38 protein-coding genes and 1 riboswitch are annotated in these 43,875 nt (G+C 60.2%); of the genes, 16 read left to right on the forward strand and 22 right to left on the reverse strand.

Features of this window, described 5'->3' with window-relative positions; translation table 11 throughout:
• Nucleotides 1-2: 2 nt before the first annotated feature.
• From arcA (ABHU32_RS05815) to arcA (ABHU32_RS05825), 3 genes are all read right to left on the reverse strand, one after another.
• Nucleotides 3-1,244 carry an arginine deiminase gene (gene arcA, locus ABHU32_RS05815; RefSeq protein WP_117848985.1) on the reverse strand — a complete coding sequence of 414 codons (1,242 nt, stop codon included), beginning with the start codon at nt 1,242-1,244 and terminating at the stop codon, nt 3-5.
• 573 nt (nt 1,245-1,817) lie between these two features.
• A complete protein-coding gene (locus tag ABHU32_RS05820) occupies nt 1,818-2,942 on the reverse strand; it encodes an aminotransferase (RefSeq protein WP_346979360.1) in 1,125 nt (374 codons plus the stop codon).
• A 149-nt stretch (nt 2,943-3,091) separates the two neighbouring features.
• The gene (gene arcA / locus ABHU32_RS05825) at nt 3,092-4,333 is read right to left on the reverse strand and encodes an arginine deiminase (RefSeq protein ID WP_117848985.1); all 1,242 of its coding nucleotides are present in this window, start codon (nt 4,331-4,333) and stop codon (nt 3,092-3,094) included.
• A gap of 557 nt (nt 4,334-4,890) precedes the next feature.
• Between arcA (ABHU32_RS05825) and ppk1 the strand changes: the two genes are divergently transcribed.
• Both ppk1 and rlmD read left to right on the forward strand, forming a co-directional pair.
• On the forward strand, nt 4,891-7,464 hold the full coding sequence (gene ppk1, locus ABHU32_RS05830) for a polyphosphate kinase 1 (protein WP_346979361.1): 2,574 nt from the start codon (nt 4,891-4,893) through the stop codon (nt 7,462-7,464).
• 98 nt (nt 7,465-7,562) lie between these two features.
• On the forward strand, nt 7,563-8,891 hold the full coding sequence (rlmD, locus tag ABHU32_RS05835; RefSeq protein ID WP_195620553.1) for a 23S rRNA (uracil(1939)-C(5))-methyltransferase RlmD: 1,329 nt from the start codon (nt 7,563-7,565) through the stop codon (nt 8,889-8,891).
• Nucleotides 8,892-9,107: 216 nt separating this feature from the next.
• Here the strand turns inward: rlmD and ABHU32_RS05840 are convergent, their stop codons facing one another.
• Both ABHU32_RS05840 and ABHU32_RS05845 read right to left on the reverse strand, forming a co-directional pair.
• The gene (locus tag ABHU32_RS05840; protein ID WP_270225782.1) at nt 9,108-9,305 is read right to left on the reverse strand and encodes a type II toxin-antitoxin system RelB/DinJ family antitoxin; all 198 of its coding nucleotides are present in this window, start codon (nt 9,303-9,305) and stop codon (nt 9,108-9,110) included.
• A 37-nt stretch (nt 9,306-9,342) separates the two neighbouring features.
• Nucleotides 9,343-10,407 carry an IS1595 family transposase gene (locus ABHU32_RS05845; protein ID WP_346979362.1) on the reverse strand — a complete coding sequence of 355 codons (1,065 nt, stop codon included), beginning with the start codon at nt 10,405-10,407 and terminating at the stop codon, nt 9,343-9,345.
• A 191-nt stretch (nt 10,408-10,598) separates the two neighbouring features.
• Between ABHU32_RS05845 and ABHU32_RS05850 the strand changes: the two genes are divergently transcribed.
• The 3 genes from ABHU32_RS05850 (at nt 10,599) to ABHU32_RS05860 (ending at nt 12,822) form a co-directional block, all read left to right on the forward strand.
• Nucleotides 10,599-11,141 (forward strand): DJ-1 family glyoxalase III, encoded by a 543-nt coding sequence (locus tag ABHU32_RS05850; RefSeq protein ID WP_022094094.1) that lies wholly within the window; start codon nt 10,599-10,601, stop codon nt 11,139-11,141.
• Nucleotides 11,138-11,719 carry a Maf family protein gene (locus ABHU32_RS05855; protein WP_346979363.1) on the forward strand — a complete coding sequence of 194 codons (582 nt, stop codon included), beginning with the start codon at nt 11,138-11,140 and terminating at the stop codon, nt 11,717-11,719. The genes ABHU32_RS05850 and ABHU32_RS05855 overlap by 4 nt, the downstream gene beginning before the upstream one ends.
• Before the next feature lie 101 nt (nt 11,720-11,820).
• Nucleotides 11,821-12,822: a P1 family peptidase gene (locus ABHU32_RS05860; RefSeq protein WP_346979364.1), complete on the forward strand. Its 1,002-nt coding sequence runs from the start codon at nt 11,821-11,823 to the stop codon at nt 12,820-12,822.
• A gap of 375 nt (nt 12,823-13,197) precedes the next feature.
• Here the strand turns inward: ABHU32_RS05860 and ABHU32_RS05865 are convergent, their stop codons facing one another.
• Both ABHU32_RS05865 and glf read right to left on the reverse strand, forming a co-directional pair.
• Nucleotides 13,198-14,229 carry a glycosyltransferase family 2 protein gene (locus tag ABHU32_RS05865; protein ID WP_346979365.1) on the reverse strand — a complete coding sequence of 344 codons (1,032 nt, stop codon included), beginning with the start codon at nt 14,227-14,229 and terminating at the stop codon, nt 13,198-13,200.
• The gene (gene glf, locus ABHU32_RS05870; RefSeq protein ID WP_195361192.1) at nt 14,222-15,424 is read right to left on the reverse strand and encodes a UDP-galactopyranose mutase; all 1,203 of its coding nucleotides are present in this window, start codon (nt 15,422-15,424) and stop codon (nt 14,222-14,224) included. The genes ABHU32_RS05865 and glf overlap by 8 nt, the downstream gene beginning before the upstream one ends.
• A gap of 231 nt (nt 15,425-15,655) precedes the next feature.
• On the opposite strand from glf, the gene pta reads away from it, so the two are divergent.
• Nucleotides 15,656-16,636 (forward strand): phosphate acetyltransferase, encoded by a 981-nt coding sequence (gene pta / locus ABHU32_RS05875; RefSeq protein WP_346979366.1) that lies wholly within the window; start codon nt 15,656-15,658, stop codon nt 16,634-16,636.
• Nucleotides 16,637-17,189: 553 nt separating this feature from the next.
• On the opposite strand, the gene ABHU32_RS05880 is transcribed toward pta, so the two are convergent.
• The 7 genes from ABHU32_RS05880 to rnd all read right to left on the reverse strand — a co-directional run bounded on the left by ABHU32_RS05880 (nt 17,190) and on the right by rnd (nt 24,022).
• The gene (locus ABHU32_RS05880; protein ID WP_055309797.1) at nt 17,190-18,368 is read right to left on the reverse strand and encodes an acetate/propionate family kinase; all 1,179 of its coding nucleotides are present in this window, start codon (nt 18,366-18,368) and stop codon (nt 17,190-17,192) included.
• A gap of 164 nt (nt 18,369-18,532) precedes the next feature.
• Nucleotides 18,533-19,711: an acetate/propionate family kinase gene (locus ABHU32_RS05885; protein WP_055309796.1), complete on the reverse strand. Its 1,179-nt coding sequence runs from the start codon at nt 19,709-19,711 to the stop codon at nt 18,533-18,535.
• A gap of 147 nt (nt 19,712-19,858) precedes the next feature.
• Nucleotides 19,859-20,194 (reverse strand): histidine triad nucleotide-binding protein, encoded by a 336-nt coding sequence (locus tag ABHU32_RS05890; protein WP_035137921.1) that lies wholly within the window; start codon nt 20,192-20,194, stop codon nt 19,859-19,861.
• A gap of 49 nt (nt 20,195-20,243) precedes the next feature.
• Nucleotides 20,244-20,510, reverse strand: coding sequence for an exodeoxyribonuclease VII small subunit (gene xseB, locus ABHU32_RS05895; RefSeq protein ID WP_161144749.1), 267 nt, complete (start codon nt 20,508-20,510; stop codon nt 20,244-20,246).
• Nucleotides 20,511-20,552: 42 nt separating this feature from the next.
• Nucleotides 20,553-22,004: an exodeoxyribonuclease VII large subunit gene (xseA, locus tag ABHU32_RS05900; protein WP_346979367.1), complete on the reverse strand. Its 1,452-nt coding sequence runs from the start codon at nt 22,002-22,004 to the stop codon at nt 20,553-20,555.
• A gap of 115 nt (nt 22,005-22,119) precedes the next feature.
• On the reverse strand, nt 22,120-22,824 hold the full coding sequence (locus tag ABHU32_RS05905) for a zinc metallopeptidase (RefSeq protein WP_006234314.1): 705 nt from the start codon (nt 22,822-22,824) through the stop codon (nt 22,120-22,122).
• A gap of 64 nt (nt 22,825-22,888) precedes the next feature.
• Nucleotides 22,889-24,022 (reverse strand): ribonuclease D, encoded by a 1,134-nt coding sequence (rnd, locus tag ABHU32_RS05910; RefSeq protein ID WP_148345575.1) that lies wholly within the window; start codon nt 24,020-24,022, stop codon nt 22,889-22,891.
• Between the two features lie 98 nt (nt 24,023-24,120).
• Here rnd and ABHU32_RS05915 point away from each other — a divergent pair, with 98 nt between their 5' ends.
• Nucleotides 24,121-25,038 (forward strand): diacylglycerol/lipid kinase family protein, encoded by a 918-nt coding sequence (locus ABHU32_RS05915; RefSeq protein ID WP_055309791.1) that lies wholly within the window; start codon nt 24,121-24,123, stop codon nt 25,036-25,038.
• Nucleotides 25,039-25,448: 410 nt separating this feature from the next.
• Nucleotides 25,449-27,251: a C69 family dipeptidase gene (locus ABHU32_RS05920; RefSeq protein ID WP_346979368.1), complete on the forward strand. Its 1,803-nt coding sequence runs from the start codon at nt 25,449-25,451 to the stop codon at nt 27,249-27,251.
• A 51-nt stretch (nt 27,252-27,302) separates the two neighbouring features.
• On the opposite strand, the gene ABHU32_RS05925 is transcribed toward ABHU32_RS05920, so the two are convergent.
• Nucleotides 27,303-27,455: a hypothetical protein gene (locus tag ABHU32_RS05925; RefSeq protein ID WP_346979369.1), complete on the reverse strand. Its 153-nt coding sequence runs from the start codon at nt 27,453-27,455 to the stop codon at nt 27,303-27,305.
• A 202-nt stretch (nt 27,456-27,657) separates the two neighbouring features.
• Between ABHU32_RS05925 and ABHU32_RS05930 the strand changes: the two genes are divergently transcribed.
• From ABHU32_RS05930 to ABHU32_RS05940, 3 genes are all read left to right on the forward strand, one after another.
• Nucleotides 27,658-28,230: a hypothetical protein gene (locus tag ABHU32_RS05930; protein WP_117745904.1), complete on the forward strand. Its 573-nt coding sequence runs from the start codon at nt 27,658-27,660 to the stop codon at nt 28,228-28,230.
• A gap of 212 nt (nt 28,231-28,442) precedes the next feature.
• Nucleotides 28,443-30,194, forward strand: coding sequence for an ABC transporter ATP-binding protein (locus tag ABHU32_RS05935; RefSeq protein WP_346979370.1), 1,752 nt, complete (start codon nt 28,443-28,445; stop codon nt 30,192-30,194).
• On the forward strand, nt 30,187-30,933 hold the full coding sequence (locus tag ABHU32_RS05940; RefSeq protein ID WP_117745902.1) for an energy-coupling factor transporter transmembrane component T family protein: 747 nt from the start codon (nt 30,187-30,189) through the stop codon (nt 30,931-30,933). The genes ABHU32_RS05935 and ABHU32_RS05940 overlap by 8 nt, the downstream gene beginning before the upstream one ends.
• Nucleotides 30,934-31,058: 125 nt before the next feature.
• Here the strand turns inward: ABHU32_RS05940 and ABHU32_RS05945 are convergent, their stop codons facing one another.
• On the reverse strand, nt 31,059-31,805 hold the full coding sequence (locus ABHU32_RS05945) for an aspartate/glutamate racemase family protein (protein WP_270226906.1): 747 nt from the start codon (nt 31,803-31,805) through the stop codon (nt 31,059-31,061).
• Nucleotides 31,806-31,889: 84 nt separating this feature from the next.
• The gene (locus tag ABHU32_RS05950; RefSeq protein ID WP_117745900.1) at nt 31,890-33,146 is read right to left on the reverse strand and encodes a carboxylate--amine ligase; all 1,257 of its coding nucleotides are present in this window, start codon (nt 33,144-33,146) and stop codon (nt 31,890-31,892) included.
• A 234-nt stretch (nt 33,147-33,380) separates the two neighbouring features.
• On the opposite strand from ABHU32_RS05950, the gene ABHU32_RS05955 reads away from it, so the two are divergent.
• Together ABHU32_RS05955 and ABHU32_RS05960 are read left to right on the forward strand one after the other, a co-directional pair.
• A complete protein-coding gene (locus tag ABHU32_RS05955; RefSeq protein ID WP_271745357.1) occupies nt 33,381-34,013 on the forward strand; it encodes an MOSC domain-containing protein in 633 nt (210 codons plus the stop codon).
• 234 nt (nt 34,014-34,247) lie between these two features.
• Nucleotides 34,248-35,381, forward strand: coding sequence for a coiled-coil domain-containing protein (locus ABHU32_RS05960; protein ID WP_118377185.1), 1,134 nt, complete (start codon nt 34,248-34,250; stop codon nt 35,379-35,381).
• Nucleotides 35,382-35,419: 38 nt separating this feature from the next.
• On the opposite strand, the gene ABHU32_RS05965 is transcribed toward ABHU32_RS05960, so the two are convergent.
• The 5 genes from ABHU32_RS05965 to ABHU32_RS05985 all read right to left on the reverse strand — a co-directional run bounded on the left by ABHU32_RS05965 (nt 35,420) and on the right by ABHU32_RS05985 (nt 39,474).
• Complete coding sequence (locus ABHU32_RS05965) at nt 35,420-36,799, reverse strand: serine/threonine protein kinase (protein WP_346979371.1); 1,380 nt, start codon at nt 36,797-36,799, stop codon at nt 35,420-35,422.
• A gap of 98 nt (nt 36,800-36,897) precedes the next feature.
• Nucleotides 36,898-37,320, reverse strand: coding sequence for an XRE family transcriptional regulator (locus tag ABHU32_RS05970; RefSeq protein WP_346979372.1), 423 nt, complete (start codon nt 37,318-37,320; stop codon nt 36,898-36,900).
• Between the two features lie 32 nt (nt 37,321-37,352).
• Nucleotides 37,353-37,796, reverse strand: a complete 444-nt coding sequence (locus ABHU32_RS05975) for an FxLYD domain-containing protein (RefSeq protein ID WP_195520506.1) — start codon at nt 37,794-37,796, stop codon at nt 37,353-37,355.
• 164 nt (nt 37,797-37,960) lie between these two features.
• Nucleotides 37,961-38,284, reverse strand: a complete 324-nt coding sequence (locus tag ABHU32_RS05980; RefSeq protein ID WP_346979373.1) for a hypothetical protein — start codon at nt 38,282-38,284, stop codon at nt 37,961-37,963.
• A gap of 2 nt (nt 38,285-38,286) precedes the next feature.
• A complete protein-coding gene (locus ABHU32_RS05985) occupies nt 38,287-39,474 on the reverse strand; it encodes an N-acetyldiaminopimelate deacetylase (protein WP_346979374.1) in 1,188 nt (395 codons plus the stop codon).
• Between the two features lie 144 nt (nt 39,475-39,618).
• Nucleotides 39,619-39,787, forward strand: a riboswitch (Lysine riboswitch).
• A 65-nt stretch (nt 39,788-39,852) separates the two neighbouring features.
• Here ABHU32_RS05985 and dapA point away from each other — a divergent pair.
• The 3 genes from dapA to dapD are packed head-to-tail and all read left to right on the forward strand — an operon-like array spanning nt 39,853 to nt 43,654.
• A complete protein-coding gene (gene dapA / locus ABHU32_RS05990) occupies nt 39,853-42,162 on the forward strand; it encodes a 4-hydroxy-tetrahydrodipicolinate synthase (protein WP_346979375.1) in 2,310 nt (769 codons plus the stop codon).
• On the forward strand, nt 42,155-42,895 hold the full coding sequence (gene dapB / locus ABHU32_RS05995; protein ID WP_346979376.1) for a 4-hydroxy-tetrahydrodipicolinate reductase: 741 nt from the start codon (nt 42,155-42,157) through the stop codon (nt 42,893-42,895). The genes dapA and dapB overlap by 8 nt, the downstream gene beginning before the upstream one ends.
• A gap of 39 nt (nt 42,896-42,934) precedes the next feature.
• The gene (gene dapD, locus ABHU32_RS06000) at nt 42,935-43,654 is read left to right on the forward strand and encodes a 2,3,4,5-tetrahydropyridine-2,6-dicarboxylate N-acetyltransferase (protein WP_346979377.1); all 720 of its coding nucleotides are present in this window, start codon (nt 42,935-42,937) and stop codon (nt 43,652-43,654) included.
• The last annotated feature ends 221 nt before the right edge of the window (nt 43,655-43,875 follow it).

Below are 43,875 nucleotides of genomic sequence, written 5' to 3' on the forward strand. Positions count from 1 at the left end.
ACTTAGAGGTCCTCGCGCCAGAAGGGCATGCTCATGCAGCGCGGGCCGCCGCGGCCGCGGGAGAGCTCGGCGGAGGGCACGACGAGAAGGTCCAGGCCCTCCTTGTACAGCACGTCGTTGGTGACGGTGTTGCGGGCGTAGACGCAGATCTTGCCGGGCTCGACGCACAGGGTGTTGGAGCCGTCGTTCCACTGCTCGCGGGAGGCCGCGATCGGGTCGCCGCCGCCGCAGGGGATCAGCTTGACCTGGTCGACGCCGGTGGCGTCCTCCAGGACGTGCTCGAGGGTGTCCTCGATCAGGCGGATGTTCACGTCGCCCGGGTTCTTGCCGGCGGTCAGCTCGTAGACGCGCAGGGTGCCCATGATGGCGGGGTGGATCGTGAACTTATCGACGTCGATCTGGGTGAAGACCGTGTCGAGGTGCATGAAGGCGCGCGAGACCGGGATGTCGAAGGCCAGGATGCGCTCGACCTTGGAGTCGGAGTTCCAGAAGATGTTCTGGGCCATGACGTCGATCGCGGCGGCCTGGGTGCGCTGGGAGATGCCGACGGCGAGGGTCTTCTCGTTGATGTTCAGCACGTCGCCGCCCTCGGTGTGGAACTGGCAGTCGCGGCGGAAGTACAGCGAGACGTCCTTGTAGTCGGGGTGGTACTTGAAGATGTACTTGCCGTACAGGGTCTCGCGGTTGCGGGTGACCGAGTACATGCGGTTGAGGTTGACGCCCTCGCCGACGACCGCGAACGGGTCGCGGGTGAAGTAGAGGTTGGGCATCGGGTCGATGATCAGGTCGGACTCGGACTCGGAGTTGACCAGGGAGTCGAGGGTCGTGGACGCCGTGAGGGGCATGTCGATCTCGGACTTGGTCATGCCGGCCATGGTCTTCTTGACGAACTCGAGGTTGTCCTCGATGGAGTCCAGCTTCTCGCGGACGATCTGCGGCATGTGCTGGCCGCGGATGCCGGCCTCGGCGATGTACTGGTCGGTGAACTCGGCGCGGGCGCCGGGGACCTGGTCGAACACCTCGGCGACGAGGTTCTCGAGATAGAGGACCTCCACGCCCTGGTCCCTCAGGATCTGGGCGAAGGTGTCGTGCTCCTGCTGCGCGACCTCCAGGAACGGGACGTCGTCGAACAGGAGTCGCTCGAGCTCGTCGGGCGGCAGGTTGAGGAGCTCGTCGCCGGGACGGTGCAGGCAGACCTTCCTGAGCTTGCCGATCTCGGAAGGCACGTGCAGACCTTTCGTCATGGCCTCCTACCTTTCTTTCGGGCCCTTGTCAGGGCCGATTCGTTAGCGCCCCTCCGTGTGAGGCGTTATTGCTGACGACATATTTATATCCAAAATCAGCCCATACTTCCACCTTGCCCCCGAACGGTTTTTTATAGGGGGTGAACGGCATACACATATACTTCACGCATGGCACACTTCATCTTAATAAAGCGTATTTACGTGCTTAAACGCGTTTTCAATCCTAAAATCAAATGGAACTTAACTTTGTTAAACCATCCTCAAATTGCATATTTCCACTAAAGCTATGAATAGAATTAGCGGTTCATACCGCGTCTCAACCATTTTCATTTTTATTCAGAAAAAAGTTTGTCCTATTCATTTCTGGTAAATAAATTACCGTTTACCAGACGCTTGATACCGTTCACCGGAAACTCAGTATAAGGCCCAGCGGATACCGGCTCGCTTTACGGCCCCATTTGTAACAACTTGACTTCTCGGTATAGAAAAACGGACCCGCTTCACTAGGGAAACGGGTCCGTTTTCGATTATCTTCGGCCAATTTAGATAACGCCCTCGAAGATCATCGGAATCCTAGCGATCAAACTCCGCCAGCGCCTCGCCCAAAAGCCTCAGGCCCTCGCGCAGAACGTCCTCGCTCGCGCAGTAGCCCAGGCGTGCGCCACAGGGAAGCTCAAAGCGGCTGCCGGGTACCAGCAGCACTCCCCTCTCGGACAGCAGGCGCTTGCAGAACTCCTCGTCGTCCTCGGGAATATCCAGCTGGATAAACGAGGTAGACACGCCCTGTGGGGCCGTCCAGGAAACGCGATGCTGCGTATCGATCCAAGCCTGCGCGATATCGCGGTTGCCAAACACGATCTTGCGATTGCGCTCGAGGATCTTGTCCTTGTGCTCAAGCACATAGGTCGCCAGGGCGTCGTTGAACACACCGCCGCAGATCATGGTGTAATCGCGATAGGTACGGATGCGGTTGGACACCTCTTCGTCGGCCACGACCCAGCCCACGCGGGCCGCAGGCGTCGAATAGGTCTTCGACAACGAGTTGGTGACAATGGCCTTCTCGTACACGTCGACCATCGACATAAAGGACCCAGTGTTTTCGAGCGGCAGATACACCTCGTCGCACAGCACATAGGCGCCCACCGAACGGGCGATCTCGGCAATCTGGCCGAGCGTATCGGCATCGAGCACCGTACCGATGGGGTTCGATGCGTTATTGATGCAGATGAGCTTCGTGTTGGGGCGCACCAAGCGCTTGAGTTCCTCGATATCGGGCTTCCAGCCGAGTTCCTCGCGAAGCTCCCAATACTCGACCTCGGCGCCCAGCGTGCGCGGAATCTCGTAGAGCGGCGCGTAGGTGGGCCACTCGGCGATAACGTGGTCGCCGGGCTCGACCACGGCCATGATGGCGTTGAGGTTCGCACCCGTGCAGCCATTGGTCTGCAGAATGTGGTCGGGATTGACCTCCCGACGATACAGCTTGGCAACCACGGCCTTAAACTCCGGCGAGCCCTCGATCCAGCCGTAGTTCATCTTCTCGCGGTCCAAGCGCTCGTAGAACGTGGCGCCGTCCTGCTCATCGAGCGCGCGCAGCTCGCCCATGGTGAGCGACGAGATCGTCGACTGGGCGATGTCCCACGTGGCACTTTTCTCCCAAACGTTGAGCCATTCCTCAACGCCAATCGTCTTGATGTCCATGGCCAAGCTCCTTACAAAAGCAGTCATCCAATCGTGTTGACGTCCCTCATACAAGATTGGGGCGGTGCGAAAACCCGCACCGCCCCAATGGGAGACATCTAATGGCAGCTAGATGTATGTATTATGACCTGTACGGGTCCTGAAAGACCTTAGAGGTCCTCGCGCCAGAAGGGCATGCTCATGCAGCGCGGGCCGCCGCGGCCGCGGGAGAGCTCGGCGGAGGGCACGACGAGAAGGTCCAGGCCCTCCTTGTACAGCACGTCGTTGGTGACGGTGTTGCGGGCGTAGACGCAGATCTTGCCGGGCTCGACGCACAGGGTGTTGGAGCCGTCGTTCCACTGCTCGCGGGAGGCCGCGATCGGGTCGCCGCCGCCGCAGGGGATCAGCTTGACCTGGTCGACGCCGGTGGCGTCCTCCAGGACGTGCTCGAGGGTGTCCTCGATCAGGCGGATGTTCACGTCGCCCGGGTTCTTGCCGGCGGTCAGCTCGTAGACGCGCAGGGTGCCCATGATGGCGGGGTGGATCGTGAACTTATCGACGTCGATCTGGGTGAAGACCGTGTCGAGGTGCATGAAGGCGCGCGAGACCGGGATGTCGAAGGCCAGGATGCGCTCGACCTTGGAGTCGGAGTTCCAGAAGATGTTCTGGGCCATGACGTCGATCGCGGCGGCCTGGGTGCGCTGGGAGATGCCGACGGCGAGGGTCTTCTCGTTGATGTTCAGCACGTCGCCGCCCTCGGTGTGGAACTGGCAGTCGCGGCGGAAGTACAGCGAGACGTCCTTGTAGTCGGGGTGGTACTTGAAGATGTACTTGCCGTACAGGGTCTCGCGGTTGCGGGTGACCGAGTACATGCGGTTGAGGTTGACGCCCTCGCCGACGACCGCGAACGGGTCGCGGGTGAAGTAGAGGTTGGGCATCGGGTCGATGATCAGGTCGGACTCGGACTCGGAGTTGACCAGGGAGTCGAGGGTCGTGGACGCCGTGAGGGGCATGTCGATCTCGGACTTGGTCATGCCGGCCATGGTCTTCTTGACGAACTCGAGGTTGTCCTCGATGGAGTCCAGCTTCTCGCGGACGATCTGCGGCATGTGCTGGCCGCGGATGCCGGCCTCGGCGATGTACTGGTCGGTGAACTCGGCGCGGGCGCCGGGGACCTGGTCGAACACCTCGGCGACGAGGTTCTCGAGATAGAGGACCTCCACGCCCTGGTCCCTCAGGATCTGGGCGAAGGTGTCGTGCTCCTGCTGCGCGACCTCCAGGAACGGGACGTCGTCGAACAGGAGTCGCTCGAGCTCGTCGGGCGGCAGGTTGAGGAGCTCGTCGCCGGGACGGTGCAGGCAGACCTTCCTGAGCTTGCCGATCTCGGAAGGCACGTGCAGACCTTTCGTCATGGCCTCCTACCTTTCTTTCGGGCCTTACTGGCCGAATGTATCAGCGCCCCTCCGTATGGGACGCTGCTTGCTGACAGCTCTAGTTATATCCAAAAACCACCTGCAATTCCACCTCGCCCCCGAACGGTCAGCAAAGTGCGATGAACGGTATATCTCATATGATTCCCCCATGATGCACTTCGGTTCTCTAAAGCAGGTTTTCAAAGGTAAATGTTCTTTTTTCTAAGGAATTAAGCTAGATTGCACAAATATTTTCATGTTTAAGAATTGCATAGCTAAAACGGTTTTCTGCATATATATGTCGTTTGTTCATGATTCAATTTGGATTCGATTATATTCAGCTCGCAATCATTCTTATTCATACATCCTCACCAATTGAGTATGGATATAGATTGTTTCTAAACGAGTTGGGCAGTTAGTTGCATGCCTTGGCAGCGTAAGAAGTAGGTAAAGATACCGTTCACGCGATACGTCCGTGCCACAGGTCGACTAAATTGAGACAATAGTGAATAGTGTTAGGCTACCGTCCCCTGTGGGGACTGAACGGACAGATGCATATGCCGAGCAAAATCGAAAAGAAGCAAGCCGCCGCAAAGCTGCGCAAACCGCCGCGCGACTTCTCATACACGCAAAACCGAGAGCTCAGCTGGCTACGCTTTGACAACCGCGTGCTCGACGAAGCCTTCGACGAAACCGTTCCGTTATTCGAGCGACTAAAGTTCGTCTCGATCTTCGAGTCCAACCTCGACGAGTTCCTTATGGTGCGCGTGGGCGGCCTGTCCGATCTGGCGGAGCTCAAAAACCAACCTGTCGACAACAAGAGCAATATGACCGCCTCCGAACAGGTCGATGCTGTCATGGCCGAAATGCCTGGGCTCCTTACCCGTTGGGAGTCCATCTTTAAGAGCATCGAGGACAAGCTCGACACCTTGGGCGTTCACCGCGCCCACATCGATTCGCTTACGCCCGAGGAGCGCACCTTTGTAACCCGCTACTTCCAGGCCTACGTGTCGCCGGTCATCTCGCCGCTGGTCATCGATCCTCGCCACCCCTTCCCCAACCTGCGCAATGGCGCACTCTATCTGGCCTGTGGTCTGGACGGCGCCACCGACGAGGAGAGCCTGCTGGGCCTTATCGAGATTCCCGCCTCGATGAACCGCGTGGTCGAGATCCCCTCGCCCACCGGCACCTACTCCTACATCTTGCTCGAGGACGTCATCCTCGCCTGCCTGGACAGCTGCTTTGGCTCCTACAAGCCACTCGACCGCGCGCTCATCCGAGTCACCCGCAACGCCGACATCGATCCGGACGGCGAGGGCGTCGAAGAGGAAGAGGACTACCGCCAGCACATGAAGCGCATTCTCAAGAAGCGCCTGCGTCTGCAGCCGGTAGTGCTCGCGGTCTCGGGATCGCTCGAGAAGGCGACGCTCAAGACCATCCGCAAGGCGCTCGAGCTTTCGCGCCGCTCTGTCTTTACCTGCGATATCCCGCTCGACCTGGGCTACGTCTTTGGCATTGAGGGTAAGATTCCCGAGCACCTGCGCAACGAGCTGCTCTTTACGCCGTTTAAGCCGCAGCCCAACCCCACCATCGATATGACCCGCTCCATCCGCGAGCAGGTGCTGCAGCACGACAAGCTGCTCTTTTACCCTTACGAGGCCATGAATCCGTTCCTGGATCTGGTGCACGAGGCCGCCTATGACCCCGAGTGCATCTCGCTGCGCATCACGCTCTACCGCGTGGCCAAGCAGAGCCGCCTGTGCGAGTCGCTGATCGATGCTGCCGAGAACGGCAAAGAGGTCACGGTGCTCATGGAACTTCGTGCCCGCTTTGACGAGCAGAACAACATCGAGTGGGCCGAGCGTCTGGAAGAGGCGGGCTGCACCGTCATCTATGGTTCCGAGGGCTTTAAATGCCACTCAAAGATCTGCCAGCTCACCTATCGCGAGGGCATGGCGCTCACCCGCCTCACGCTTTTGGGCACCGGCAACTTTAACGAGAAGACGGCCAAACTCTACAGCGACTTTATGCTCATGACAGCCCATCCCGGCATCGGTGAAGACGCCAACCTGTTCTTCCGCAATCTGTCGCTGGGCAACCTGCGCGGCGACTACCGCTTCCTGGGTGTGGCGCCCGTCGGACTGAAACCGCTCATCATGCGCGGGCTTGACCGCGAGATTCAGCGCGCCCTTGCCGGCGAGCCCGCCCGCGTGTTCTTTAAGCTCAACTCGCTGACCGACCGCGAGGTCATCGACAAGATCGCCGAGGCATCGTGTGCCGGCGTGCGCGTAGACATGATCATCCGCGGCATCTCGTGCCTCAAGCCCGGTATTCCGGGCAAGACCGAGAACGTGCATGTCCGCTCCATCGTCGGACGCTTTTTGGAGCACGCGCGCGTCTATGCTTTCGGCGTGGACTCGGACATGATTTACCTGAGCTCGGCAGACATGATGACGCGCAACACCGAGCACCGCGTGGAGATCGCCTTCCCCGTGCTCGACCCCACCTGCCGCGCCCTAGTGCACGAGTATATGGGCATGCAGCTGCGGGACAACGTGAAGGCCCGCAGCCTCACGAGCGACGGCACCTGGGTCCCCGTGGAGCGTGCAGAGGGTGAGAAACCCTTCAACTCGCAGGAAGCTCTACTGGAGCGTGCCTATCGCAACGCCGAGGCCGCCGCGCAGCAGCGCGCACAGGAGAAGGAACGTGTGGCCGAGGAGGCCATTCAGGCCGAGGTTGAACACGGGGCAGCTGCCAAACCGGAAGCGGTTGCAGCTCCCCCGGTGAATGAGCCCGAGGCTGCCGCAGAGACCGCCGTGGAGAAAGCGCCCGAGCCCGCTACCGCGACTCCGGAGCCCGCCGCCGAGGCAAAGCCCACCCCTGCTCCTAAGCCGCAGCCGACCACACCCGAGGTTCAGAAGGTCCAGGCGACTGTCATTGAGCCCGAGCCTGCACCTGCACCTCAGCCCGAGCCGCAGGTCACCAAGCCCGTATCCGAGACGAGCACCCGTCGCGATAAGCCCGCCGGCAAGACCAAGGCCATCGAGCGCCATCGCCCCGGTCGCGTGCGCATAGGCCTGGGCCTGATCGGCCTGGGTCTTAAGACGCTCATTACCGGCAAGACGAAATAGTCGTTTGTAGAAGCAGTTTGTAGAAGCGCCCCGCATTTGAGGAAAGCCTCGGATGCGGGGCGCTTTTCCCTGCTACCATGGTGCGAACAACAACGCGAATGACAGGCAGGAATATGAAGCTCACTATAGAATCGATGACCTACGGCGCCGACGGGCTGGCGCACGCCGACAACGGAAAGGCCGTCTTTGTGCAGGGCGCCGTGGCAGGCGACATCGTCGAGGCCGAGGTCGTACAGGACGGCAAGTCGTTCATGCGCGCCCGCACCACCGAGATTCTGGAGCCAAGCCCCGATCGCATTCAGCCTCCCTGCCCCTTCGTGGGCATCTGCGGCGGCTGCTCGTGGGGCAATCTCTCACGCACGGCACAGCTCGCCGCCAAGGAGCAAAACCTGCGCTCCACGCTCGAGCGCATCGGCAAGTTCGCTCCTGAGCAGGTCGATGAGTTGGTACAGCCCATCTGCCACACCAAGGACGACTGGGGCTACCGCAATAAAATCGAGCTCGAACCGACCGTCGTCAACGGTCGCGTGCGCCTTGGCATGCACGGTGTCGACCCCAGCAAAATCGTGACCGTCGATATGTGTCCGCTGTTCGATAAGCGCTTCCCGAAGGCACTCAAATCGGTCGTCGGCGCACTTAACTATCTAAGCGGCAGCCATGACTTGGGGCTCGAACGCGTGGGCATTCGCGCATCGCGCCGCACCAAGGCACTCGAGGTCGCACTCTGGACGCCGACAGGCTCTTTTCCGCGCTCGCAGGTCTCCCGCGTGCTGGCGGACGCCGCTCATCCCACGAGCATCGTGCGCGTGATGAGCAAGGGCGAAAAGAAGGCCCGCCGTGTCTCTAAGGTGGAGATGCTCGCCGGTGAGGGCTCGTGGACCGAGAACATCGCTGACGGCCAGATGCGCCTGTCCGCCCCATCGTTTTTCCAAGTCAACACCAAGGGCGCCGAGATTTTGATCGAGCTCGTTATGGAGGCGCTCGATCCGCAGGAAGACGAGCTTGCCGTGGACCTGTACTGCGGTGCCGGCACCTTTACCCTGCCGCTCGCCCGCCGCTGCGACTTTGTCGCTGCCGTCGAGGCCTACGGCCCCGCCGTGCGCGATCTACGCCGTAACCTGGAAATCAACAAGCTTGATAACGTCGACGTCATTGGCGGAGACGCTGTGCGCGAGTTCCCCGACCAGGACGCCGATGTCCTAGTAGTCGACCCGCCGCGTGCAGGCCTAGCGCCTGAGGCCATCGACCTCATCGCCAGCACAAGCGCTCGCGATGTCGCCTATGTGAGCTGCGACCCGGCCACCCTGGCGCGCGATCTTAAACGCTTTGTCGAGGAAGGCACTTTCTCCCCCGTAAAGATCACGCCAGTCGATCTGTTCCCACAAACCTTCCACTGCGAGACCGTCGTCCACCTTAGGCGCAACTAGCTGATGATTTTTCTGGGACGGGGATTAAATGATCAATTTGTACCGAATGATTATTTAAGGCTCTGTTAGACCAGAATTGACATTCTGCCTCAATCATCTTTTTGAAATTGCAAAGCTATCGACCCCTTGCCGGGTTTGAATCCGGCAAGGGGTCGATGCGCTCAAGATCGGTCGGGTTAATCGTGAGGGCCCTATCGCCCCAAGTCGATCTGCCGGCTATCTCGCCGCCTTCCCGTCGGGTGCCGGCGCCTTGACCTTCATCTCGAACGGCATCCCGCCCTCCCGGACGAGCGCCCTGAGGAACGCGTTGACGGCGGTGGACATGGACAGGCCGAGCTCGTCCAGGATGACGGTCGCCTCCCTCTTGACCTCCGGGTCGATGCGGATCGTCGTGGCCGGTATGTTCGACGGCATGGCTGCACCCCTCCTCGTATATCGCGGTGCGACCATTCTACCGCCCCTGCGCGGCGGGCGCGTCCCAGTAGTCCATGTAGGGCGGCCGGACGTTGAACATGTCGCGGATGCGGCTCCCGCAGGTCCCGTTCGCGAGCTGTCGCGCGACCGTGCGCTCGGCGGTGCCGGGGTCGGTCGCCATGAAGGTCCGGCACCACCTGAACCAGGCGAGGTAGGCGCCGAGGTGCTTCGTTGACACGCCCCTGAACGGCTCCATGAAGGCGCCGAGGAGCGAGTGGACGGTGTTGACCCGGTTGATGGTGCCCTCGGAGCGGTCCTTGGGGTCGTAGGCCGCGTGCGCGGCGACCCCGAGTTCCGCGAGGACGCCGACGTAGGCTGCCGCCCTGTCGGTCGCGACGACGGAGCCGGACGCGATGCGGCCCCTCAGCACGTCCATGGCGCGTTTCCTCGACAGGGCGCCCCGCCCCGTGACCTCGAGAAACGTCTCGTTCGAGTCGTTCACGCCGGTCATGACGCAGATCCGCTCGAGCGAGAGGCCGCGCCTGTGCACCTGCCTGCCGCGGCGCCGAGAGGGGCGCGGCATCTTGAACGACCCCTTCACGTGGTTGCCCTTGAACGACTCGGGGAAGTAGGTCTCGTCGAGCTCGCAGCCGCAGCCCCGCCCGACCCTGAACGAGGGGGTGTAGGCCGAGAGGCACTCGATGAGCCTGTGGCGCATGGTGTAGGCGGTCTTGAGGCAGACGCGGCAGCGCCTCGCGCATTCCCGCAGGGGCAGCTTGAGCACGAAGCACTCGGCGTAGGCCATCCAGGTCTCCCTCGGCAGCCTGCTCGTCCCAAGGATGCGCCCGCTGCCCATGCCGAAGGTCCTGCCGCAGCCCCGGCAGAGGTAGCGCTGCTCGCCGTTCCTCGATTTGCCCTTCTTCACGACCGCGGCGGACCCGCAGCGCGGGCAGCGCTCGACCTCATAGGTTGAGCCGGCAGCGTCGTCGAACGCCGCCGCGCGGATAACGTCCCTGACGGACTCGATTGCGCGGCGGCGCTCGGTCCTGCTGAGGCTCGAGATGTCCTTCTTGAAGTTGAGGACCAGGTCTTCGGCGTTCATGCTGCCCCCATCCGTCGCGGTCTACGGGGCTAACGATATGGCACCGTGGGGACACATGTATGTCAATCCTGGTCTAACAGAGCCTTATTTAATCCCCGTCCCTTTTAAACATTGGGAAATCGAGCGTGGCAAGCGGGGGTCTTCGGGGTATAAGACGGCTAATTGTATGCCGCCCTATGAAAGGAACCCTTATGCCCAGCGTTGCCGTTCTTGCCGCCGATGGCTTTGAAACGATTGAATGCCTGACCATGGTCGATGTCATGCGTCGCGGCGGCGTGCGCGCCACGCTCGTCTCGATTATGCCCACGCGCGAGGTCGTAAGCTCGCTGCAGATCCCCGTGACCTGCGATGCGCTCTTTGATGAGATCAACTTTGACGAGTACGACTGCGTCGTGCTGCCCGGCGGCCTGCCCGGTGCCACCAACCTGCGCGCCGATCAGCGCGTCTGCGACGTGGTCTGCGAGTTCGCCGCGACCAAGCACGTCGCCGCCATCTGCGCCGCCCCGTTTATCCTGGGCGAGCTCGACCTGCTCGAGGGGCGCCACGCCACGTGCTTCCCTGGCTTTGAGAAAAGCTTCCCCGAGGGCGCCTATACCGGCGAGAAGGTTACGCAAGACGGCAACATCATCACCGCCAGCGGCATGGCCCAGTCGCTCCCCTTTGCGCTTGAGCTGCTGCGCACGATCGCCGGCGACAAGGCTGTCGAGAAGGTCGCCGAGGGCATCCAACTATGATTTTGGCTTCGCAATCACCGCGCCGCATAGAGCTGATGCGCGAGGCAGGCTACAACATTCGCGTGATTCCCGCGGATATCGACGAAACGCCCTTTGATGGCGAGGCCCCGCTCACGCTTGTCGAGCGCTTGGCACGCGCCAAGGCGGCTGCCGTTGCTGCCGAGTATGCCGAGCCCAATGAGCTGACGGTCGCGGCCGACACCATCGTCACCTTCAACGGCAAGATTTTGGGCAAGCCGGCAACCGAGGGCGAGGCGCGCACCATGCTCCGTGAGCTTTCGGGCCGCACGCACCAGGTCGCAACCGGCGTCTGCATCGTTAAGGCAGGCGATACGGCCGCCCCGCATGCCGCCGAGAGCCTGTCGTTTGTCGATATGACCGACGTGACATTCTACGAGCTCACCGACGAGCAGATCGAGCACTACGTTGCCTCGGGTGAGCCCATGGATAAGGCAGGCGCCTACGGCATCCAGGGCACAGGCGGCCGCATGCTCGTGCACGATATTTCGGGCGACTTCTATAACGTGGTGGGCCTACCCATCGCCCGCGTCGCGCGCGCGATTCAAAAACTCTCGTAATTGCATCTGGCGCTGGGTATCCCCCAGCGCCTACAATTTTGGCGTACCGTACGGATCCCGACCGGGCACAAGGCGCGGCGGAAAACCGATAGGAGTTAAACATGGATACACTGCTCGAGGCCATTGACGTCTGCGATGTCGATGGCTTTTGCTATGGCAACTATACGGACGAGGAGGCCGGCACCGGTTGCACCGTAATCGTGGCACCCGAGGGCGCCACCGGCGGCGTTGACGTTCGCGGCGGTGCTCCCGCTTCGCGCGAGACCGACCTGCTGCGACCCGAGAACACCGTCGACAAGGTCCACGCCGTCTGCCTTTCGGGCGGATCGGCCTTTGGCCTCGAGGCTGCAAGCGGCGTCGCTCGCGAGCTTGAGAGCCGCGGCATCGGCCTTCCCGTCGGCCCCACGCAGGTGCCTATCGTGTGCTCGAGCTGTATCTTCGACCTCGCCTTTGGTAACCCCACCGTTCGCCCCGACATTGAGGCCGGCATCGCCGCCGTGCGCGAAGCACTCGACAACACCCCCACCAAGCTCGAACAGGGCAACGTAGGCGCCGGCACGGGCGCTACCGTGGGTAAGCTCATGGGCCCCGCTACCTGCATGAAGGCCGGCCTTGGAGCTGCCGCCGTGGCACTCGGCCCCATCAAGGTGGGCGCCGTGGTCTCGGTCAACGCCTGCGGCAACGTTGTCGACCCCTTCACCGGCGAGTGGGTCGCAGGCATGCGCGCCGCAGCCGATAGCGACCAGATCGTCGACATGGAACTCGCAGCCTTTGCCGCCGTCGGATCCATGCAGATGCCGCTCGACCGCACCAACACCACCATCAGCTGCATCGTCACCAACGTGGAACTCACTAAGGCACAAGCCACCAAGGTCTCCCAGATGGCCGCAGACGCCTACGCACACGCCATCCGCCCCACACACACCACCAACGACGGCGACGCCATCTACACCCTCGCCAGCGGCAAACTGGGCGCCCAGGCAAGCGCCGCCGTTCCCCTAGACCTGCTGGGCATGCTCGCCGTAAGGGCCCTGGAAACCGCCATCGTAAACGGAGCCAAAACCGCCAAAACCTCCCACGGCATCCCCGGTGCCGCAAAATAGTCCACTCGACCGTCGGTCGGAGACGGGCGGGCGTTACGTTTGCTGCTCTACAGTCCTATGCAAGACGAAGGCCACATTAAGTGGCCTTCTTTGCATGCGGAACTCGCGACAAACGTAATGCCCGCCCGCCTCCGACCGACTACCAACTAATATTTTTTCAGCCCAGGCCCCTGTGTACCGCGCGTCGAAGATCTTCAAATTCAAATAACCTGACAATCGATTCTTATAGCAGAGGCCCCTTGGCCTTTAGTTTGATACAAGTTCCGCACGAGCCGGAAAGCACTTAATGTGCTTTCCGTGCGAGCAGGACTGTTCGCAGTAGCAAACTAAAGGCCAAGGGGCCCAGTCAACCTATCAGCAGCGATTACTCAGCAGCTAGTTGAATTTGAAGATCTTTGAGGCAAGACGGTATAGGCCGAGTGTGGTTTTGTCACCGGCACGACCGCGCAGATTGGTGAAGAACCCGACCACACCGTAACGTGCACGACGATACATACGCTCGTCATAGGCCTTCAAATCAATCCACAGCGTCTTTAGGCGCTCGTCGGCGCAATCTTCCTCGGAAAGCTTGGTGAGCACCGAGCAAATCGCCATCATCATGGTGAAGTACCCCATCATGTACGAACGCAAGCGCGACGACTCAACATCGCTGTACAGATGGTACGACTCCATCATGATACGTGTAACACGGAACTGCTGGTCCAGACGCTTGACCATCGTTGCCTCGTTGACGCTCTGGCCTTCGCGACCGATAAAGTAGCGGTAGAGGTCGATGTCGGCGTAGTACATGGTCTTGCAACGCGGTAGCGGCACGTAGGCGTAGATGTTGTCCACATAGAACGTGTGCGGCGGCATGGGAAGGTTGGACTCGCGCAGCACATCCGTGCGATAGCACAGGCTGTGCATGAGTAGGTTCTGGTCCAGGCGGAAATGACCGATCTGATCCCAGGAAAAGATCTTTTTGCGCGGCAGGGCAAATTTGTAGCCAATAGCGGTATGCGTGCCCTCGTAAACCTTCTCGTACACGTAGTTCGAGATAAACAGGTCAACGCGCTGGTCACGCTCTTCAAAGCCACGCAGAATCGACAGTATAGTCGAAAGAGCCGCAGCATCGAGCCAGTCATCCGAGTCGACGACCTTGTAGTAGGTGCCCTGTGCCTCGCGCAGACCCGAAAGGACGGCAATACCGTGGCCGCCGTTCTCCTGGTGCACCGCGCGAATGATACCGGGATAACGTGCCTCCCACTCGTCGGCCTTATCGGCCGTCTCGTCCTTGGAGCCGTCGTCCACTACGATAATCTCGATATCGGTGGCGTAATTGCTCCCCTCCAAGATGGAGGTGATGCAATGGTCCATGTCCTTGGCGGCGTTATACGAGGGAATACCGAATGTTATGACTTTATGCATGGCAGGCGATAATCTCATCCGAAAGATCGAGGGCAGAATTGGTCACGGCGTCCATATCGTAGTAACGATACTCGGCCAGACGACCCACCGGGTGGAAGTTCGTCAGGTTCTGGACGCGCTCAAGATAGCGCTCATAGAGCTCACGGTTCTCGGGCTCAAGAATGGCGTAGTACGGCGTCTCGCCCGAGCCGGGCGTATAGGCCTTGGAGTACTCCTTCATGATGGTGGTCTTGCCGGGCAGGACCTGACCGGTCATGTTCTTGAACTCGGTGATGCGCGTGTAGTCCTCGCTCGTGGTGTAGTTGACGGTGCCCACGGGCTGGAACTGGTCCATATCGAGCGTCTCGAACTTCATATCGAGCGTGCGGTACGGCAACGCACCCAAGTCGAGGTTGAACAGCTCGTCGAGTGGACCGGTATAGACAATCTCGCCACCATAGACCTTGCCGTCGATCTTGACGGTGGTCTCGTCGATCTCAAAGAGATCGCGGGCGTCCACGTCGCAGAACACGTCGATCAGGTCGTGGTCGAGCATGTGCTCAAAGAGCGCCGTGTAGCCCTCCTGCGGCATGCCCTGGAAGGGGGCTTGCGGGAAGTAGCGGTCATCATCGCCCACAAAGACGGGAACGCGGCCGGTGATCGAGGGATCGATCTGATCGGGCGTCTGGCCCCACTGCTTCATGGTGTAATGCAAAAAGACGTTCTCGTAGACGTAATCGGCGACCTCGGCCAAGTCGGGGTCGTTCTTCTTACGCAGCTCCATAATGGGCACCTTGACATCCTTGCCAAAGGTCTCCACGAGCTTCTGATACAGCTCCTCGCCGCGCTCGTCACCAAAGGCGAGCTTGAGACTCGCATGGTTGAAGGGCACGGGCATAAGGGTACCGTTGATGTTGGCGAGCACCTTGTGCTGATAATCCGTCCACTTGGTAAAGCGCGACAGGAAATTGTGCACGCGCTCGTTAAAGGTGTGATAGATATGCGGACCGTACTCGTGAATCAGGATTCCGGCCTCATCAGTGCAGTCATAGGCATTGCCCGCAATGTGGCTACGGCGCTCCAAAACGGCAACACGATAGCCGATGGTCTCGGCAAGACGGCGGGCGCAAACGGCACCGGCATATCCAGCACCGACGACAATCATGTCGTACGCGCCGGCGTTAAAGCCTTCAGGCAGGCCTGAGGTAATCTGCATCGATACTCCTTGTCAAAAGCCACGGGCTCGTTAGCTGGGCTTTTCTCGAACATTCTTCGAGACATATTTATCAGAGCGATTATAGCGCTAATGCGTCCTATAATGAGCTTGCCACACAAGGAAAGCTCAAGCACCGCGGCGAACATAATTGAAAGGTAAACCCGCTAGCAGCGGGTTTATTCGTGAACAGCCGGGCGCCTGGAGCTTAGCGAAACGCTTGTAAGGAGTAACATGAGCGATTTCCTAAACCGTATGAAGTCTGCCGCCAAGGCCGACCTTAAGACGATCGTCCTGCCCGAGGGCGAGGATCCGCGCACCATCGTCGCGGCCACCAAGATCATCGAGGAGGGCCTGGCAAAGATCGTCATCCTGGGCAACCCCGACGAGATCGACGTTCCCGGCGCTACCGTCATCGACCCGCGCAATGCCGAGAAGCACGAGGAGTACGCGCAGAAGTTTGCCGAGCTCCGCGCCAAGAAGGGCGTTACCATCGAGCAGGCTCGCGCCCAGATGATGGACGCCACCTACTTTGGCACCATGATGGTCAAGATGGGCGATGCCGACGGCCTGGTCTCCGGCGCCTGCCACTCCACCGCCGACACCCTGCGCCCCGCGCTTCAGATCCTCAAGACCGCCCCGGGCACCAAGCTGGTCTCGGCCTTCTTCGTGATGTGCACCGACACCCCGCAGTTCGGCACCGACGGCACGCTGATCTTCGCCGACTGCGGCCTCAACATCAACCCGTCCTCCGACGAGCTCTCCGAGATCGCCATCGCCTCCGCTCACTCCTGGTCCACCTTCATGGGCAACGTTGAGCCGCACGTGGCCATGCTCTCCTACTCCACCATGGGCTCCGCCGGCGGCGAGGTCGCCAAGAAGGTCCAGGAGGCCGTGAAGTTCTGCAAGGAGAAAGCTCCCGAGCTCGCCATCGACGGCGATCTGCAGCTCGACGCCGCCATCGTCCCCACCGTCGCCCAGCTCAAGGCTCCCGGCTCCTCCGTTGCCGGCAAGGCCAACGTGCTCGTGTTCCCCGACCTGGAGGCCGGCAACATCGGCTACAAGCTGGTCCAGCGCTTCGCCGGCGCCGACGCCTACGGCCCCATCCTGCAGGGCATCGCCAAGCCGGTCAACGATCTGTCGCGCGGCTGCTCTGCCGACGACATCGTGGGTGTCGTGGCCATCACCGCCGTCCAGGCTCAGATGGCTGAGTAGCGCACGCACTCGCTCGAAGGCCGTACGGGCTAACCCCTGAAAACGTCCTCGACCAATGAAACGCCCCCGTTCTGCTCCTTCGGAGCTACGAACGGGGGCGTTTCTGGTCTGCGGATTGTTTTCAGGGGTTAGCCCGTACGGCCTTCTACCGCTACGTAGCAATCAGGGTATCTGGGGTGGACGGCGGCTTGGCTACGAGCTAGGGCTGAAAATCTGAATGAATGGGTGCCGTTGCTGGAGGGTCAAACGATGCAGATATGGTCACTTTGGGACCGAAATGTTGGCTGCGGTCTGATGTCTGGCCCGCCGGAAAGTGTGTCCCGGTTTGAAGGCGGATTGTGGGATGTGGCTTCCGCTTGGGGCCTGTTTGGGAAACTTTGGGACGGAATTTTGCTTTATTGTGGGTCGCACTTTCCGCAACATGCCTCAACCGGAAAGCGTGTCCCAGAATTTGTGCTCGAAATGGGACAAAGTTTCCGCCGCCCGCCTGCTAGCAAAAAGGCCTCCGGAGCTGTTGCTCTGGAGGCCTTTCGTTTACTTGCAAATGCGCGCGTTAGTTGTTCTTGGTCAGACGCTCGACGTCGTGGGCAATCATGTATTCCTCGTCGGTGGGGATGACCATGACCGTGACGGCGGAACCGGCGGCGCTGATGACCTGCGGGCCGTTGCCCACGGCCTCGCGGTTCTTGTTGTTGTCGATGCGCACGCCCAGCCACTCAAAGCAGTCGCAGAAGGCCTTACGGATCGACCAGTCGTTCTCGCCGATGCCGGCGGTAAAGGTGATGGTGTCCACGCCCGCCATGGAAGCAATCATGGAGCCGGCCTGCTGCATGGCCTTGTAGGCGAACATATCGAAGGCGAGCAGGCAGCGCTCGTCGCCCTCGGAGGCGCGCGTGCGGATGTCGCGGGCGTCGTTGGAGATACCCGAAATGGCAAGCAGACCAGACTGCTTGTTCATCATGTCGTCGACTTCCTGGTAACTGTAGCCGCCCTCGCGCTGAAGATAACACACGGTGGCCGGGTCGATGGAACCGCAACGGGTACCCATCATCAGGCCGTCAAGCGGCGTGAGGCCCATCGTGGTGTCGCGGCACACGCCGTCCTCAATGGCGGCAAGCGAGGCACCATTGCCCAGATGGCACGAAAGCAGGCGGTGGCAGCGCGAGCCCAGGATCTCCTTGGCCATCATCCACTCGTAGCGGTGGCTCGTACCGTGTGCGCCGTACTTGCGCACGTGGTACTTGTCGCACACGTCCTTGGGCAGCGCGTAGGTGTAGGCGACCTCGGGCATGGTCATGTGGAACGAGGTGTCGAAGACGGCCACATTGGGCAGCTCCGGATACTTCTCGCGGCAATACTCGATTGCCGCGGCCTCGCCGTAATTGTGCAGCGGAGCGAGCGGTGCCACCTCAAGGATCTTAGCCATGACCTCATCGTCGACGACCGCGGAATCATCGAAGTGCCAGCCGCCCTGAACGATACGATGGCCAATGCCATCAATCGTAAAGTCGGTCTTCTCGAGCTCCTCGAGCACGCGAGCGATAGCAGAGCGATGATCGGGGAAAGGGACCTCCTCGGTCTGCTTGGCGCCACCGTTCTCGGAGTGGCCAAAGATGCCCATGTCCGAAGCGATACGTTCGCAGTTGCCCTTGGCGAAAACCTCTCGGGTATCGGTATCCAAAAGCTGATATTTAAGGCTTGAGCTGCCGGCGTTGACAACAAGTACGTTCATGAGACTCCTTTGCAGTGCAATACGGTCGACGCAGACCCCTTAAGGCGGCCGCATTTTAATAAGAAGTTATCACAACTTGATAAATAGCTATCAGTCATATCGCCCAACGAGCGCAAAAGAGGGGCCGAACGGCGCTCGGTCGTCCAGCCCCTCCCCTCTTGCAATTACTTGCCGTTGACGATGCGCTCGACGTCGGAGGCGATCATGAACTCCTCGTCCGTGGGGATGACGAAGATCTTGACCTTGGAATCCTTGGCAGACAGGCACCAAGCGCCGTCGCCACGCAGGGCGTTGCGGGCATGATCCATCTTGACGCCCATAAAGGCCAGGCGGTCGGCAACGCCGGCGCGGACCGCCGGAGCGTGCTCGCCGATGCCGGCAGTAAAGACAAGGGTGTCCATACCGCACATAGAAGTAGCCATCTCGGCAGCCTTGGCGGCAATCTTGTAGACAAACATGTCGAAGGCGAGCTGAGCATCGGGGTCACCAGCGGCGGCGAGCTCCTCGACGTTGCGGCAGTCGTTGGTCTTGCCGCCGGTCACAGCCAAAAGGCCGGACTTCTTGTTCATCATCTCGTCGACCTCGTCGAAGGTGTAGCCACCCTCGCGCTGCAGGTAGCACACGGTAGCCGGGTCGATGGAGCCACAGCGGGTGCCCATCATGACGCCGTCGAGCGGCGTCAAGCCCATGGTGGTATCCATGCACTTGCCGTCCTCGATGGCGCACAGGGAAGCGCCGGAGCCGATGTGGCACACGACGACCTTGCGGGCCTCGCCGTTGGTCATCTCGGCGACCTTCTTGGAGATGTAGCGATAGCTGGTGCCGTGAGCGCCATACTTACGGATGTGCAGCTTGTCGCAAACATCCTTGGGAAGGGCGTAGGTCTTGGCGACCTCGGGCATGTTGAAGTGGAAAGCGGTGTCGTAGACCGTGACGTTGGGCAGATCGGGATACTGCTCCAGGCAGTACTCGATAACGTTGGCCTCGGGGTTGTTGTGCAGCGGCGCCAGCGGGGCGACCTCGCGAATCTTGGCGAGGACGTCCTCGTCGACGAGGGAGGAGTCGCCAAAGTACCAACCGCCCTGAACGATACGGTGACCAATGCCCTCGATCTTGACGCCGTTGGCCTCAAGGTCCTTCAGGACGACCTCGATGGCGACCTTGTGGTCGGGGAACTCGATGTTCTCGGTCACCTTCTTGGAGCCATTGGCAGCATGGGTGAAGGTACCGCCGGTAAAGCAGACGCGCTCGCAGGAGCCCTTTGCGGACACCTTGTGGGACTTGGTATCGATGACCTGATACTTAAGGGTCGAAGATCCTGCGTTGACGACCAGAACGTTCATGTGTCTCCCTACTAACAGGCGGTGTGGCGCCGCCAGGTTACATACGCTTCAATAATAAACCCAAACGCCCTCGCGCTCGGGTTTATTGCGTTGATATATAAGTTATCGGTGCCTGAGCTTCCGTTTCATTGCACGGAAGAGGCGTCCTCAGATGAGGTTCTCGCCCAGGTTCTTGCCGCCGAGAACGTGCATGTGGAAGTGCATGACGGTCTGGCCGGCGTTGACGCCCTTGTTGGAGATGACGCGGAAACCGTCCTCCAAGCCCTTGGCCTTAGCGACCTCCTGGATGGCGTGAGCCATGGCGCCCATGGTCTCGGCCGGCACGTTATCGGCGATATCGCTGTAGTGCTTCTTGGGGATCACGAGCGTGTGGACCGGCGCCTGGGGGTTGAGGTCGTCGAAGGCGATGACCTGGTCGTCCTCATAGACAACGGTCGAGGGGATCTCGTGGTTGGCAATTTTGCAGAAGATGCAATCGCACATGGTTGGTTCCTTTCTCACAGACCAAGGTAATTATATTTGGTCGGGATGGTTAGAACGAGAGGTTGTCGTCCGTGTTGGCGGCTTCGCCGTCGGCAAGCACGTCGTTGCCGTCGACGTCCTTAAGAAGCACCGAGACCTTCTGCTCGGCATCGGCCAAGCGTGTGCGCAGGCTCTTGAGGAGCTCGACGCCGCGGGTGTAGCTCTCGAGCGACTCCTCGAGCTCCATGTCGCCCGACTCCAGGCTGCGGATGATGAGCTCCAGCTCCTGCGAGGCCTGCTTGTACGTAAGCTGCTCGACCGGGGTCTTCTCTGCCATATCTATTTCCTTTCCCAAAGGTTTATCACTGTAAAACGCGGTCTATTCGACCGTATTGACCGTTGCCGCAACGTTACCGTCTGCCATGCGCACACGGATGGCGTCGCCGGGCTTAAAGGTCTTGGCGCTCGTGGCCACACCATCAACGCTGTACGCGATGGAATAGCCGCGGGCGAGCACCTTGAGCGGCGACAGGGCATCGAGCGAAGCCGCTGCACGGCCCAGGTCGGACGCTGGCTTGCTGAGCATCGTGCGCCCCTGATGCTCCAGGCGGGAGCTTGCGAGCGTGAGCGCATGGCGCTTACCATCGAGCCCCGAGGTGCTTGTAACCAGACGCTCGGGCAAACGCTCAAAGTTGGAGCGAAATGTCCCGACCGAGCGTACTATGGCACCCGACAGGCGATCGGCAGTCAGCGCAAGCTCCGATTCGCGACGCTCGACCATAAACGTTGGGTCGTTGAGGCACGGGCGGCACGCAGCCGCATCGAGCGCATCGCCCAAGCGAGCCGTATAGGTATCCCAGGCACGGCGACCGCGCTGATCGAGCATCTCCAGGTCGACCTGGGCCGACCCAATCATCGATGCCATCGCAGCACCCAGACGTTGATAGCGCGCCTCGAGCACATCGGCCAACTCCGTCATAGCCGGCGCCACCGATTCGGCCGCCGCCGTAGGCGTGGAGGCGCGACGGTCGCTCACCATGTCGCAAATCGAGGTATCGGGCTCATGGCCAATGCCGGTCACCACGGGCACGGGACAAGCCGCCACCGCGCGGGCAAGCTCCTCGTCATTAAAGGTCATGAGGTCCTCAAAGGAGCCGCCGCCGCGCACCAACAAAATACAGTCGGGCGCCGGCGTAATGGAAGCGGCGCGGCGCAGGCCCTCAATGAGCTCTGTCGGCGCACCCTCGCCTTGTACCTTGGCACCCACGCAGACGAGCTCGACGAGAGGGTTGCGACGACGCAATGTGCGCTTGACGTCGTCGATTACGGCACCCGAAAGCGAGGTGACGACCGCCACGCGGGAGCAGAACACCGGGATGCGGCGCTTGCGCGCTTCGTCCATCAGACCCTCACGGCGTAGCTTTTCGGCCAGTTGCGCCACTTGTTGACGCAGCAGACCCTCCCCCGCCAGCGAAAACGAGCGAGCGACAAAGCTCATGCGGCCCGTAGCCTTATAGAGATTGAAGCTGCCCTTAAAGCTCACCTGCATACCGTCGCGCAGATCGAACGTGCGCTTGAGATAGGCACCCTTCCAAATGATGCAGTCAACGGCGGCCGAATCGTCCTTGATCTGGAAATAGCAGTGGCCGCTTCGGGCGTTAGGACCACGAAAACCCGTGACCTCGCCCAAGACGCTCAGCTGCGGAATGGCATCGAGCGCACCGGCGGCGATCTCCACCGCCTGGCTCACGCTGAGCTCCTTGCGCTCTTGCTCGTCCGAACCGTCGAACTCGGCGGAAACGGCATTACCGGTTAGGTTCCAGCCTGCCACGCAGCCTCCTTTCGTTATCGAGCACAGAGGCTCCGGCCCCGTGCGAAATTAAGTCCAACACATAGTACAGCGCCGCGAGGACACGAATCCCCGCGGCGCCTGCCTGTCCCATTTGTTATCGGTTGGAGTTTCTGTTGTAGCGAGCCATAAGGTAGAGCAACTGAATGATCGAAGTGAGCGCTGCAGCCACATAGGTAAGCGCGGCTGCCGTCAGTACCTTCTTGGCGCCGTTGACCTGCTTGGAGCTCATGCCCGACTGCTCGATGTACGCCACAGCACGTCGGCTGGCGTCAATCTCGACAGGCAACGTAACGAGTTGGAACAGCACACTAAACGAGAAGAAGATCAACGCGAGGGTCGTGAGCCCGGCAATGTTCATAAACAGGCCCAAGAGTAACACGATGGTCCAGGTGTTCTGGGTAAAGTTGACGACCGGCACGAGGGCGGTACGCACTTTCATCATGGCATAGCCGCTTTGACGCTGGGCGGCATGGCCCGCCTCGTGGCAGGCGACGGCAACGCTTGCGACCGAACCGCCCGAACGGTTGGCATCCGACAGATACAGGTTGTTGTCCTGCGGGTTGTAATGGTCGGTGAGCTCGCCAGCGACACCCTTGATACCCACGGCGCTACAACCGTTGGCATCGAGCATGCGGCGAGCGACTGTGGCACCCGTATCGCCGTCCGAGCGAACCTTGGACCAGGTTTTGTACGTCGAGTTGATATAGTTCTGTGCGGCAAGGCCAAGCACCGTGCAGACAAGAACAACCAGCAGGTACAGCGGGTCGATGCCAAAGCCGTATCCATAGTAATAAGGCATGCGAATTCCTCCGAGTCGAGTTACACGTTGGAGGCATTTTACCCACTCAACCGGCTAGGCTTCCCTACAGGAGCTCGATTTTGCCGTCCTTCACCGTCAACCCCATATTGCCGGAAAGCAGATCGTCCAGGCGCGAGCCCACAAGCTCAAAGCGCCAACCTTCGCGCAGGCGGCTCTGCTCGGGATGCTCAATGTAGTCGGCCAGGTCATCGCGCGAGGCAATGACCGAGGTCGCAACGCCTGAGCGCTCGGCAACCAGGCGGATAAGCGCATACATAAGGTCAGTCACGCTCTCCAGCTCCGGCGAAATCTGACGATGTCCGCGCACCAAGAGCGGCAGGCGATCGTGCGGACAGCTCGCACCGCGCTTGATGGCCATGAGCGCACCGTCCACGTCGCGCTCCCCCAATTGATCGGTACCGCGAATGCTACGGAACTCCTCAACGCGCACGGGATTGCGCTTAACGAGCGCTAGCAGCGTGTCGTCGGACATGACCCACTTGCGTGGGATGTTGCGCCGCTCGGCGCGGTCCTCGCGCCAGGCGGCGAGCTCGCGCGCGATACCCAGCTGATGACGGCTGCACGAATTGATGCGCTTGACCTTGCGGAACGCCTCGTGGCGATCGGCGCGATAGTGCGACTCGTCAGCCAGCGGGCGCAGCTCGTCGAGCACCCAGTCCACACGGCCCAGCTCGCGCAGGCGGCTCATCATCTCGGTATAGGCGACGATCAGGTACTTGACGTCATCGATCGCATACTCAATCTGCTTATCGGTCAGCGGGCGGCGCGACCAGTCGGTCAGTGACTCGGTCTTGGGCAGCGATACGCCGCAGAACGTCTGAACAAGCGCGCCATACGAAATCTGCTGGCGCTCGCCCAAAAAGGCGGCGGCGACCTGCGTATCGAAAATCGGTCGTGGCAGCACGCCCACGGTATGGAGCATGACCTCCATATCCTGCGAGCACGCGTGGAAGACCTTGGTCACGCTCTCGTCGGCCATAAGCTCGGCCAGCGGCGATAGGTCGTCGATTACCAGGGGATCGACCGCGACGCTCTCAGCAGGGGTGGCAATCTGAACCAAACATAGACGCGGATGGAACGTGCGCTCGCGCAAAAACTCGGTATCGACGGCAATCGCGTCGAACTCACGGGCGCGCTGGCAAAAGTCGAGTAGAGCCTGATGTGTGGAAATGTACATATCAACCCATCGAATAAGGTTAGGCCCGAAAAACACGGGTAGGATATCGGCATTGCCTTACAACTATACTCGGTTAGTCACAGAACGGGAACGTAAGTATGCGCTGCCTTATCATCCACAACCCGGCATCGGGCCCCAGCTCAGATGAAATCTACGCATTCACGCACGCCCTCGCGCAGGGCGGCGACGAGGTCGTGATGCGTTTTATCGGCGATGGCATGGAGCCCGAGGACGCCGTGGCAGACGTGCGCGAGTTTGATCGCGTGGTCGTTTCGGGCGGCGACGGCACCGTCTCCAACGTGCTCGACCAGATGCGCGGATGCGGTGTCCCCACGCTCGTCTTCCCCTCCGGTACAGCCTGCCTGTTCTTCAACAACATCGGCAATGCCCCCGAGGCAGCGGCGCTCGCCAAGGCCTGCCGCGCCGGTCGCACGGTCAAAGTCGACATGGGCGAGCTCTTTTGGCTCGACGAGAACGGCAACGAGAAGCGCCACGGCTTCATCATCATCGCCGGCTCGGGCTTCGACGCCGAGATCATGATGAAGGCCGCCCCCACCAAAAACGACATCGGCGAGATCGCCTACTTCCTCTCTGCACTCGCCACGCCCAACCCTACGGTAGCGCACTTTACCATTGAGCATGACGGCATTGTCGAGGAGCTCGACGGCATCTGCTGCATGGCCGGCAATACCTCGGTCATCCAAAACGACATCAACCTGTTCCCCGACTGCCGCATGAACGATGGCATGGTCGACATTGCAGTCATCGAACCCGTGCGCACCGTGCAGCTGCTGCCTACCGTGATCACCGCTGCGCTTGACCCCGCCGGCAAGGTACTCGGGCGCCCGCAGTTCAAGATCATCCAGACCAAGGAAGCCAAAATCACCTGCACCCCGTCGCTGGGCATGCAGTTCGATGGCGAGATTATCTCCAGCAATTCGGGCGTCTTTGGAGCCCGCGCGCTTCCGCAATGCCTCGACCTCATCGTCGACGAATTCTCCCCGCTCGGAAAATAGGAGGACCCCATGAACGACAATCCCCTGATCGGCTTTATTGTCATCGTCTTGGCCATGCTCGTCGGTTACGCCATCAACGTGATTCACCGCCGAAAGAAGTAAATCCACATTGGTATGATATTCATCCAGTTATCGACTCTCCCGCTGTTTATGCAAATCCTAAACAGCGGGAGAGTTTTCTTTTTGAGCACCGTCTAATGCTTTATTCAGCTACAGTAAATGCAGGGTGCCTTTATTTAACTAAAGCCATAAAATGAGTATTATTATCCGTTCATCGTATATTTCCACACGCTCATCGAGTAAAAGCTGTTGTCGAGTGAATACTCTTTACACTTCCTTTAGGCTAGTAGATGTATTTATTAGCTGAAACTCCGTACGGTTTCGCGGGGTTTCAACAGTTGGGAGGGATTATGAGGTTTACTCATCCTGTCAACATGCTCAAGAAGCTCGGCTGCGGCCTTGCGTTTGGAGCAGCGGCCATCATGGCCATGCCGACTTCGGCACTCGCCTGCACCCAGATCTACATGGGCAGCAAGCTCACGGCAGACGGCAACACGTACTACGGCCGTTCCGAGGACTTCGGTCCGCGCTACATCAAGCACTTTGGCATTGAGCCCGCACACAAGGACGGCAACGAGTACACCTCGGTCGAGTCCGGTTTTGAGTACAAGTCCAAGGGCGCAACCTACCGCTACACCTTCGTTCGCGACAACCCCTCGCAGTGGGAAGATCGCTACGACGCATATTCCGAGGCAGGCATCAACGAGAAGGGCGTCTCCTGCTCTGCCACGTTGAGCACCTCCTATAACGAGAAGGCCGAAGAGGCCGACCCCATCACCGAGGAGACTGGCATTGGCGAATACAGCTATGCCAGCGTCATCCTGGGCGAGAGTGCCACGGCCCGCGAGGGTGTCGAGCTCCTCGGCAGCCTGATTGACGAGCAGGGCGTCTGCTCCAACGACCAGATCATCATTGCCGACAACAACGAGACCTGGTTGTTTGCAGCGCTTTCCGGCCATCAGTGGATTGCTATGAAGCTCGCCGATGACATCGCCTCGCTCAACCCCAACATCGGCAACCTCACCTATAACGTCGACCTCGATGACACCGAGAACTGTCTCCATTCCGAGGGCATCGAGTCCATGCCTAAGGAGAAGGGCTTTGCCGAGTACACCGACGGCAAGTTCGACGTCGCCAAGACCTACGGCGAGGAGATTAGCGAGGCCGGTATGCACCAGTGGTCGCGCTATATCCAGGGTCGTGATTACTTCATGGCTCCGCTTGCCGAGGGCACCGACTACGAGATCGTCAAGGACGAGCGCGAAGAGGCTCGCGCCACGACCGGCGCCCTGGTCCACGAGATGCAGCCGCTGTTCTTCCAGCCCGGCAAGTCCGACTGGAACACCTTTGAGATGATTCGTTCCTTCGCCGCTCGCGGCGAGAATGTCGCCGGCCTCAACGCCAACACCGACGGCGCCTATGCCATCGGCTCCAACCGCAACACCGAGATCCACACCTTCCAGATCCGTCAGGGCATGGACCCCGAGATCGCGACCATTCAGTGGGAGATGCTCTCCAACGCCGAATTCTCCGTCGCCATCCCCTTCTACTCCGCACTGCTCACCGAGGTCAGCCCCTACTTCAGCGATCAGGATGTCTCCTTCGATCACTGCGAAGAGGAAGACGTCGTGAACAACGAGGAGCCCAAGAACTCCATCAACTACGTCCTCATGGACATCAACACGCTCGCCTATGAGAACCGCGACCACTGCGCCACCGGCGTCCGCGCCTATCTCGACGCCCTGCAGAAGGAACTCATCGAGCAGAACCTGACCGTCGACGAGGCCATGCAGGCCGAAGAAGGCACCGAGGCCCGTACCGCCCTGGCCAACAAGGCCGGCAAGGCTGCAACCAAGAACACCTATGTTAAGTGCAAGGCCATGCTCGAGGAGATGCGCGACTACCTCAAGGAGGGCGATTTCTCCGAGGAGTTCGTCCCGAGCGACTACGATGCCGACAACGACTGCCTGGTCGAATCCATCACCTACGCCGACGAGGCCCTTTCCGATGAGGACGTGACCGAGCCAGAGGCCGAAGAGGAAGAGGTCACCGAGGAGAAGTCCGAGGGCAACAACATGGCCGCCATGGCCGTTGGCGCCGTCGTCATCATCGGTGTCTGCGTCTACGTGATCTATCGTCGCAAGAAGGCCTAAGACCCTCATGTCCTAGCTGAGCGGGCGGGGCACATGAGTCACCTCGCCCGCTTAACCCGCCTTTTGACCGGCGGGAAACACCGCTGAAATCTTTTCAAAAAAGATTTCCCCGCACACACTTTGCTGTGCTATAGTGCAGCGCAACAGCAACAAGGTGCGACCGCGCCACGGCATCACGAAAGGAGCCACCAAGATGAAGAACACGATGAAGTCTCTCAACAACTGGTGGTGGCGTGATGCGAATACGATCGGTCGACAGTGAGTCCCTCACGCCTGTTTTTGCGCTCTAGGTGATTGGAAGGCCTCCGGTTTCGACCGGGGGCCTTTTTCTATCTCGAGCCCGATCGCATTCGCATCACGCGCCTCCGCTTTTCTCTTGCACCCCCATTCCGAAAGGCTTTTCACCATGTCTCAGAACACCACCGCCACCCAGCCCCGCACCGTCCAGACCGCCGACCGCGGCAAACTCGACGTCCGCGCTCTCGTCCTGCTCGCCATCCTGCTCGCCGCCGGCTTCATCCTCAACTTCACCGTCGGCAAGGCCATCTCAGGCATCTCGGGCGGCATGATCAGCCCCGAGTTCATCATCTCGGCCTTCTGCCTCACCATCCTGGTCGTTCGCCCCAACATCGGCCAGGCGCTCGTCATTGGCCTCATCTCGGCTGCCGTGATCCAGATCACCACCACTTCGCCGTTCGTCGATTTTGCCGCCGAGGGCATCGCCGCCATGCTCATGGCCGGCATCGTCAACGCCGCCGGCAAGGACGGTCAGGTCAAGCCCGCCATCGCCATTGTCGCAACCTTCCTGACCACCTTTGTCTCCGGCGTCATCTTCATGGTCATCAAGATGGCCATGCTCGGCGTGGTCGGCGAGCTCGCCGCCGCCATGTTGCCCGTCGTCGCCATGACCGCCGTCTTTAACGCCATTCTGGTCGGCGCCCTCTACCTGCCCATCCAGAAGGCCCTTAGGCTCAACTAACCCGCTCGGCTTTACGAGCCACCCCATCTTGGCGTTCATTCGACGCTCGCGTACCCAAGTACGCTTCGCTCCTCTTTCGCGCCAACCTGGGGCCCCTCGTAAAGCCGTCTCCGTGCTTCACCACCAAAGACTGTCCCAAACAACTAGCTTTTGGGAACGTTCTTAAACGACTAGTCATGTAAGAACGTCCCCAATGACTATGAAAGGTATCCATGGAAACGATCATCAACGTCGACGATGTCTCGTTCTCCTATGGCACGCAGACCGAGCAGGCGCTCAGCCACATCTCGCTCAGCGTGAACAAGGGAGATTTCATCGGCATCATCGGGCCCTCGGGCGCCGGCAAGTCCACGCTTGCCGCCTGTCTGTCGGGCGCCGTGCCCCACCACTACACCGGCACGTTCTTTGGGTCCGTCATGGTCGACGGCCACGACACCTGCGAAGTCTCGCTCACCGACGTGTCGCAAATCGTCGGCAGTGTGCTGCAGGATATCGACACGCAGATGGTCGCTTCGGTCGTCGAGGACGAGATGCTCTTTGGCCTCGAGAACTTTGGCGTTCCCCACGACCAGATCGAGCAGCGCGTGAGCGAAACGCTCGAGACCGTCGTCATCAGCGACCTGCGCGACCGCGAGATCGCCACCCTCTCGGGCGGACAGAAGCAAAAGGTGGCCATCGCCGCCATCCTCGCCATGCGTCCGCGCGTCTTGGTTCTCGACGAGCCCACCGCGGCACTCGACCCCGCCAGCTCCACGCTGGTCTTCGAGACGCTGCGTGAGGCAAACCGCATACTTGGAATCACCATCGTCGTCGTTGAGCAAAAGGTCGCCCTGCTCTCGGAGTACTGCAACCGCGTGCTCGTGCTCAACCATGGCGAAATCGCACTGCAGGGCGAGCCGCACGAGGTCTTCGCACACACCGATGAGCTTCGCACCATTGGCGTCGACTGTCCCCGTGTCACACGCATCTTCAATAGCCTCGAGGCCGATGGCCTGGCAAGCGGCACCCCTTGCTTGGATGTCGACGAAGCCGAGTGTCTGATTTCGGGTATCGTCGACCCCGCACACGCTGCCATCGAAGCCCAGGCGCCCGCCGGTTCCCCGCATGCACCGTCGTTGCGTCCTCATGCCAAGGATGCCGAACCCGTACTCACCTTCGACCATGTTGAGTTTGCCTATCCCAACGGCGGCGCCGCCGTACACGACCTTAACCTGACCCTCTACCCCGGTGAGCTCGTGGGCATCGTCGGCCAGAACGGTGCCGGCAAGACCACGCTCACCAAGCTGCTCACGGGCCTGCTCAAGCCCGCCTCGGGCAGCGTGCGCGTCACGGGACTGGATACTGCAACCGTTCCCACGAGCCGCATTGCCCGCGAGGTCGCGACCCTCTTCCAAAACCCCGACCGCCAGATCTGCAAGGATACCGTGCTCGACGAGGTCGCCTTTGGCTTGGAGCTTGCCGGCATCGACCGTGCCGAGGCTCTGCGTCGCGCCCAGCTGGTCATCGACCGCTTTGGTCTGCCCGCCGACGAGGCACCGTTCTCGCTTTCGCGTGGCCAGCGCCAGATGGTGGCACTTGCCTCCGTCGTAGTGGTTGAGCCCAAGATCGTCGTGCTCGACGAGCCCACGAGCGGCCTTGACTACCGCGAGTGCATGACCGTCATGGAAACCGTGCGCACCATGGCCGAGCGCGGATGCGCCGTCATCATGGTCTGCCACGACATGGAAGTCGTCTCCGACTTTGCCGAGCGCATCGTAGTAATGGCCGACGGCCGCATCCTCGACCGCGGCCGCACGCACGAGCTGTTCTCGAACATCGATCTCATGCGGCGTGCCTACGTGGAGCCTCCCCAGGTTATTGAACTCTCGCGCCGTCTGGCATCTTCCGTCTCGCCCGCTTTTGCGCAGGTGAGCGAGGTCACCGATGTCGTTCGAATTACCAAGGAGATGGTCCACCGTGGTTAACGTCATCGACTACATGCCGGGCGATACGCTGCTGCATCGCCTGAACCCCGTCGTCAAACTGGGCCTCGCCGCCGCCATCATCGTCGGCATCTTCTTGTCCGACACCTACGTGGCGCTGCTGGGCTTTTTGGCACTCACCCTTGCACTGGGTACCTATGCCGGCGTCGTCGACCGTCTGCTCTCGCTGCTCAAGTTGCTGATTCCGCTCGCGCTTATCATGCTGGTGCTCCAGCTGGCCTTTATGCGCGATGGCAACGTGGTGTGGGGCTTTATCACCGACGCGGGCCTCATCACGGGATCGAAGGCCTGCCTGCGCCTGCTAGGTGTGGCGTTGCCACTCATCCTCATGCTCATGGTGACCAAGCTCAACGACCTTGCCAACGCCTGCGTCGAGGTGCTGCACGTACCGTATCGCTATGCCTTCACCTTTACCACGGCGCTGCGCTTTGTGCCGGTGTTTGGTCAGGAGATGAACGCCATCATGGAGGCGCAGACCGCACGCGGCGTCGAGTACGACACCAAGAACCCCATCAAGAAGCTTAAGCTCATGTTGCCACTGTGCGTGCCGCTGCTCATCTCGAGCGTGGGCAAGACCGATGCCACCGCGCTTGCCGCCGAGCAGCGCGGCTTCTACCTGCGCACACGCGCCAGCTCGTACAAGCGCTATCCCATCAAGGGTCTGGACATCGCCGTGCTCATCGTCAGCATCGCCCTCATCGCCATCGGCTTCCTGTTCTAGTTCACCACCGACAGCAACCGCCCAACGCAAAAGGCCTCGGCTCGCACCAAACGAGCCGAGGCCTTTACTGTTTCTCCAGATAAAACCCACCATAATTAACCTGTCCCTTTTTGGCAGGTCGGAAGCTAGAGGCGGTAGGGAGCGCCGCTGCGGATGATGGATTCGCGCACCAGGACGTCCATGGCGTCGAGGGTGATCTCGGGCATCTCACGGTATTTCTGCAGCACCGAGAGCTCCGTACAGGCCAGGATGACGCGGTCGCAGCCGCTACGGGCGAACTCCCACATCACGCGGTCGAACTTATCCATATCGGGCTCACGTCCGGCCTTCACATCATCGTAGATAAGCGACATCACATCGTTCTGACGTTTCTCGCTGGGATAGACAACCTCAACACCCGCAGCCTTACATTCGCGGCCGTAGACGCCCGCGCCCACGGTTCCGTCGGTGCCCATGATGCCAATCTTGTGCACCGGCTCGGCCGGCATACTCAGGTTGGGGTCGAACTCGCACTCCCCCATCACCGCACCGGCCAGAGCATAGCGCACCGACTCACGCGGCATGTGGATAATCGGCACTGTGGTAAACGACTGGATCTGGTCGTAGAAGTAGTGTGACGTGTTGCAGGGAATGGCAATGTGCGCACAGCCCAGCGACTCGAGTGCCTGGGCACACTCTTTCATGGTCGCCAGCAGCTTGGCATGCTCGCCGGTCTTAATGGCCAGCGTGCGGTCGGGCATGGTCGACTTGGAGAGCACCACCATGTCGATATGTTCCTGATCGCAGGCAGCAGCCGTATGACGCACCACCTGGTCGTAGTAATACGACGTGGCCTCGGCGCCCATGCCGCCGATAACTCCCAGCTTTTCCATCGCCGCCTCCTTGGTGACGCTTGCGCAATTGCGCGTATCGTACCCGCGCCCGCCCGATGCAAACCGGACGGGCGCCGCACTCATCTACTTGTAATACGTCTTGAACAGCTTAAAGTGGCGCAGCTTAGTGTGCCACATGCGCAGCCAGCGGTTAAAGACAAAGTCGCCCTTCATAAACGAAGGGTCGGCGCCCTTGCCTTCCTTGTCCAGGCGATGCACCTTAGCGCGCAGCTCGGGATCCTTGACGTATTTGTCGACGACGCCCATGGGGACGACCATCCACAGAGCCTCGTCCTGCGCCGTCACAAACTCCGGCGCAAACGGGCGGTTGAACACATACTCGTCCACCACATACTTGGCAACGTTAAAGCCGCTGTTGGTAACGTAGTAGTTGCTGCGGCCCTGGCGCGTGTTGAAATCGAAGAACTTAAACGAGCCATCGCGCTCGTCGTACTTAACGTCAAAGTTGGAATAGCCCACAAAGTGAAGGTCCTCGAGCAACTTGCGCACGCCGCCCATGAGCTCGTCATTAGGCTCGGTAATGATACAGGCATGGTTGCCGACACCGTGGGGCTGATGCTCCTCGAGCAGCACATGGCCCAGGCACATCATGCGGACCTTACCGTTGCGGTCGGAATAGCTGGTGAGCACGCGCATGTACTCGTCGTTGCCGGGCACGCGATCCTGCAAGATCAGGTCGTCGGTGTAGCCGCTGGCATACGAGTCGCGAATGACCTGTTCCAGCTCGGCGCGGTCGGCAATCTCATAGGCCTTCTTCTGGCCCTCGAACTCATGCTGCCACCACATGATGCCGTCGGAAGGCTTCAGAATCATCGGGTAAGGAAAATCGATCTGGTCGAGCACTTCGGCAGGCGCCTCACCCTGGGCATTGAGCATCGCCTTGGTAAAGGTAAACGTGTGCGGATAGGGCACGCCATGCTTCTCGCACAGCTCGTAGAAGATCTCCTTCTTCTGACACTGTTCAAGCATGCTATAGGGAGCGTAAGGCGCGACGATGTTATCCGCCAACTCATGGGCATCCTTGGCCTGAGCCACGAGGGCAACATAGTTATCGCCACAGCCCACAAGGACAATCGTCTTGTCGGCATGCGCTTGGGCAATGCCGTTGACGGTTTTGAGCATCACGGGCATGGTATCGATATCCACGTTGGGCGTGTAGTCGATAATCTGGCTGCGGTACGCAGGGCCCGTCTGGTACTTGCCAAAGACCAGACTTTTGACCTGGTACTCCTCGTAGAAGGCGCGCGCCACCGAGTAGGCGTTGATGTCGCCACCGAGCAGCACGGGGATGAACTCGCGCTCTGTAAACTGCAATGCCATGGAAACTTCCTATCATGAACTGCCCACACAACGGGCGGTCTTTGCGCAACTGATTTATTCTAGCGTGCCAAGCCGCCGGCGCCCAAAGCTCCACCGTATCTATGGCAATCGACGTAATCGTCCAGCACGAAGGCCAGCACGAAGACGGCGCTCACCGTTGTATGACAATGGGCAATGAACCTACCATTGTTGTAGGATTCAGTGTATTGACATCCTCGAGCGAAAGGCACGCACGTGCCCCAAGACCATCCGACCGATAATCCCATCCTCAATGCCGCGAAGCACGAGCTGGCGGAACGCGCACAAACGGCAGCTCCCCTACGCACCGCAAACGATGCTTACAACGGGCCCGCCCGCATCGTCTCAATCAACACGTCGAAGCACAAAGGCACACGTAAGTCGCCCGTCGCCGACGGGCACGACACCGTCATCGAGCAGTTTGGCCTCGCCTCTGATGCGCACGCCGGGCATTGGCACCGCCAGGTTTCCTTTTTAGCTGCAGAGTCTATCCAGACGGCGCAGGCGCGCGGGCTCGATGTGCACGAGGGCGACTTTGGCGAGAACTTCACAACCCAGGGCATCAACCTGCTCTCGCTCCCCCTGGGAACGCAGCTCAAGCTTGGAAGCGACGTGCTTGTCGAAATCAGCCAAATCGGCAAGGTCTGCCACACCCGTTGCGCCATCTACTATCTCGCCGGCGACTGTATCTTTCCCCACGAGGGCATTTTTGGCGTGGTCCTAAAGGGCGGAGAGGTCCATACCGGCGACGATATCCAGGTAGTCAAACTCGACGACGGCTCCTGTTCGTTCACCCCCGCCGAGGCGCTCGAAGAGATTGAGCAGGCTCGTCAGGAGGGCACGCTGTAGTTGTAAAACCCCACGTTGAGATGGCTTTTACAGACCAAAACTCCTCTTAAACAGGGCTCTGTAACGTTAAAGTTGAACTCTATGGTTTCTCAACAATTCATCATAACTGCAGGTCAAAGCCAAAGCCTCAAGTTCAACTTGACCCTTTGGGACCTTTAAGGTTCAAGTTGAGGTCGAAAGCAGTAGTAGAATATCGTTCGAACCATAACCTACGATTGATTGCAGAGGGACTGGATGCAGCATTCGAATCATCGCACCGCAGCGCTCATTGCGTCGAAGCCGGCTCGTATCATCACGAGCGCCGCGCTCGCCGTTGCGCTGACGGCCACGCCGATGCTCTCCCCCGTTGCGGCGTATGCCGCCTCGCAGGCAACGCAGGACCAGCTTTCCGCAGCCCAGCAGAAGATCGAAGCCGCCACGAGCGCCTACAACGACGCCCGCACCAAACTCGATGACCTGCAAAAGCAGATTGACTCCAATGAGGCAAGCATCGAGGAAATCGAGGCTAAGCTTCCCGAGCAGCAGGCCAAGGCAAGCTCCGCCATGCGCGATCTGTACAAGTATCAGAAGGGCACCAATCCCATCGTGAGCTTCCTGGTCAACGCGCAGAGCCTGGGTGAGTTCATCACGACCTGCAAATACACCAACCAGATCACGAGCTCGAGCGTCGACGAGATCGAGCAGCTCAATAACATGCAAACCGAACTCGAGCAGAACAAAGCCGAGCTCCAGCAAGCCAAGTCTCAGCTTGAGGCAGAGCAGAAAAACGCCGAGGATGCGCTGGCGCAGGCCCAGCAGCTCCGCAGCGAGGCACAGGCAAAAGCAGAGCAGGAAAATGCCGCCGAGCTTGCCAAGCTTGAGGCCGATAAGGCCGCTGCCGCCGAGAAGCTCTCGGGCGAGGGCGTAAGCGGCAGCAATTCCAGCAGCCAGGCCACCAACACCAACACCACCATCGACACCACGGTGAACAACGCCAATACCGGTAGCTCCGATTACGATTCGTTCATTAATGAGTGGACAGGCCGCATCGACAATTATCTCGCCGGCTCCCCCATGGCAGGCCAGGGCTATAACTTTGCCGTCGCCGCTTGGAATACCGGTGTCGACCCCCGTTGGTCCCCCGCCATCGCCTGCATCGAGAGCACCAAGGGTGCTTATTGCGCCAATTCTTACAACGCCTGGGGCTGGAGTGCCCGCGGCGGCGGTTGGCGCAGCTTTGGCAGCTGGAGCGAGGGCATCTCCGCTCACGTTGCCTATCTGGGCGCCAACTACGGCTCCACCCTTACCCCAGCCGCGGCCAAAAAGTACTGCCCGCCCACGTGGCAGGACTGGTACAACAAAGTCGCCGCTCAGATGAACCGCATCTAAGTGCAACTGCAAAGGGCCCCAATGGGGCCCTTTTTCTTTTAGGTAGCGGAGGTATCGACGACGCCGGTCGCATTGGCAACCGCGACTATGACGATCATGCATAGGAGCAGCACACCCAATGCCTTGAGCAAGAGCTTCGCGAGCTTCTTGCCGCGATAGCTGTCGAGCAATGCGAATCGCCGACGAAGACGGCGCTTATCGAACAGCGCAAAATGCATAAGCACCATAAGGCCATCGACAAAGAAAAAATACTCGATTATGAGAAGCCACGTCGGGTAGCTTTGGTTTGCTCCCGTGGGGTGAAAGACGGCAAAGTGACTTCCGGCAAAGAACACAAGCAGCGAGAAGAAGACGAGCGTATTCCAAATGCGCCCCAGAGACTCCGGAACGCGAGAGAGCAGACCGCATGCAGTGGAGGCGGCAGGCCTAGGAAGCCCTGTGGGGTTCTGGAGTCCTTGGGGCGTCAACACCGTCTCCGAGGCCGGAGTACGGACAAGCACAGGCGCAGGAGGCCGCACGGGGCGACTTAGATCGTATGCCGCGCGCGTCGCCCGTCCCAACGCTTCCGCGCTCGCAAAACGCTTGGCCGGGTCGAGCGCCATCGACATGCAGACGGCATCGGCAAGTGGAGTGGGAATGCCGCATGCCTCACATTGCTCGCGCATGTCGAGCCCTGGTTTAGGGTCGACTCCCGTCAAGCAAAAGAACAACAGGGCCCCAAGTGCGTAGACATCGCTGCGCACACTCGTCTGCCCAAACCCATACTGCTCGGGCGGCGCATAGGGTCGCGTGCCAAACTTGACGGTGTCAGCATCGGCGCCATCGCGCCATACGCGCGCGATCCCCAGGTCGATAATCACCAGCGATGAAAATGCCAGGCCGTCATCAGGCGTATAGTTGGCACCTGTCACGATGATATTCGACGGCTTGAGGTCGCGATGGATCACCGGCGCCGACGTCTCCCCCACCATTGCAAAACCGGCATGGAGCTCGCCCACGGCATCGCATAGGGCAGGATACAATTCACGCGCATAATCGGGGGTGGCTCCCAGACGGTCCACCAGCGCCCCGAGTGTCTCCCCTTCGATGTATTCCATAACCACGTTGAGCTCGTCGCCCACACGACGACAATCGACGATTCTGGGCAGGTGCTCAAAACGCCTGCCTGCCCGCTGAGCGGCAAACAGACGCTCGTATGCCCCGCCGATTTGAGCCGAGGCATCGATGCGTTTACGAACAAAGGGACCGAGCGAACCATCGCCGGTTCCTTCAAAGTACACGAGCTCGGTTGTTTCGACGGACGAGCGCTTAAGTACACGCTCCACGCGATAGCTGTCGTCGCGATCGAGCGACGCCAGGTGCTCGGCAAGCGCTGCGGTCAGCTCGTCATCGGAATATGTTGGGCTCTGAGTATCCATAGCCTCCATCATAGCGCAGGGCGCAGACACCCCATGGCATCTGCGCCCCGTTCGCTTGCATCGTTGTTCGGCAGCTCCGCCGGCTCAGATATCAGCCGCTAACTCACCGTCTCCTCGCCAAAGCGATACAGCTCCTCGTTGACCTTTTGGAGGCTGCACCCGCGATCGATGCAAAAAATGATAATCGCATCGCGGCGGTCCTTGCAGTTAAGGACGCTTACCCCGGCAGCCGTCAGCGCACGGTTGGTTTCTTTGAGCGCCAGCGCCATCGCAAAGGCAATCTGCAGCACCTTATTGCGGCTCGGATGCCGCGCACCGGTAAAGATCTGATAGCCAAAGGTCTCATTGAGATCGGCCATACGAACCACGCGCGAGCGCTCCAAGCCCTTTTCCTGCAGTAGCTGCTTCAGGTAGTCCGAAAGCGACGGGGCGTCAAAGTCGTGTTCTTTGATATAGCCATCGATGTTTGGCGCGTCGAGAAGCTCATTGAGTAACTCGTCAGTCAGCTTTTTATCGGGCATACGACTTCACCTCCCCCAGTGCATACAACATGCTAAAAACCGCTTACGTCCGAACGCTCCCAACTGGCGACCTGATCGGGAGACACCGTGCCCAGCGCCTCGAACTTCCAGGAGCCGCCCGCCTTCAGATGATTGGTGTTTGCAAGAGCCGTTCCAACCTGGTTGCCATCAGCATCATACAGAACATACTCAATCTGAATGTAGCTCTTTTCCTTGTCCGTGTTATTGGTCAGCGTCCCCGTGATCTTATAGGCAAACTGATTGGAAGTGTCTTCAGCCTCGTCAGCAATGGTATACGGTTCTTGCGGTTCTTTTTGCTCCTCAGCCTGCTGTGTCGTCCCGGCAGGTTTTGCCGAATCGCTCGCAGGCGAATCGGTTGAGTTGCCGCCCATAGAGCCCACGGCACCGACAATAACCAGCACCACGATGACGCCTAGGACAATCTTACCGATCGGCTTCTTTCCCTCTTTTGCCATTATTCATCCTTCCTACGATCCGGCTACCGTGCCGGCACACAGCACATCGTAGGAAGGATTAAACTTGAATTCATTAGCTGAGAGCTAAGGTTGCGGTAAACGGCCAATGCAGTTATCCAAACGCCGAGCAAACGCACTTTGCGCGACCGTCTGCCGGCAGCGCATCAACCCACCGTGACGGATTCCCCGGTAAAGGCACTGACCATCAACAGGACAAAGAACACCAGGTAGCTGACACTCAGCGGGTACGCAATGACCAGGAATACAACCCAGCCGACATTGGTTTTACCGCCGGCACGGCGTCGCTCGCGATTGCGGCAGAGCCAAATCGTCACGCCGATGGCAGTGATAAACAGTACGAGTGCCGCCGCAGCCAGCCCAGCAAACACAAACATCACGCCAATGCTCACAGCGATGACCGGAAGCAGCAGCAAACCGCATCCGCATCCACCCGGACTATATACGGCAGACTGTCGGCGTCGTTCCATCGTCACTCCAAGCCAAGCAATCGTTTGTAGACATCGAGGCCTTTGAGTAGGATTTCCTCGTCAAAGAGCATGGTATCAGTGTGAAGGGCGCTCGTGGCATAGGCGGGGCAGCCATCCGAATCGATCGGATTATCTTGTCCCTCCGGCACGCCCGTACCCAGGAGGAAGAACACGCCTGGCAGATGGCGCTGATAGAAAGCGAAGTCCTCGGCAATCAGCAAAGGCTCATCCACGAGTTGCAGCTCGGACAAGACAGGCGCAATGTGGGCGAACAGCTCGGGGTCGTTATCGACCGGCGGATAGCCCTCGGCAAAGTTGAGATCATACGTGCAGCCCGTTGCGGCACAGGCATCGTCCAGCACGCGGCGCACGCCTTCGCGCGCCCGGTCGAACATGTCGTCCGTAAACACACGCAGGCTTCCGGCCACATGGGCCTCCCCCGCCACCGCGTTGCAAACCGTACCGGCCTGCAGCAGACCAAACTTACCGATACAGGGCTCGTCGGTGCCCAGCTCGTCCATCAGTTCGCGCTCGGCAACCAAGAACTTGGCAGCCGCCAGCGCCGCATCGTGCGACTCCTCGACCGGAACGCCATAGGTCTTAGCGATATGGATGCTCGTCCCGTGAATATGAATGTGTGTCTCACTCGAACGCGCCAGCAGCGGACCGGAACAACTCGCCAACGTGCCGGCAGGCAGATCGGGCCACACATGGAAGCCAAAAATGCGGTCAGCCCCATAGCGCTCGAACACACCGCTCTCGCATACCGTCTTGGCACCACCGGTCGTTTCCTCGGCCGGCTGGAACACAAAGAGAACGTTGCGCCTAATGGCGCCCGGCTGCTCGCGAATCGTACGGTCGACATACGTCGCGGCGGCAAGTGCCATGGCCATGTGTCCGTCATGTCCGCAAGCGTGCATCTTGCCGGGATGGATCGAGGCAAAGGCCGCTCCCGTCGCCTCCGCGATGGGCAGCGCATCCATATCGGCGCGAATCGCCGTGGCACGCGCGGCACCAACGCCAGCGTCGAAGAAAGCGCAGACGCAGCTGGGACACGGATGGGTCACCTCGCAAGCGAGCGGCGCCAACACGCCCTCGATATAGGCGATAGTCTGCGGAAGATCGAAATCGAGCTCCGGAATGCGATGGAGATCGCGGCGATAGCGACGGAGTTCTTGGAGCTCGGTCATAGAGAATCCCTTCGTGAGGCACATCTGTTGCAACTTATTGTGATACAGGATTGTGGCACACATGTTTCCAGCATATTGCTGCATTTTTTAAACGTTATATACGAATACTCTTGTTTGGTAAAGTGCAACGTGATAGGGTCTTTACCACTTGATAGAGGCGCGGGCACGAAGAGCCGCGGGCGAGCCGGCAGGCTTTGACCCCGTGGGGAGGCGAAACCCGCCGAACTGGGTTTTTCGGGCACGAACAACCTGGTGGGCCTGTGGGAAACACCCACAGGACTGTCTGCAGCAATGCGGGAGCGCTATCCGGACATTGGGTCCACGCTATGCGGATTCGATGCGCAGATGGCGCCGTCTGGATAGCGAGGTTTACGGGACATGGCATTGACCCCCAACGAGGCATATGCGGCCAAGCAGCCGTTTGTGGACAAGGAGACACTCGAGCATATCGTCGAGCAGTTCCCCACGCCGTTTCATCTATACGACGAGGCGGGCATCCGCCGCAACATGCAAGAAGTGCGCGACGCCTTTGCATGGAACCCGGGCTTTAAGGAATACTTTGCCGTCAAGGCCAACCCCAACCCGGCGCTCATCTCCATTCTCAACGAATACGGCTGCGGCTGCGATTGCTCGAGCTATACCGAGCTTATGATCGCCCGCTCACTGGGTATCACGGGACACGACATCATGTTCTCTTCCAACGACACGCCGGCTGCCGACTTTGAGCTCGCCGACAAGCTGGGTGCCATCGTCAACTTTGACGACATCAGCCACATCGAGTTCTTTGAGCGCGTTGCGGGGCCCATCCCCAAGACGGTCAGCTGCCGCTTTAATCCAGGCGGTCTGTTCCAGCTCTCCAACGGCATCATGGACAACCCGGGCGACTCCAAATATGGCATGACCACCGAGCAGCTCTTCGAGGCCTTCCGCATGCTCAAGGCCAAGGGCGCCGAGGACTTTGGCATCCACGCATTCCTTGCCAGCAACACTGTCACCAACGACTACTACCCCAAGCTCGCGCGCATCCTCTTTGAGCTTGCCGTACGCCTGGAGCGCGAGACCGGCGCACACGTCGCCTTCATCAATCTGTCCGGCGGCGTCGGCATCCCCTACCTGCCCGAGCAGCAGGCCAACGACATTCGCGCCATCGGCGAGGGAGTACACGCGGCATACGACGAGATCCTGGTTCCCGCCGGCATGGGCGATGTGGCCATCTGCACCGAGATGGGCCGCTTTATGATGGGCCCCTACGGCTGCCTGGTCACCAAGGCTATCCACGAGAAGCAGATCTACAAGGACTATATCGGCGTGGACGCCAGTGCCGTCGACCTCATTCGTCCCGCCATGTATGGCGCTTACCACCACATCACGGTGATGGGTCAGCCGGGCGGCCCCGACAAGACCACGGCACCCGTCACGAACACCTATGACATCACGGGCAATCTATGCGAGAACAATGACAAGTTCGCCATCGACCGTGAGCTTCCGCATATCGATATGAGCGACCTGCTCGTGATTCACGACACCGGCGCGCATGGCTACTCCATGGGCTACAACTACAACGGCCGCCTGCGCTCGGCCGAGGTCCTGCTGCGCCCCGATGGCTCGGCCGACCTCATCCGCCGTGCCGAGCGCCCGGACGATTACTTTGCCACGCTCGACGTGTTGCCGAGCGGCCGAGAGCTGCTGGCCAAGTCGCGCGCCGAAAGCGCCCGCCGTCGCGCTCAAGACGAGCGCCTGGCCGTCGCCGCCCAATGGAACAAACGCATCCAGATCGCGGACGCGAAGGAGAAGAACATGGACATCCGCAATCTCGAGGGCTCAATCGTCGCCCTGGTTACGCCGTTTAAAAAGGACGGCAGTGTCGACTTTGACGCGCTCGAGCACCTTATCGATTTCCACCTGCAAAACGGCACCGACGCCATCCTCACCCTGGGTACCACCGGCGAGAGCGCCACGATGACCGACGACGAGGACAACTCCGTCGTCGCCGCCGTGGTCAAGCATGTTGCAGGACGCGTCCCCGTCATTGCCGGCTCGGGCTCCAACTCCACGCAGACCATGCTCACCAAGTCGCTCACCTATCAGGGCCTGGGCGCCGATGGTCTGCTGCTCATTACCCCCTACTACAACAAGTCTAACGAAGAGGGCATCTACCAGCACTTTAAGACCGTGGCCGACGCCGTGGACATCCCTTGCATTCTGTACAACATCCCCGGCCGCTGTGGCTGTGGCATCAGCGAGCGCAACGTAGAGCGTTTGGCCGCGCACCCCAACATCATGGGCATCAAGGAGGCCTCGGGCAACGTCGCCTACGCGGCCAAGATCGCCCACCTGCTATCCGATGACTTTCGCATGTACTCGGGCGAGGACGCGCTTACCGTGCCGCTCATGAGCCTGGGCGCCTCGGGCACCATCAGCGTGTGGGCCGACGTGCAGCCGCAGCTCGTGCATGACATGTGCCGCGCCTATTTGGACGGTGACGTGGCGCGTGCCCGCGATATCCAAATTGCCGGCCAGCCACTCATCAATGCCCTCTTTAGTGAGGTCAACCCCATCCCCGTCAAAGAGGCACTCGCTCAGATGGGTATGATCGAGGCAAACTACCGCATGCCGCTGTGCCCCATGGCAGACGACACGCGCTCTGCACTTACCGATGCCCTGAAGGGAGCTGGTCTGCTTGATTAAGACCATCATTATGGGAACGGGCCGCATGGGCTCGCTCATCCGCACTACCGCCGAAGGCATTGTCGACGCCGCCGGGCAGCCCGTTTTTGATATCGTCGCCCAGATCGGCTTCGATTTGAGCAAGCTCGAGAACGCACCGGCTGCCGATGTGATTATCGACTTCTCGAACGTCGCGACCTTCGATGCCGTCGTCGCCTATGTCGAGCGCACGGGCGCGGCGTTGGTCTCGGGCACCACAGGCTACACCCCCGAGCAGATGGACCGTCTGCGCGAGCTGGGCCAGAACACCCGCGTTATGCACTCGGGCAATTACTCCATCGGCATCGCAGCCCTGCGTCATCTAGTGGCCCAGGCCACGCACGAGTTGCCCGGCTTTGACTGCGAAATCGTCGAGACGCACCATAACCAAAAGGTCGACGCCCCCAGCGGTACCGCCAAGCTGCTGCTCGACGCCGTAGTCGAGGCCGAGCCCGAGACAGGCTACCACCCCGTCTACGGACGCGAGGGCATGTGCGGCGCGCGCGATCCCAAGGAGATCGGCATGCACTCGCTGCGCGGTGGCACTGTCGCCGGCGTCCACGAAGTGAGTTTCTTTGGCCAGGACGAGGAGGTCACGCTCACCCACCGCGCCACGAGCCGTCAGATCTTCGTCAACGGCGCCCTGGCCGCCGCCCAGAAGCTCGTCACCCGCGAACCCGGCTTCTATACGTTCGACCAGGTCATGTTTGCCTAACCAGGTATCAACCGAATCCACCCAAAGGAGAGATAGCAAATGAGCAACGCAGCCGAGATGGATGCCCAGGAGATTATCAACTACATCGCCACCGCGCCCAAAAAGACACCTGTCAAGCTGTACGTGCGCGAGAAGCCCGGCATGAAGGTTGCCTGGGGCGACGCACATGTCTACGGCGGCCGTCGCGGCAAGACCGTCTTTGGCGACTGGGATGAGCTCAAGGCCATCCTCGATGCCAATGCCGACTCCATCGACTACTACGATGTCGAGAATGACTGCCGCAACTCTGCCGTGCCCATGCTCGACCTCAAGGGCATCAACGCCCGCATCGAGCCGGGCGCGATCATCCGTGACCGCGTCGAGATCGGCGATCGCGCCGTCATCATGATGGGCGCCATCATCAACATCGGCTCCGACATTGGCGAAGGCTCCATGATTGATATGGGCGCCGTGCTGGGCGGCCGCGCCACCGTGGGCAAGAACTGCCACATCGGCGCTGGAACCGTGTTGGCAGGCGTCGTTGAGCCCGCAAGCGCCACGCCCGTCATCATCGAAGACGACGTCATGATCGGCGCCAACGCCGTGGTCCTGGAGGGCGTACGCGTGGGCAAGGGCGCTGTTGTTGCCGCCGGCGCCGTGTGCGTCGAGGATGTCCCCGCCGGTGCCGTCGTGGCCGGTGTCCCCGCCCGCGTCATCAAGATGCGCGACGAGAAGACCGACAGCAAGACCGGACTGGAAGAGGGCTTACGTCAACTGTAGGGTTACGCGGTTTTCACCAAACCGCGTAACTAGTCGACGCTGCAAACGCCCCAGAGCGGCAATCTGACGTTCAATCGTCGGGCATGACCAAAAGGTCAATGCCCCCCTCTTTCACGTCACCTTGCTCGCTCTGGGGCGTTTTCGCTCATATGACCCAATCCGCTGTCAAGAGCCACAATGGCCCCGCCGACCGCTTGCAATCGGTCGGCGGGGCCTGCCGT

The sequence above is a fragment of the Collinsella aerofaciens genome, assembly GCF_039758965.1.
Classification (GTDB): domain Bacteria; phylum Actinomycetota; class Coriobacteriia; order Coriobacteriales; family Coriobacteriaceae; genus Collinsella; species Collinsella aerofaciens_BR.

What these genes read in the sequence shown, in the direction of transcription:
- ABHU32_RS05890 (WP_035137921.1), bottom strand. Translation starts at nt 20,194, where the DNA reads ATGTGCGATTGCATCTTCTGCAAAATTGCCAACCACGAGATCCCCTCG.
- ABHU32_RS05945 (WP_270226906.1), bottom strand. Translation starts at nt 31,805, where the DNA reads ATGGAAAAGCTGGGAGTTATCGGCGGCATGGGCGCCGAGGCCACGTCG.
- ABHU32_RS05965 (WP_346979371.1), bottom strand. Translation starts at nt 36,799, where the DNA reads ATGGATACTCAGAGCCCAACATATTCCGATGACGAGCTGACCGCAGCG.
- ABHU32_RS05845 (WP_346979362.1), bottom strand. Translation starts at nt 10,407, where the DNA reads ATGAACGCCGAAGACCTGGTCCTCAACTTCAAGAAGGACATCTCGAGC.
- ABHU32_RS05880 (WP_055309797.1), bottom strand. Translation starts at nt 18,368, where the DNA reads ATGAACGTACTTGTTGTCAACGCCGGCAGCTCAAGCCTTAAATATCAG.
- ppk1 (WP_346979361.1), top strand. Translation starts at nt 4,891, where the DNA reads ATGCCGAGCAAAATCGAAAAGAAGCAAGCCGCCGCAAAGCTGCGCAAA.
- ABHU32_RS05930 (WP_117745904.1), top strand. Translation starts at nt 27,658, where the DNA reads ATGTCTCAGAACACCACCGCCACCCAGCCCCGCACCGTCCAGACCGCC.
- ABHU32_RS05915 (WP_055309791.1), top strand. Translation starts at nt 24,121, where the DNA reads ATGCGCTGCCTTATCATCCACAACCCGGCATCGGGCCCCAGCTCAGAT.
- ABHU32_RS05850 (WP_022094094.1), top strand. Translation starts at nt 10,599, where the DNA reads ATGCCCAGCGTTGCCGTTCTTGCCGCCGATGGCTTTGAAACGATTGAA.
- arcA (WP_117848985.1), bottom strand. Translation starts at nt 4,333, where the DNA reads ATGACGAAAGGTCTGCACGTGCCTTCCGAGATCGGCAAGCTCAGGAAG.
- rlmD (WP_195620553.1), top strand. Translation starts at nt 7,563, where the DNA reads ATGACAGGCAGGAATATGAAGCTCACTATAGAATCGATGACCTACGGC.
- pta (WP_346979366.1), top strand. Translation starts at nt 15,656, where the DNA reads ATGAGCGATTTCCTAAACCGTATGAAGTCTGCCGCCAAGGCCGACCTT.
- ABHU32_RS05905 (WP_006234314.1), bottom strand. Translation starts at nt 22,824, where the DNA reads ATGCCTTATTACTATGGATACGGCTTTGGCATCGACCCGCTGTACCTG.
- ABHU32_RS05865 (WP_346979365.1), bottom strand. Translation starts at nt 14,229, where the DNA reads ATGCATAAAGTCATAACATTCGGTATTCCCTCGTATAACGCCGCCAAG.
- dapA (WP_346979375.1), top strand. Translation starts at nt 39,853, where the DNA reads ATGGCATTGACCCCCAACGAGGCATATGCGGCCAAGCAGCCGTTTGTG.
- ABHU32_RS05975 (WP_195520506.1), bottom strand. Translation starts at nt 37,796, where the DNA reads ATGGCAAAAGAGGGAAAGAAGCCGATCGGTAAGATTGTCCTAGGCGTC.
- ABHU32_RS05980 (WP_346979373.1), bottom strand. Translation starts at nt 38,284, where the DNA reads ATGGAACGACGCCGACAGTCTGCCGTATATAGTCCGGGTGGATGCGGA.
- ABHU32_RS05855 (WP_346979363.1), top strand. Translation starts at nt 11,138, where the DNA reads ATGATTTTGGCTTCGCAATCACCGCGCCGCATAGAGCTGATGCGCGAG.
- ABHU32_RS05840 (WP_270225782.1), bottom strand. Translation starts at nt 9,305, where the DNA reads ATGCCGTCGAACATACCGGCCACGACGATCCGCATCGACCCGGAGGTC.
- glf (WP_195361192.1), bottom strand. Translation starts at nt 15,424, where the DNA reads ATGCAGATTACCTCAGGCCTGCCTGAAGGCTTTAACGCCGGCGCGTAC.
- ABHU32_RS05950 (WP_117745900.1), bottom strand. Translation starts at nt 33,146, where the DNA reads ATGGCATTGCAGTTTACAGAGCGCGAGTTCATCCCCGTGCTGCTCGGT.
- ABHU32_RS05860 (WP_346979364.1), top strand. Translation starts at nt 11,821, where the DNA reads ATGGATACACTGCTCGAGGCCATTGACGTCTGCGATGTCGATGGCTTT.
- ABHU32_RS05920 (WP_346979368.1), top strand. Translation starts at nt 25,449, where the DNA reads ATGAGGTTTACTCATCCTGTCAACATGCTCAAGAAGCTCGGCTGCGGC.
- ABHU32_RS05885 (WP_055309796.1), bottom strand. Translation starts at nt 19,711, where the DNA reads ATGAACGTTCTGGTCGTCAACGCAGGATCTTCGACCCTTAAGTATCAG.
- xseB (WP_161144749.1), bottom strand. Translation starts at nt 20,510, where the DNA reads ATGGCAGAGAAGACCCCGGTCGAGCAGCTTACGTACAAGCAGGCCTCG.
- arcA (WP_117848985.1), bottom strand. Translation starts at nt 1,244, where the DNA reads ATGACGAAAGGTCTGCACGTGCCTTCCGAGATCGGCAAGCTCAGGAAG.
- ABHU32_RS05820 (WP_346979360.1), bottom strand. Translation starts at nt 2,942, where the DNA reads ATGGACATCAAGACGATTGGCGTTGAGGAATGGCTCAACGTTTGGGAG.
- ABHU32_RS05935 (WP_346979370.1), top strand. Translation starts at nt 28,443, where the DNA reads ATGGAAACGATCATCAACGTCGACGATGTCTCGTTCTCCTATGGCACG.
- ABHU32_RS05960 (WP_118377185.1), top strand. Translation starts at nt 34,248, where the DNA reads ATGCAGCATTCGAATCATCGCACCGCAGCGCTCATTGCGTCGAAGCCG.
- dapD (WP_346979377.1), top strand. Translation starts at nt 42,935, where the DNA reads ATGAGCAACGCAGCCGAGATGGATGCCCAGGAGATTATCAACTACATC.
- ABHU32_RS05970 (WP_346979372.1), bottom strand. Translation starts at nt 37,320, where the DNA reads ATGCCCGATAAAAAGCTGACTGACGAGTTACTCAATGAGCTTCTCGAC.
- ABHU32_RS05985 (WP_346979374.1), bottom strand. Translation starts at nt 39,474, where the DNA reads ATGACCGAGCTCCAAGAACTCCGTCGCTATCGCCGCGATCTCCATCGC.
- rnd (WP_148345575.1), bottom strand. Translation starts at nt 24,022, where the DNA reads ATGTACATTTCCACACATCAGGCTCTACTCGACTTTTGCCAGCGCGCC.